Raw genomic sequence first — 53,727 nt, 5'->3', positions numbered from 1 at the left:
AGAAGAACAGAGAGAAGAACAGAGAGAAGAACAGAGAGAAGAACAGAGAGAAGAACAGAGAGAAGAACAGAGAGAAGAACAGAGAGAAGAACAGTATAACGGCGAAGGTCGGTTGTGGCTGAGGTGCGTTGATGATCGTCGTGCAGAGTCAGCGTCCGCGCGGTTTACTCGGCGAAGCGCACGGGTCGCCGGATCGCTTCAGGACCGGAGTCAGTCAGCACCCGGCCGGACAACGGGACGCTCACGGCTACCGACTACCCCGAATGCGAGTGAAGGCCAACCTGAGCCCCTCTATCAACGCGAGTCTGTTAGTCGAGCGGCTTCCAGTCTCGCCAGGGGCGAGAACCGCGCTGGCCACGGAGCGATGCCACTCGAATCGCTGCCTCATCGCGTTTGCTCTCATCTTCGCTGGCTCGCTGCGCAGCGGAACACGTTACTCGCAGCTCACGAATGTCGCGCAGAATCTCGAAACCTGGCCAGGCCATGACGTCATACCCGTAAGCCTTCGCAAACTCGTCATACTCGGAGTCTGACATCGTGCCGAATGTACTGCGGCGCACCGCGGTGCTGACCAGGTCCCACTCCGGCGGCCCGACCGCGCAGCGCTCCAGGTCAAGGAGGATGATTTCGCCGCTGTCCGCGACGACGACGTTGCCCGACCATGCGTCGCCGTGCACCACACTGTGCGGCAGGCCGACCGGAAGATCAGCGTAGGTCTGTCGCAACTCAGCCAGACGTTCGCGTAGCCACCCGCGGTCATTGTCGCTCAAGGTCGACGCGCCATCGATTCGCTCGGCCAACCGAACGAACGGGGTCAGGTTCGCTAGGTCGAAATCAGTCGGCACCGCCGCAGCGTGGAGTTGCTTCAAGGCGGCAGCTATTTCGGGCGGAGTGCCAGGCCGATGCTTCGGGAGCTCACGCCAGAAGGTCACCGCCGCGCCATCGAGCACGACCGGCTGCTCGAACTTGGTGAGGGCTTCGACGGCCCGCACGCCAGCGCCCGCCATCCAGCGGGACACCGCGACCTCCTTCGTGGCGGCATCGGCCTGACCTTGCCGGCCAATCCGCACCACTACTTGATCCGGCAGCCGGAAGAGGGTGTTCTCGCCTTGTCGGATCAACTCGGCGCCGTCTGCCGAGAGCCCAACTTTTGCACATGCTTGCTCGAGCGCACCCCAAGCGGCTCCCGTCATGAAGCAGCCAGCACGGTGTGGATATTGTGCTGGAGCGCCGCCACCTCGTGGACCCCTTGATGGGCCGCCGCACGTCGAGCGAGGTCGCGTAGATCATCGGTGGCCCGGCGAGAGCGCAGCGACCGAGCGTCGACCAGTGCCTGTTCACCGATGACAGCGGCCTCTTGCGGGTCACCGACGGTCATGGTCAGCGAGGCCAGCTTGATCCCGCTCATTGCTCGCGATCGGGTGTAGGTGTCCGTATGGCCAGCGACGGCGCCGGCCAATCGATCGGAGGCGTCTTGCTCCGCTTCCCCTTGCCGGACGGCGAGGTCCCACAGCGCATGGCCGGTATCACCCAAGTGTTGCGCCTGGTCGTAGTAGCGCATCCAGGCGGGATCGTTGCTTGGGTCAGCCTGAGCGAACTGCTCATCGGCCAGGCCGACCGTCCGCACTGTCTCGTCGACGCGTCCGAGTTTGGCGAGCGCACGGGCTCGAGCGGACAACAACATGGCCCGCTCTGTCGCGGTCAACCGATCAGCCCGCACAAGCGCCAGCTCGGTCAGCGTGAGCCCCTGATCCGGGTCTCCGCACCAGATGGCCTGGCGTGCCATCGAGGACAGCGTCTTGGCTCGTAGATTCCAATCACCGGCCTCGTCCGCACACGCTTGAGTGAAGCGGAACATTCGGCGAGCATCATCGTGAGCGTAGGCGTCGAACGCCATCATGGCGCAGACGTGGCCGAGAAAGCCGACCGACGAGAACAGGTCGGCCCGCAGTCCCTCGGGGCACCGTGCGTCGAGCATCTCGGCCGAATGACGCAGCTGCGCGATGACTGCCTCACGGGCCAGCCCACCGCCGTAGTGGTTGTCCCAGGAACCGAAGACCTGAGCCGCAGTACGGACGCCGTCGATGTCAGCTTGAGTGATGAAGTTCGGGGTCGCAGTCGCCTCAGTCGAGGTGAGGAGATCCAGTAGTGGCGCAGACGAGACGGCAGCGGCGCCGACGCCGACCACCGCTCGGAGGAAGTCTTTTCGATCCACGTTCTCCACGGCAGGGGATGAGTGGCGGCGCACCCGAAAGCCAAGGTCAGGATCAGTGCGCACACCGGTGATTGCCCGCAACGCCGCGCGATAGTCGGTCTGCGGACTCCGGATAAGTCCCCGTTCGAGTTTGCCGATGTAGTTCGCATCGACATCAGTTCGTCGCCCCCGGTGCTCCCAGACCCACTCGTTAACCAATTCAGCGAGGTCTTGGCGCGATGCTGGCTGCCCAGGGGCATGAGGCGACTCCACGCGCTCCCGCGCCTGGCGAAGTTGATCGTTCGCCTCCATCACTCTCCGATGGTGCCACAGACCGTGACGCCTGATCACCTGACGGCCACAATCCTCCCCAATTCCTCCCCGGACCGTCCCGGCGAACATCCCTCCCGAAGAATCGATTCGCCCGTAATGGTTGTCCACATGACAGCCAGTACATGGGTCCTTACGCTCATCGCCGCAGTGCTGTACGCCTTCATGCTCCGTGACATCGCCGTGGAGGTGCGTGGCGAATGACCACCGTCGTGGAGATGCGGCAACGCTTCGCCAGCTTGCGGATCACCAACGAGCCGGCGGCGGTGATCGCGGATGCTGAACTGTCGTGAACGGCGCCCGCCGGCGTTCCTGGCGCGCAGCAATCTGGAACCGGCTCAACGACTTGTTCCGCCGATGGCAGGACGAGGGCTGAGCCCGACTCCTGACCTCGATGAGGATTTGTTCGACGACCTGACACGGCCGCTGCTCGTGGGGTACATCCGCCGCTGTTTGTTGAGGAGTGGGGACGAGATTGCACGGCTCGAAGGTGAGATGGCGATGTTCGCCCGTATCGAGGGTTACTCGATGGGCTACGCCTACGTCGAGTACTCCGACCAGACGTTCGCTGCACTCGAAGCGCTCGTCGAGTTCATCCGGAGCCAAGAGCACGTTGCGGTGATCATCCCCAGCCCGCTTCATTTCCTGAGCACGGCGGAACCGCTCAACTTGAAGGCCGTCTTCGAGCAGGCCACCGGCGCCCGCGTCCACCTGCTCGCCTCCTGACTGGCGGAATCGGTGGGCGTCGTCGTTGCCCCTCCGTGCAGCGCGATCGCTGCACCCCACCGGTTCCGTCACCCAAGACGGTTCCTGTCCGAGCGCTCCCTGTATCCCTTGCCGGCCCCCGAGCTCGGGCAGGAACCCTCCAAGACCGGCTGTCCCGGCGTAGCAGTGAGGCTGCACCGGGGCAGCCGTTCCAACCTCCCAACGTGCCACGGCCTGTCTGTTCCGCCCCACTCGAAGCGAGGTAGTCATGTCGCAGGTTCAGCAGCTCCAGATGCAGCTGCACCAGATCGCCAATGAGGCCAAGCAAGCCGCCGGAGGCTTGGTCGGCTTCAAGCAACGGTTCACCCAGCACAGCGCCCAGGTCGAGGCCCTCATCGCTGGCACCGTGACCGGCACCGACCGCGATATCGCGCAGATCCTCGACGCCGCGAGCAAAGCCGTCGACCAGGCGGTCGAGTCCTTGCACATCGCCTCGAATGGCTGTGCCGGCTACGCCAACCAGCTCTAGGCCGAACTCGTGCCGTCCGAGCTGCAACGCGTCGCGCAAGGATTAGTTGACTGCCTCAACGAGATTCCCCGGGTCGTTGGTGCCTTGCAGCATCGAGCCGACATCTGCCGACGACAGGCGGCGGAGGTCATGCAGTTCTCTGGCGGCAGCGCCACGGTCGCCGCCCAGCAGCTCGACGCTGCGGCGCGGGCCTGTGAAGCGGCGGCCTACTACCTCTCACAGGCACCGCCTAGGGCCCACGGCTGGGCGCAGCAGATGGTCGACGGGATTCGCACGAGCGGGCCCGTGGGTGACGGCACCGCAGGACGGCCAGATGCGCCAGGCGGCAGCGCCCCGCCCGCGGACCGCCGGCCGGATCGCGGCGGTGCTGAGCCGGAAGCGGATGAGCCGCGGGACGACGGTTCGGCGGGCGATGGGTCAAGCCCAGAGGACAGGCCGTCGTCGCCGAAGATGAGTCATGATGAGGCGCGGCGGATATTCGAGCGTCTACCGGTGCGCAAACCAGGCGACAAGACGAAAGGTGTGTGGCGCGATGGCGACGGTAATGAGCACGATCTCATCAGCGGACAACATGAGGACGACTTCAATGCTGCTCAGCGCCACGCTGAACGTTTAGGATTGGTCGAATCGCCATGGAAGCTGTCGACGGCGGCTGATGTAGAACTGAAGTTCGCGATGCGGATGCGCCGAGAAAACATCAAACAGGCTGAAATCATCCTCAATAATCAACCGTGCGGCGGTCGCCTCGGCTGCAATCGCCTCCTCGGACTATTCTTGCCGTCGGGCGGATCTCTGACTGTGTACGCTCCCAACGGATTCAAGAAGACCTACACCGCACGAGATCGAGAGTGAGTCAATGAACCATTCGGCAGAGGCATTCTTCACGTACGATCATGACGACGAGCCGGTGCGGTTGTCCACGAGCGATGATGTCGACCGCCTGATCGACGCGCTGCGTGCGGGATCGTGGGAGAACTCGGTCGCGGCAATCTACGTCAACGATCGACTCAACCAGGCAGGTGTGCCCGATCACGAGCTATTGGTAGCCGTCGACTACGAGGACAAAACGCGAGGCGCGCTGCGATACATGGGCGGAGATGGCACATACTTCAGCAGAGGAAGCAGCACCGCGACTGAGACGGTGTTGTATTACTACATGGGAAGTGACCGCGAGTTTCCTCGGGCCTCACTTCTGCCGCTTGACGACATCCGCGGCGCGGTCAGAGACTTTCTCGCTCTGGGAGGCGATCGGCCGAGCGGCGTCGAGTGGAGCGACGCCACCAGTTGATTCCCCGCCTGCGGAGCGCTCGACCGTCCCAGTTCTCCACAAGTTGACGAAGAGACCGGACATCTGGTGGCCTCCCGGACAATGGTGAGGGGGTCGCCGTCATGCAGGTCTTGCACGCGGAACTCGATCGCTCCGCGGAGCACGCTGGTGACGACGGCCGAGGGGATCGTGATTCGCAGACTCGTTATTGGCCTTTCGGTCAGCAAGAACACTCCAAGACTTCGGCGAAAGTTGTGCGCCCGCTAGCGTGGGTGGCGTGATCACCGTCGAGCGTTCCGTCACCGTGGATCGGCCGGTCGAGGTCGTCTTCGGGTACCTGACCGACTTCGAGACCACTACCGAGTGGGACCCGGGCACCGTCCGCACCACCCGGGTCTCCGGCGACGGCGGGCCCGGGACGACGTACCAGAACGTCTCGGAGTTCAACGGTAAACAGACCGAGCTCGAGTACGTCGTCCAGCAGCTCACGCCGAACCGGCTCTTCCAGGTCCGCGGCGAGAACAAGACCATCACCGCCGTCGACACGATGACCTTCGAGGGCACCGACCGCACCACGGTCACCTACCGCGCCGAGTTCACGTTGAAGGGTCTGGCGCGGCTCGCTGAGCCGTTCCTCAAGAAACCGTTCAAGAAGCTCGGTGACGAGGCCGAGGCCGGGCTGCGCGACACCCTGAACAAGCTGCAGGGGTAGAGCCTGCTCCACCCCGGAAGCGGGCACGGACGGGATGGGAGCGGGAGGCGGCGCGCGGAAGGGTTGGGAGCAACAGATCCCGACTATCCCGGAGGACCTCCGATGAAGCGAAACAGGCGTGTTGCCGCCGCCCTCACGGCTGCCGCTCTGCTCAGTGCTGCTGCGTTGCCTGCGGCAACGGCTGTGGCGCCGCCGCAGCACAGCGCAGTGACCTCGGCGCAGAACCCGGTGCCGGCGCTCGACCGTGCGGCGTACCCGTTGCTGTCGACCAAGCCGACCGGTCCGTTGCTCGACCTGCGGGCGCTGACCCGGATGGTGGGGGACGCGCAGGTGGTCGGGATCGGGGAGGCGACGCACAACTCCAGCGAGTTCTTCACGATCAAGCACCGGGTCTTCCGGGCGCTGGTCGAGCAGCGCGGGTTCACCACGTTCGCGCTGGAGGCGAGCTGGAGCACTGGCGTCGCGCTCGACCGGTACATCACCACCGGCGTCGGTGATCCGCGCAAGATCATGCAGCACGAGTTCCAAGGGTCGTACGAGTTCTGGAACGCCGAGGAGTACCTCGACCTGATCGAGTGGATGCGCTCCTACAACCAGACCCATCAGCGCAAGCTGCACTTCGTCGGCGACGACATCGGTTACATCTCGCCGGCCACGCTCGACCTGGTCACGGCGTACGTCGGGAAGGTGCGCCCGGCGCTCGTCCCGCGGATCACCGCCGCGTACGCCGGGCTGCGGTCGGACGCGAACGCCGCGGACTTCCTGACCGGTCTGATCGCGAAGCCGGTCGCCGAGCGGGAGCGGCTCGCGGACGCGACCCGGCAGGTGCTCGGCCTGGTCGAGTCGTTGCCGAAGACCGAGGCGCAGACCTGGGCCGCGCAGCACGCCCGCGCCGCCTGGCAGGTCGCGAAGCTGGTCTCGTACGACCTCGAGGACCCGGACGCGCTGCCGTCGGCGATGCGGTTCCGCGACGAGATGATGGCCGCGAACACGCTCTGGTGGACCCGGCAGACCGGCGCGAAGGTGGTGCTCGGCGCGCACAACGGGCACATCGCGCTGACCTCGTCGATGCCGGCGCAGTACCCGAAGATCCAGGGCGAGTTCCTCCGCGAGCAGCTCGGCCGCCGCTACGTGCCGATCGGGCTGAGCTTCGACCACGGGTCGTTCAACGCGCGCGACGTCAACGACGTGAACGGCGCGATCCGGACGTTCACGATCCCGCCCGCCGCGGCCGGCAACAACGAGCACACGCTCGACAAGGTCGCCTACCGCGACTTCTACGTCGACCTGCGGAAGCTGCCGCGGAGCACGAAGGCCTGGCTCCAGCAGGAACGCCCGACCCGCGACATCGGTACCGCCTACCCCTGGCCTGACTCCCCGGTCGCGCTCGGAGCCTCGTACGACGTACTCATCCACTTCAACAAGGTCACCGCAGCCCACCTCCGCTGACGCCCGAGAACCCCTCGCGCAACCGCGCGAGGGGTTCTCGGCGACAAATTCAGTCAGCCGACCGCAGCATCGTCCGAATCCCCACCGTCAACCCCAGCGCCCCCGTCACGATCGCCGCGACGAACCCCCACAGCACCGGCGCCGACCACACCTCCCCCGCGAACAGCGTCCGCTCCGCCTCGACCAGGTACGACAGCGGGTTGAACTTCGACGCCACCCGCATCCACTCCGGCCCGGTCTCCAGCGGCAGCAGCATCCCGGACAGGATCATCAGCGGGAACAGGAACGTCTGCTGCACCACCCAGAACATCCAGTCCTGCTTGCGGACGGCGATCGCCAGCGCGTAGCTGAACGAGCCGAGCCCGATCCCGAACGCCGCCAGCAGCACCAGCCCGACGATCGCGCCGTCGAGGTGCAGCGTGAACCCGAACGGCACCATCACCGCGATCACGATCACCGCCTGCCCGAACAGCGGCACCATCTCCTTCAGCGCCCGCCCGATCAGCAGCGACGACCGGCTCAGCGGAGTCACCAGCATCCGCTCGTGCGCGCCGGTCTGGAACTCGAAGAGCAGGTTCGACCCGGTCGCCGAGGTCCCGAACAGCGTCGTCATCACCAGGATCGCCGGAACGAACCACTGCCAGACGCCGCCGTCCAGGTTCCCGCCCATCGACCCGGCCAGCAGCGGCCCGAACAGCGCCAGGAAGACCAGCGGCTGGATCATCCCGAACAGCAACGAGAACGGGTCCCGCAGGACGGGCCTGAGCTCGCGGGTCATCACGATCCGGATGTCCCGGAGGAAGTTGCGCTCGGGCAGCTGAGCCGGCGGCGCGGCGACGGACGAAACAGTCAGGGTGGTCATGTCAGGCGGCCTTTCCGTTGGAGTCGCGCAGACTGCGACCGGTGAGGTTGAGGAACACGTCGTCGAGCGTCGGCCGGTGCACCTGAGCAGCAGCCACCGGTACGCCGTACTGCTGCGCCGCGCCGAGCAGCACCGGCAGCGCGGCCGGCCCGTCGGTCACCCGCAGGCTGACCTGGTCGCCGGAGGTCTCGAACTCCTTCGCGCCGGGCAGCTTCTCGGCCAGCTCGCGCAGCCGCGAGTGGTTGCTGGGAGCAACGGTCAGTGCGAGCCGGTCGCCGGCGAGCCGGGTCTTCAGCGCGTCGGCGGTGTCGTCGGCGATCACCTCGCCGTGGTCGACCACGACCACCCGCTCGGCCATCGAGTCGGCCTCGTCCAGGTAGTGGGTGGTGAGCACGATCGTCATCGCGTACTGCTCGCGCATCCGCAGGATGTGGTCCCACAGGTTGGCCCGGTTCTGCGGGTCCAGCCCGGTCGACGGCTCGTCCAGGAAGAGCAGGCCGGGCGCGTGCACCAGCCCCATCGCGACGTCGAGCCGGCGGCGCTGGCCACCGGACAGCTCGGACACCTTGCGCTGCGCGAGCTCGGTCAGCTCCAGGTTGTCCATCAGCTCCGCGGTACGGCGCTTCGCCGCGCGGCGATCCATCCCGTAGATGATGCCCTGGCCGGACAGCTCGTCGGCGACCCGCTGCTGGTGACCGGCGCCGTTGCCCTGGCCGACGTACCCGATCGCGCGGCGGACCCGCGCGGCGTCCGCCGTCACGTCGTACCCGGCGACGGTCGCGGTTCCCGAGGTCGGCGCGATCAGGGTGGTGAGCATCCGCAGGGTGGTGGTCTTGCCGGCGCCGTTCGGGCCGAGGACCGCGACCAGCTCGCCGGGTTCGACGTCCAGGCTGATGCCGCGGACCGCGTGCACGGTCTCGGTGCGGCTCACCACGAAGTCCTTGGTGAGTTCTCGGGTGCTGATCACGGTCTGTCTCCTTCGTCCGGTTGCTTGGGGACGACACTTCCAGGAGAAGAGGACAGGTTCTGGCCGGTACTGAAACGGGGTGCCCGCAGATCGCGGGCACCCCGGTTCAGGCAGCGGTCACAGCTCCGCGGCGCGTCCCGCGTAGCGCTGGGTGAAGTCGGGGGACTGCTGCGCGGTGATGACCACGTCGTAGTACCCGTCCTCGGTCGGCCAGTTGACCACGGTGTGCTTGCCGGCCGGGACCGAGATGGTCCGGGTGCGGCCGTCGTAGTCGTTCGGGGTCAGCGTGAAGGTGACCGCCTGGCGGCCGTCGGCGTACAGGGTGAAGTCGACGGTCGCGTCCTTCGTGCGGCGGCCGTCGGCCCGGGTCTGGCCCTTGTTGAGCCGGACGTCGACCCGCGGCTGGGCCGAGGTGCGGTCGCCGGCCGGGACGACGGTGCCGGCGAAGGACCGGACGAAGTGGTCGGGCCCGTGGAAGGTGAACGCGTACTTGCCGCCGGTCGCCTTGGTGTCCCAGGTGTACGACGACTCCTGGCGGGTGGTCGCCGTGAGCGGCAGCGCGTCCTGCCCGATGCCGAGCGGCTCGGCGCCGACCAGGGCGGGCACGTACTTGTCGGCCAGCCCGACCAGGCTGACCGCCTTGCCGTGCGGGCCACCCTCGACCTCGAAGGTCACGGTCGCGGTGCCGGTGGTGTGGTTCTCGACCAGGACGCCGGTGGGCTGGAAGGACAGCGGGCTGCGCCGCGCCTTGCCGGTGACCTTCTGGGTCGGCATCACCTGCGCGCCGACGGCCGGCTGCGGAACAGCCGGCAGGGCGGCGTCGTCGGAGACCGACTTCAGCAGGTCGGCCGGCTTGGGCAGCTTCGGGAACGACGGGTCGAAGCGGCCGAAGTCGATCGCCGAGAGCAGGTTGCCGGAGATCCCGCGGCGCCACTCGTTGATGTTCGTGCACAGCGCCGGCCGGCCGAGGCTCTTGGTCCACTCCTCGATCAGCTGGATCGTCGAGGTGTGGTCGAAGACCTCGGAGTTCACGTAACCGCCGCGGGTCCACGGCGAGATCAGCACGAACGGCACCCGGCCGCCGTAGCCGGGCTTGATCCCGGGCGCGCGCTCCCCGGTGGTGCCGACCTCGGGGATCGGCGGTACGACGTGGTCGAAGAAGCCGCCCTCGCCGATCCGGTTGGCGTGGTCGGGCTCGTCGTAGTTCAGGATGATCAGCGTCGACTCCCACAGCTCGGGGTTGTCGTGCACCGCCTGGACCACCCGGTCGAGGTAGACCGCGCCGTGGTTCGGAGCGTACGTCGGGTGCTCGGTCCAGGCCGCCGGCGCGACCACCCAGGACACCTCGGGGATGTCGCCGGAGGCGCAGTCGGCGATGAAGTCGCCGAGCACGTAGTCGACGTTGGACGGGTCGTTCTTGATCCCGGCCGGCTGCGCGGTGTGCGCGTGCACGACGTTGCCGCGGGCCAGCAGGCCCTTGCGGGGCATGGTGTTCTCCGGCGTCGCGTTCTTCGGGTCGAACGCCGCGAAGGACCGGACGGTGTTGTCGGTGTAGTCACCGAGGAACTCGTCGTCGGTGTCGTTGTTGACGTAGATCTGCCAGCTGACGCCGGCCTCCTGCAGCGTCTCCGGGTAGGTCTTGAACTTGTAGGCGTACTTGTAGTCGCCACCGTTGTTGACCACCGGGCCGCCCTGCGTGCCGGCCGCGTCGTTGGTCCCGGCCCACATCATGATGCGGTTCGGGCTGGTGCTGGTGTCCAGCGAGCAGAAGTAGTGGTCGCCGATCGTCCAGGCCTTGGCGATCGCGTGGTGCCACGGCACGTCGGCTTCCATGAAGTAGCGGTTGCGCGCGCTGGTGTTCTGCGCGTTGTACTTGAGGCTGTCCGCGTGGTACGGCAGCAGGTAACCCTCGGCCCGGCTGTTCGGGTCGTGGTAGATCGTCTGGCCGTTCTGCCAGGTCAGCACCTGCTTGTCGCCGAATCCACGGGCACCGGCCAGGTCGAGCGTGCCGTAGTAGTGGTCGAACGACCGGTTCTCCTGCATCACGATGACGATGTGCTTGAGGTCCTTGATCGTGCCGGTCCGCTTGCCGCGCTGCGCCGACTGCGCGCCGGACGTGCTGTCGGCCGTCCCGGCCGCGGCGACCGACGCGGCCGTGGCCGGCGCGGCCTGGGCCGGAACGCTCGACAGCCCGCCGGCGGCCACCGCGGCGCCGGCCGCTCCCGCGGACTGGATCAGCCGCCGCCGGCTGATCCGGTTGCGCTCGGGGGATGCGGAATCGTGTTCAGACATGGGTGTACTACCTAGCCTTTCGTGGATGGTTGCCTGAAAAGTCAACAACCGACGATCCGGGAAAGGCAGTCACCAGGTCGTGAACGTTCCGGAAAGTCTGGAACCTCGTTGAGCCGGGCCGGCATCGCCGGTAAACCGCTGTTCACCGATGCGTCAGCGACATCGTCTGAAACGTTCACCGCCGCCCTCCAAGGTCGGTCCGGTGAGCAGCGAGACGGCCTCGGCGGTGCTGCCGCCGACCCGGTCCGTGGAGCTGGTCGTCGGCTCGCCGTACGGCATCGACGACTGGCTGGGCGGACCGGCCGGCCGCTACGACTTCGTCTTCGTCAACGACGAGGGCGCCGGCGCGGAGGTCTACCTGGAGGATCCCGCGACCGAGCGGATCTATCTCGAGGTCGAGCACTTCGGCCGCGGCGTCAGCCGGGCGGTCACGGCGTCGGTGCCGCCCGGGACCTACCGCTGGGTCTGCATCACCGACTACACGATCAAGTACAGCCGGCCGGTCGTCGTCACCGGCGACCCGCTGCCGTACGCCGTGCACGGGATCGTCCCGGTGACCGGACTCGACCTGCGGATCCCGATCAACGCCTACGTCGCCTGGATCACCGCGCAGCTGCCCGCGCTCACCGAGCAGGTCGAGCAGCTCCGGAACGCCTTGCAGGCGGGCGATCTGGCCAAGGCCAAGCGCGACTGGCTGACCGCGCACGTCACCTACGAGACGCTCGGCGGCGCCTATCGCGCGTACGACGAGACCGGCGACGACATCAACGCCGACCCGCCGCGCGGTCTCACCGGCGAGCGCCTCGCCGACGCCGACTTCGCGGGCTTCCGCAAGATCGAGGCGATGCTGTGGCGCGACCGGCCGGCCGCGACGATCACGCCGTACGCCGACGCGCTGCTCGCGGCGGTCGGTGAGCTCGCCGAGGAGCTGGCGCTGCCGAACGCGATCACGCCGATCGACATCGGCCGCCGGGCGCACGAGATCCTCGAGGACACCCTGCAGTGGGACCTGAACGGGATCGGTGACGCGGGCAGCGGGACCGAGCTGGCGACCGCGGACGCGAACCTCACCGGCGTCTGGCAGGCGCTCGCTCCACTGCGGCCGATCCTGCGCAGGCAGAACCCGTACCTCGACGAGACCGACGAGCAGCTCCGGCGCACCCAGCAGCTGATCCGCAGTTACCACCACGACGACGGCTGGGTCGCCCTGGCGGCACTGTCCGTCCGGCAGCGGGCCGCGGTCAACGCGGCCGTGCAGCACAGCGTCGAGCTGCTCGCCCACACCGCGGCCATCGTCGACCCGCGCAACGCCGCCCGCGAGCGAGGCCCGATCACCCATGACTGAGCACGACCTCGCCGGACCAGCCGGCCGGCCGTTCGAAGGGGACCACCAGGCCGGCATCCTCGACTCCGCGCAGCCGGCGGCGGTCGTCGTCGCGTTCCTCGTCACCGCGGCCGACCGGGCCGCGCTGCGGCGCATGTTCCGGACGCTGACCGAGACCATTCGCTACCTGGTCTCCGGCGGTGACGCCCCGGCCGGACGCGGCAGTCACGACGGGCTCGTCTCGACGCCGTACGAGAACGGCGTGCTCGGCCCGGGCACGGTGCCCGACAACCTCACCGTCACGGTCAGCGTCGGCGCCGGGCTGTTCGACGACCGGTACGGGCTCGCCGACCGCAAACCGGCCCGGCTGCGCGCGATGGACGAGTTCCCGAACGACGCGCTCGACCCCGACCGGTGCGACGGCGACCTGCTGCTGCAGATCTGCGCCGATCACCGCGACACCGTCCTGCATGCGCTGCGCATCTTGATGCGCGCGACCCGCGCCGACCTGCAGGTGCTGTGGCAGCAGGAGGGTTTCACCAGTCCGCCGCGGCCGGTCGGGACGCCGCGCAACCTCTTCGGCTTCAAGGACGGTACGGCGAACCACGAGTTCCTCGACCGCCCCGAGCTGGTCGACCACCTGGTGTGGACGAAGCCCGGCGGCGACGAACCGGACTGGGTGAGCGGCGGCTCGTACCACGTGGTCCGGCTGATCCGGATGTTCGTGGAGTTCTGGGACCGGATCTCGATCAACGAGCAGCAACGGATCTTCGGCCGGGATCGCGACACCGGCGCACCGCTGTCCGGTCGGCCCGGTGAGCGCGTCGCCGGCCGGGAGGAGTTCCAGCTGCCCAGCTACTTCCGGGACGCGCACGGCAACACCGTGCCGCTGACCGCCCACACCCGCCTCGCCAACCCGCACGACGGCAAGGCCGACGACCGGCGGATGCTGCGCCGCGGTTTCAACTACAGCGCCGGGATCGAGCCGAACGGCCAGCTCGACCAGGGGATGATCTTCGTCTGCTTCAACGCCGACCTCGACCGCCAGTTCGTCGCCGTCCAGACCCTGCTGATCGACGAACCGCTGGTCGACTACATCTCGCCGTTCGGCGGCGGCTACTTCTTCGCGCTGCCCGGCGTCCGGGACGCCGGCGACTGGCTGGGCCGCGGCCTGTTCGATTGAGTCAGGAAGCGGACAGATCCTGGCCGGTACTTCTGGCAACCTGATCTCATGTCCGAGACCTCCGCACGACTCCTCGCGCTGCTGTCCCTGCTGCAGGCCCGCCGCGACTGGCCGGGTGCGCTGCTCGCCGAGCGACTCGAGGTGAGCCCGCGCACCGTACGCCGAGACGTCGACCGGCTGCGCGACCTGGGCTACCCGGTCCGCGCGAGCAAGGGCCCGGACGGCGGCTACCGACTCGATGCCGGCGCCGACCTGCCGCCGCTGCTGTTCGACGACGACCAGGCGATCGCCGTCGCGGTCGCGCTGCAGACGGCGACGACCACCGTGACCGGGATCGAGGAAGGTGCGTTGCGCGCGCTCGCCACGGTTCGCCAGGTGATGCCCGCCCGACTGCGGCAGCGGGTCGACGCGTTGCAGGTGACGACCGTCGATCGGTGGGCCGGGTCGAAGCGGACGAAGGTCGACTCCGAGCACCTGATCGCGATCGGTACGGCGGTGCGCGCGCACGAGGTGCTGCGGTTCGACTACGCGTCGCCGGGTGCGTCGGAGGAGGAGTGGGTTCCGCCGCGGAAGGTCGAGCCGCACCACCTGGTGACGTGGGGTGGGCGCTGGTACCTGGTCGGCTGGGACCTCGATCGCAAGGACTGGCGGACGTTCCGGGTCGACCGGATGCAGCCCAAGACGCCGACCGGCCCGCGGTTCACGCCGCGCGAGCTGCCCGAGCCGGACGTCGCGACGTACATCTCGTCGCGCTTCACCGGGCGCGGTGAGTGGCCGTGCCGGGGCGAGGCGATCCTGCAGGCGAAGGCCTCCGACATCGCGCGCTGGGCCGGACGGGACGCGGTGGTCGAGGAGATCACGCCGACGAGCTGCCGGTTGATCCTGCCCGGCTGGTCCTGGACCGGGCTGGCGGCGAACTTCGGGATGTTCGAGTGCGATCTGGAGTTCGTCGGGCCGCTGGAGCTCAAACAAGCCGCGGCCACGTTGGCTGCTCGCTACACGGCGGCCGCGTCATGACGCCGGAACATGTGTTCGCCGATGTGGCGGCCTGGCACGAGTGGTTGACCGCCGAGCACGAGACGTCGGACGGGGTCTGGCTCGTGCTGGCGAAGAAGGGGACGACCGATCCGACCAGCCTGACGTACGACGAAGCGCTGGAGGAGGCGCTGTGCCACGGGTGGATCGACGGCCAGCGGGTGTCGCGCGACGCGCACACGTTCAAGCAGCGCTACACACCGCGGCGCCCGCGCAGCAACTGGTCCCAACGCAACGTCGGGATCATCCAGCGCCTGGAGACCGAAGGACGGATGCGGCCGGCCGGTCGCGCGGAGGTGGAGCGCGCGAAGACCGACGGGCGGTGGGAGGCGGCGTACGGGCTGTCGACGGGGCGCGACGTGCCTGCCGACTTGGCCGAGGCACTGGCCGCGTCGCCGCGCGCCGAGGCGATGTTCGCGATCCTCACCCAGCAGAACCGGTTCGCGATCCTCTACCGCCTCACCAACGCCAAACGCGCCGAAACCCGCACGAAGTGGATCACCCGCTACGTCGACGAACTGGGCCGAGGTGAGACGCCTTACCCGCAGAAGCGCGCGCTGGACTAGCGCCGACTCCGACTTGGGCGGTGGGTGCTCACAAGTAGTTGCCCTGATCCCCGGGGCGGCAGGGATCAGGGCAACCTGATGGTCAGCCGCGCGGCGTGGTGAGCGAGACGATCTGCGGGTTCGTCCAGTCGCTCGACACGATCGTGGCGCCGTGGGCGGCGAGCTGGTTGACCTTGTCCGTCGCTTGCTGGACGGTCGGGTTGCGGCCGTCGATCGCGGGCGCGACGGCGTGCGCGTCGACCATCACCAGCAGGTAGTTGTTGCTCGTGTAGAACGCCGTCGACCCGGCGTACCAGCTGCTCGCGTTGCCGTCGAAGGTCACGTACCACGGCGCTCGCGCACCGCCGCGCTCACCGACCCGCGGGTCGGTCACCGAGGCGCCGTTGATCGTGGTGAACATGGTCGCGCTGGCCAGCTTCCCCGCGGCGTTCAGGCTGATCAGGTGGTCGGCGTACTCGAGATCGGTGTCGTAGCTGTCGAACGGGTTACCCGCCTCGAAGGCACCCGTCTCCACCAGTACGACGAACTTCCCGCGCAAGCTCTCCCGGCTCGGCCAGCCACCGGTCCGTACGGCGGTGTCGAGCGACGCCGCCGACCCCTTCACCTCGGCCGGGTGCAGGATCGCCCCCGCACCGAGCGCGTTGGTCAGCAGCGTGTCGAACTGCGCCGGCCCGAACCCGGCGCGCCCGTCGAACCCGTTCTTCATCTCCAGCTTCAGCACGACCGGCGCGTGGCTCGGGTTCTGGTCGTGCCACAGCCGCAGGTTGCGCAGGCAGGTCTGCAGGCTCTGGTTGCGCGACCCGGACCGCAGCCCGGCGTACGTCGTCGCGGACGAGCAGTTGTTGGCGTTGCCGACCGGGTCGTGCCCGACCCAGTAGGCGCGGGAGCCGAGGAAGTTCTGCCAGACGTCGATCTCCAGCATCGACGCACCGGACTCCAGCGCGTCGATCATCCAGGGGAACGTCGATTGCACGTACGCGTTGTGCACACCGACGCCGGTGACACCGGCCAGCGAGCCGTCGGCGCGCGGCGCGGCCTGAGCAGTGGGGGACAGGGACAACGCGGTGGCCGCAACGGCCACCAGGGCAGCAAGACGCTTCACGAGAGCACTCCTCAAGGGGCGGATCGAGGGGAACTCCCCAATGATCACCCACGGTGCTCCACCATGAACCAAACGTGAGCGAACAACAGTGGACGATCAGCGATCCACCGCCTGTCAGGCAGCGTCGTGCAGCACCAGCCCGAGCGTGTGCCGCAGCCCGGACCGCACCGTGCTCACCCCGTGCCGCACCGGCACCGCCGACCAGCCGCGTGTCGACCGCACCGGCCGGTCCCGCGTGGTGAAGATCAGCCCCTGGCCTTGCGGCAGCGACGTCACCGTCCCGCGTGACTGCGCCCGCGGCCGCTGCTCGACAAGCAGGAACTCGCCGCCTTCGTAGTCGACGCCGGCCTGGTCCAGCCCGATCACCACCTGCAGCGGGAACACCAGTTCGCCGTACAGGTCGCGGTGCAAGGCGTTCCAGTCGCCCGCCTGGTAGCGCAGCAGGATCGGCGTCGGGCGCTCCTGCCCGGCGCGATGACAGTCGTCGAGCCACTCCTCGAACGAGTCCGGCCACGGCGCCTTCTGGCCGAGCTTGTCCGCCCAGTCTCGCGCGACCGGCAGCAGTTGCGTGTAGAACCTCGCCCGGAGCTCGGTGATGACGTCGGGCAGCGGGTGGGCGAAGTACCGGTACTGGCCGGAGCCGAAGCGGTAGCGGGCCATGTCGATCGTCGCGCGGAAGCGCTCGACCTCGGCGTACCAGCTGGTGATCTCGTGGCACTGCGCGGGCGTGAGCAGCGGTGGGGTCAGCGCGCAGCCGACGGCGTTGAGGTCATCGATCCAGTCCATACGAGTGGAACGCGACGGCGGCTCAGAATGTGAGGACGCCGGTGTAGGTGAGCGCGAACGTCCCACAGGGGAAGAGGAACAGGCTGGCGAGGATGACCACCTGCTTGAAGGTCTGGCCCGGGCCGATCAGCCGGCGGTAGGCGACGACGAGGACCGGGACCATCACGATCTCGAGCACGAGCATGCCGCGGGGGATCACGTGGTCGAGGGCGGCGAGCACGACCGACAGCGTCGCCGCGGCGATCCAGGCGGCGTACCCGATCCGGTACGTCGTCCGCGCGCCCAGGCGGACCGCGATCGTCCGGTACCCGGCGGCGCGGTCGGCGGGCAGGTCGGCGAGCGTCGTCGGAAGGTAGAGACCGATCGCGGCGAGCGTGCCCTGCAACGCCATCACCCACGGGAAGGCGCCGAGGTCAGGCGTCACCGCGGCCCAGCCGGCGAGCGGGCCGAAGGCGCCGAGGGCCAGCGAGTTCGAGGCGACGTCGAACCCCGCGCGGGTTTTCAGCCGCAGCGGCGGGACGCTGTACGCGTAGCCGAGCAGCAGCGCGAACAGCACCCCGGCGGTGAACACCCATCCGACGAACGCGCCCACCACCAGCGACGCGACGTCGGCCACCGCCGCGAGCCGCTTCGCCTCGGCGACCGTGACGCGGCCGTCGAGCAGCGGCGACTTCGACTTGCGCGGGTTGAGCAGGTCACCGGGCAGGTCGTACGCGTCGTTGATCGCGAGCACCGCGAGCCAGAGCAGCGGGCCCATCACCACCGCGCCGAGCAGCAGCCGCGGCCAGGTGTCGACCGGTGGGACCAGCTGGTGCGTGGCCAGCAGGATCCCCACGTAGTACGGCACGACCGACACGATCCAGAACGCCGGCCGCCCGACCAGCAGCACATCTTTCGCCCGGGGACGGGGTCGCACCGCAACGAGTGTGGTCACGTCTCCACACTCCTCTCACGAGCTGCGCAGCACCTCCCTCCAACGGGTGAATCGCCTCACTCCTGAGGCTGAATGTGAGCAACAGAACCCTTCTCCAGCGCCGCCCACACCGACCCGTCGTCGGCGACCGCCAGCCCGTGCGGCTCCGACCCGTCGCCGAGGGCAACGGTCTCCCGTACGCCGCCGGCCGCGTCGATCCGCACCAGCGCGCTGGATCCCCACAAGGTCACCCAGCACCCGCCATCGGCAGTCGCCGCCACCGCGTGCGGCTTCGCCTCACGATCCGGCAACGGGAACTCGGTGATCACCCCGTCGCGGCCGATCCGCCCGACCTGCCCGGCCAGGATCTCCACGAACCACACGCCATCGGGCCCCGCACTGATCCCCACCGGTCCAGCCGCCTCGGTCGGCAACGGGTAGGTGGTCACCACCCCGTCCACCGTCATCCGCCCGATCGCGTTCCCCGCATTCAACGTGAACCACAAGTCCCCACCACCACTGGTGATGTACGCCGGAAAAGCCCCCGCTGTCCCGATCGCGAACTCGGTCACTCCGTCCGGTCCCACCCTTCCGACCAGATCCGCGTCCATCACCGTGTACCAGACAGCCCCGTCCGGACCCACACACAACCCGTACGGCGACCCGCCGACCGCGACCGTCGACACCACCCCGTCCACGATCTTCCCGATGCTGTTGTCACCCGACCGCGTGAACCACACCGCCCCGTCCGGCGCGGCCACGATCACACTCGGCCGACTCTCCGGCGCCTCGAGATCCACCCGCTCGACCTCGTCGCCGGCCAGCCGCGCGACGACGCCGGTGTGCACGAGCGTCGTCCACACCTCCTCGCCGCGCAGCGTCACGCCGTACGCGCCTTCGCCCACCGTGAACTCACTGACTGACAAGGGACTCCTCCTCGATCCTGTGGATGGCGCCGCGCCAGCGGGAGATGAAGCGGCGGTCGTGCGTGACGACGACGAGCGCGCCGGGGTAGTCGTCGAGCGCGGCCTCGAGTTCCTCGACGAGGACGAGCGACAGGTGGTTGGTCGGCTCGTCGAGCAGCATCCCGTCGTACGGCGTGGTCAGCAGCCGCGCGAGCGCGAGCCTTCGCCGCTGACCTGTGGACAACGCGCCGACCTTCGTCAGCAACTGCTCCTGGCGGAACAGTCCTAACCCGGCCGCGCCCCGATGCCGCGCGAGCGCCGTCCGCAGCGTCTCGTCGGGCCGCGGCTCGACGACGTCCTGCGCGAGATACCCCAGTCGCCCGCGGCGCTCGACGTACCCGCGGTCAGGCGTGAGCTGCCCCGCCAGCACGTCCAGCAATGTCGACTTGCCCGCACCGTTCGCTCCGGTGATCAGCAACCGCCCACCCACCGGGACCTCAACAGAAACAGGCCGCAGCCGCCCAGCAACAGCAACCCCGACTGCCTCTATCAACATCCCTTCAGCACTGCCGGCCGTCCGCAGCCTCGCCCCGAACTTCAGCGGCTTCGCCGGCACCGGCGGCGGATCCGCCTCCAGCCTCCGCAACCGCTCCTTCGCGTTCCGGATCTTGCTCCGCTCCGCCTCGTTCACCCGCCCGGCCGCGCGGTCGTACGCGAGCTTGTTGTTGTCCTTCATCGGACGCCCGTGCGCGACCCGGTCCGCGGTCGTCCGCACGGTCACCTTCATCACCGCGACCTCGTCCTCCCAGACCTGCCGCGCCTGCTCGGCCCGGGCCCGTTCGGCGGCCTTCTCGACCAGGTACCCGCCGTACCCGTTCCCGTAGCGCGTCACCCGATGCGTGTCCCCGTCGACCTCGAACAGTGTCGACGCCGCCCGCTCCAGGAACGCACGGTCGTGCGACACCACCACCGTCGTCCCCGAGCGCCCGCGCAGATGCTCCTCCAGCCACTCCGTCGCCGACCGGTCCAGATGGTTCGTCGGCTCGTCGAGCAGCAGCACCTCCGCCGAAGCAGCCAGTACGGCGGCCAGCTGCAACCGCGCCAGCTCGCCGCCGGACAGCTCGCCCAGCACCCGATCACCGGGCAGCGCCGACAACCCGAGCCCGTGCATCGCCCGCGCCAGCCGCGCGTCGGCGTCGTACCCATCGCGCGCCTCGAACTCCTGCTGCACCTCGCCGTACTCCGCCAGCACCCAAAGGTTGCCATTAGCAAGCAATCCCTCGAGCTCACGCAGTCGCGCCTCCAGCGCGCGAAGGTCCGCCAGCGCGTGATCGACCACCGCCGAGACATCCAGCTCCGGCGGCAACGGGCTCTCCTGCGCGAGGAACCCGACGCTCCCCGCCACGACGACGGACCCGTCGTCCGGTTCCTCGGCCCCGGCGAGCAGCCGCAGCAGCGTCGACTTGCCGGACCCGTTCTCCCCGATCAGCCCACTGACCCGCCCCGGCGGGAACGCGCAGTCGACCTGATCGAGCACGACCTTGTGGTCGTAGGACTTGCCGAGATGGTGCACAGACAGCTGCGTAGACATACGTGTCCTCCTGACGCGCGGTTCGGACGGTGGAATCACCGGAACATCAGCGGGTCAGAGGATCACGGGCTACTCCTTAAAGCGACAAATGTTGCGTTAAGATGAAACCATGACCAGCCCGGTGGACGCAACCCCCTTACCCGGTCCGGCTCGCCCCGGCGGCCGCAGCGCCCGTGTCCGCGCGGACGTGCTGCGCGCGGTCGGCGAGGAACTGGCCGAGCACGGGTGGGACGCGCTCACCATCGACGCCGTCGCCGCCCGGTCGGGTGTGCACCGCACGACGCTCTACCGCCGCTGGAAGACGGTCGACGCGCTGCTCGTCGACCTCCTCGAGGCCAACCGCGACGACACCTGGGCCCCCGCCGACACCGGCGCGCTCAGCACCGACCTGATCGCCCTGAACCGCGAGGTCCGTACTGCCGCCCTCGAAGAACCGTCGGTGATGTCCGCGGTGATCGCCGCGTCCTTCCGCTCACCCGCGGCCGCCGCGGCCCAGACCCGCCTGTTGGACGACCGCTACGATCGCTGCGCCGTGGTCGTCACCCGCGCGATCGCCCGCGGCGAGCTCCCCGCCGGCACCGACCCCCACCGCCTGCTGATGGCCGCAACCTCCCCGCTCTACCACCAGCTGTTCCTGCGCCGACAGCCGATGACCGAGGCCGAGGCGGACCGCTGGGCGACCACGACAGCGGCCGCGGCCGAAGCCGGCGCCTTCCAGGCCTGACCACCACTCCGGCCGCGATCCGCGCTGCGAGATCACTGCAGCGAGCGGCGTTCTCCGCTTAGGCTGCTTCTACACCGTTGAAGGAGGAGCTTGTGGCTGGACGTCTGACCGGCGAGGTCGTACTGGTGACCGGAGCGGCCCGTGGCATCGGCCGTGCGATCGCTGTCAAGGCCGCCGAGGAAGGCGCGGCCGTCGGCCTGCTCGACATCCTCCCCGACGCGCTCGCCGCGACCACGGAAGAGATCGCCGCCACCGGCGCGAAGGTCGCCGCCGCGGTCGGCGACATCACCAACGAGAGCTCGGTCCGCAGCTGCACCGACGACCTCACCGGCCAACTCGGCGCGATCACCGTCCTGGTCAACAACGCCGGCAAGAATGCGTACGCCGACGCCACCGCGATGACCGTCGAGGAGTGGGACAGCGTCTTCGACGTCGACCTCAAGGGCGCCTGGCTGATGGCCCGTCAGGTGCTGCCCGCGATGATCGCGCACCGGCACGGCGCGATCGTCAACATCGCCTCGATCCACTCCAACCTGACCACCGCCGGCATGTTCCCGTACGCCGCCGCGAAGTCCGGCCTGGTCGGGATGACGCGCAGCCTGGCCCTCGACGTCGCGCCGCACGACGTCCGGGTGAACGCGGTCAGCCCGGGTTTCATCGCCACCGACCTGCTCGAGGAGTTCTTCGACACCATCCCCGGGGCCCGCGACAGCGCGCTCTCGGTGCACCCGCTCGGCCGGATCGGTACGCCGGAGAACGTCGCCGAGGTGGTCTGCTTCCTGGCCTCGTCGGCGGCCGCGTTCGTCACCGGCGCGAACTGGACCGTCGACGGCGGCCTCGGCGTCCGCTACGCCTGACCCACCCCTCGGGCGATGCTGTCCCCATGGACGTCATGGACCGGCGGGCACTCAACCGCGCCACCCTCGCCCGCCAACTCCTGCTCGAACGGCAGCAGCTCCCGGCCCTCGACGCCGTCCACGCCCTGGCCGGCCTGAACGCCCAGAGCGCCAAGGACCCGTACCTCGGCCTCTGGGCCCGCCTCACCGACTTCGAACCCGACCAGCTCGCCGACCTCCTGCACGACAAGCAGGTCGTCCGCGCCTGCCTGATGCGCTACACGCAACACCTCGTCACCGCCGAGGACTACCAGGTCCTCCGCCCGGTCATCGCGCCCGTCCTCGTGCGTGCCCACCACAGCGCCTGGCGCAAACAGACCGAAGGCGTCGACCTCGACGAGCTCGTCGTACTGGGCAAGGAAGCGCTCAAGGGCGTCACCCTCACCCGCCCCCAGCTCGGCAAGAAGCTCAAGGAGCGCTGGCCCGATCACGAGGGCACCGCCCTCGGCTGGACCTTCCAGTACCTGGCCTCGGTCGTGCACCCGCCACCGGACGGCCTCTGGGGCCGCAAAGGCGGAGTGACCCCCTTCGCGCTCGCCGAGGACTGGCTCGGCATCACCCTCGGCGAACCAGACCCAGGCCGCCTGATCCTGCTCTATCTCGCAGCCTTCGGCCCGGCCTCGCTCCGCGACATCCACGCCTGGTCAGGCCTGAGCCGCCTCGGCGACACGATCGACGAGCTGAGACCCCAGCTCGTCACGTTCACCAACGAAGCCGGCACCGAACTCTTCGATCTCCCCGACGCCCCACGCCCAGACCCCGGTACGCCGGTCCCGGTCCGCCTGCTGCCGGAGTTCGACAACCTGATGGTCGGCTTCCGCGACCGCTCGCGGGTGATGACGAAGGCGCAGCAGACCCGCGTCTGCGTCGGCGCCTACATCGCGGCCACGCTGCTCGTCGACGGCTTCGTCCGCGGCATGTGGAAGGTCGACCTCACCGGTGACACCGCGACGCTCGCGATCGAACTGCTCGACGACAACGGCGGCGGCGACGTCGTACTGTCCGCTGCCGTTCGGAAAGCTGTCGAGGTCGAGGGCGCCGCTTTGCTGCAGTTCATGGCGCCCGATCAGAAGCACCAGGTTCAGCTGGTCTGACACCCGCACGAGTTGCGGTGCACGAGCGTCGGCTCGACCCGGATCGTCCGCGCCGGCAGCTCCGGTTCGGCGATCCGCGTCGTGATCAGCTCCAGCGCCCGCGACGCCAGGACGGCGTGCGGCTGCGCGATCGTGGTCAGCCGCGGCTCGAACAGGTCGGCCCAGTCGAAGTCGTCGAACGCGACCAGCGCCAGGTCGCCGGGCACCGACACCCCGGCCTGCCGCAGCGCCCGCATCGCGCCGATCGTCATCTGGTTGTTCGCGACGATCAGCGCGGTCGGCGGGTCGGCCAGCGCGAGCAGCCGCGCGGTCGCGCCCTGCGCCGGTACGGCGTCCGACGCGCCGTCGGTGCGCAGCTCCGCGGCGTACGGGAGACCGGCCCGTTCGAGCCCGAGGCGGTAGCCGGCGATCCGCTCCTCGGTCGTCGCGATCCCGGGCAGCCCGGCGACGATGCCGATCCGGGTGTGCCCGAGCCCGGTCAGGTGCTCGACCAGCCGAGCGGTCGCCTCGACGTTCTCGGTGCCGACCTCGTCCAGCCCGGTCCCGATCATCCGGTCCACCAGCACCACCGGGACCTTGCGCAGCCGCAGGTAGTCCAGCGTCGGCTCCGGCCGGGCCGAGACCGCGATGATGATCCCGTCGGCCCGGCGTTCGTGCAGGTCACGCACCACTTCGAGCTCGCGCTCGGGGTCGTCGTGGGTGTCCGCGATCAGGATCGAGTACCCGCGCCGCTCGGCCTCGGCCTGCAGGTGGTGCGCCAGCTCCCCGAAGTACGGGTTGGAGATCGACGACAGCGCCAGCCCGATCGTGTCGGTCTTCGACATCACCAGCGACCGGGCGACCGTGTTCGGCACGTACCCGGTCTCCCGGACCGCGGTCAGCACCGCCTCGCGCGTCCGCGGCGCCACGAACCGGGTGTCGTTCAGCACGTGCGAAACCGTCGTCACCGAGACGTTGGCCCGCCGCGCGACGTCCGCCATCTTCACCACCCGCCCATTGTCCCCCGATCAAGAGCAAGGAGCTTCCGCTCGCACCCGTGCACCAGCCACCACGCCTGACGTTCCATCCGACGGCTGGGGTGGTCGGGCGGCGAGCCGGCTTCACCACCCGCCCATTGTCCCCCGGGCGGTGCGTCAGCCGGTCGGGTCGTAGGCGCAGGAGTCGCTCAGATCACCGTTGGTCGCCGGCGGTTTGGTCGTGGTGGGCTTCCCGGTCGGCTTCGTGGTGGTGGGCTTGGGCTGCGCGGCCGGCGTACCGGACAGTGCCTTCTGCACGATCGCCCGCATCCCCGGGTAGTTCGGGTCGCGCCCGTTCGGGAAGTTCTTCTTCTTGTCCAGGTCGATGTTGCGGATCTTCGCCGTCTTCACCTTCGCGCCGAGCCCGGCGAGATCGCCGAGCAGCGTCTGCGGGATGTCGGTGCGGATCAGCTGCTCGCCCGCCGCGGCGATCTCCTTGTAGTGCGTGAGCACGTTCTGCGGCGTCGCGCGCTCGACGATCGCCTTGATCGTGCAGCGCTGGCGGGCCTGCCGGGCCAGGTCCGCACCCGGCACCTTGTACCGTCCTCGGGCGAACCAGAGCGCGTCGAAGCCGTTGAGCTTCCGGTCGGGGCCCGGTTGCAGCCAGCGCCCCGGCGGGATGTGTTTGTCGTCGTCACCGCCGACCGGGACCGGGTAGTTGATGTTCACCGTGATCCCGCCGAGCGCGGTCACCATCTGCTCGAAGCCGGCCAGGTTGATCTGCACGTAGTAGTGCAGCTTCAGCCCCAGCGCCTCGCCGACCGACAGCTTCAGCGCGTCCGCGCCCGGGTTGTCGGTCTCGCCGAGCAGGTCGCCGTACTTCGGCGGGAGGGTGCGGTACATCGCGTCCAGGTAGAAGTTCGGCTGCTCCGGGTGCGGGTCGTCGGGGTCCCAGTAGCCGGTCGGGAACACCTTGTGCAGCGGGTGGTCCTTCGGGAACGGCATCCGCATGAAGTTCCGGGTCAGCGAGATCAGCGACGTCTCGCCGGTGTGGGTGTCGATGCTGGCCACCATCACCGTGTCGGTCCGCGCGCCGTCGCGCCCCTCGCCGTCGTCGGCGCCGAGCAGCAGCAGGTTGATCCGCGGCAGCTTCGCCCACGGGTCCTTCCGGTCGATCTTCGGCGCGGTCGCGCTCTTCGACTTCTCCCCGGCGAACACCTTGGTCACCAGGCTGCGCTGCGCGACCAGGTTCTGCGCCCCGAGCGCCGACCCCGACGCGATCGAGAAGCAGACCAGCCCGACCACCAGCGCCCCGGCCAGCCGCGCGCCGATCCCGCTCTGCAACGGCCGCAACATCTTGTACGACGTGACCAGCACGACGACCAGGAACAGCCCGGCGACGCCCAGCCCGACGATCATCCCGAGCAGCACACCCGGGTCGAGCGCCCACTCGATCACGTCGTCGCGCCGGACCAGCACGACGTACGCCGCCGCGCCGTACAGCAGCACGCTGAGCGTGGTCACGACCGCGCCCAGCCGTTTCCGCCCGGCGGCGAGGTACGCGGTCCCCGGGATCAGCACCCCGAGCACCGCGATCAGCAGCGCCCCACCCTGCCGGTGGTGCCGACTCGTCCGGGGTTTGGCTCGACGTGCTCGGGTTGCGCTCGGGGCCATGGCTCCACTCGATGATCGGCGGCAGGACGCGAGCACCGCCCCTGACCGGCGCCCTCTCCTTCGAACCCGCCCGAGCCGGAAAAGTTCGGCCGAATCTTCTGCGTCAGCTAGTTGGCGCTGAGCCAGGCCAGCATCCGCCGGTACGCCGGGTCGCTCTGAATGTGCCCACCACGAAACTCGAACACCTCGGCGCCTGGTGTCGCCGCCGCGAGAAACCCCGCCTGCAACCGGTCCCGCTCCGCCTCCGAGCCGTACCAAAGACTCACCGGCACCACGATCTTCTCCAGCGCGAACCCCCAGTCGCGGGCGAACGCCAGGTTGTCATCGATCCACCCGTCGTGGCTGTCCACGAACGTCGCCAGCACCCGAGCCATCGCCCGCGGCTCGTCCTTCGCCGGAGGCCCGGCCGGGGAGTAGGAATCCGGCGGAATCTCCGGCCCACCGGCCTCGATCAGCGCGAGGATCTGCCGCGCGGTCTCCTCGACACCCGGCCGCAGCGCCGCCTCACCGCCGTTGGCGGCGAGCCAGGACGTGCGGTTGCGCCGAGGGTCGGGCGGGACGCGACCGGTCCCGTCGCCGCCGTTCGTCGCGCCGCCGCCCGACGAACTCGCGCCGCCGCCCGACGGTTCTGCGCCGTCCGGCGGCTCCGGTCCGTCGACGAGCGGCTCCGCGCCGTCCTCCACCGGCTCCGGCCCGTCGACCAGCGGGGGAGCGATCCCACCCGCCACCGCGCACCGCACCACCCGATCAGGCAGCAACGCCGCACACGCCAGCGCATGCGGACCGCCGCCCGACCCACCAGTGACCGCGAACCGCTCCCACCCCTGCGCGTCCGCGACCAGTCGCACATCAGCGACCGCATCGGCGACCGTCCGCCCCGGCTGCCGCGACGACTCGCCGTACCCTGGCCGGTCGATCGACAGCAGCCGGATCCCGAGCTCCTCCACCGCACGGACGACGTCCGGCCGCTTCCAGCGCGTGGACGGGGAGCCGTTCTGGGAAACGACCGGGACGCCGCCTGGATCGCCGTACAGGCTGTAGGCGACGGTCCGGCCGTCCGGCGTACGGAGTGTGGTCACACCCGATCCAACCACCACGCGTCGGTCCCGCGGGTGTCGCGCAACGCGTTGGTCGCGCAGTGCACCTCGCCGCCGCCGAGGTGCGACCAGAAGAAGTTGTCGACCCAGTGCACCCGGACCCCGGTACGCCGGAGCGCGCGCTCCGCGGTCGCCTTGAACACGTCGACGCCGCGCACCTTCGGCCCCTGCGGGTCCGGTGCGGCGAAGTCGCGCGCGGTCAGCGACAGCCCGTTCACCAGGCCAGGCGTCATCGCGCGGAGCCCGGGCAGCACCGGGTGCGACTCGAAGAACACCGGCAGCCGGACCAGTTCGTCGCGTCGCAGCCCGGTCTCGCGGAGCAGGATCGCCAGCTGTTCGTCGATGTGCGCGGCCGCGGCGCGGTTGTCCGCGAGATGCTTGCCATCAGCAAGGATCTCGTCGACGGCCGGCTTGCGCGGCGAGTTGGTGTCCGCGAACAACCGCTGCCCGCCGGCGCCTTGACGGTGCGCGTCGCGCAGCAGTTGCTCGGCCAGCCGAGGATCGGCGACCGCGAGCGTCCAGCCGCGGGCGTTGTCGGCGCGGACGACGTGCGTGGTCTCGTCGGCGTGCCCGATCGCGAGCCAGGAGGTGTCGATCCGCAGCGGGTCCTGGAAACCCTGGCCGGTGACGAGCTCGAGGAACCCGGGGTCGGGCTTCCGCTCGCCGGCGCCGTACAGGACGCGGCCGTGCGGGTGGCCGGCGTACGGCGGGAGGCTCTCGATGTTGCCGCCCATGTTGAGCAGGTCGTTCGCGTTCGAGGAGGCGGTCGGGCTGAGCTCCTGGACGACGCCGACGTCCGGTCCGCGGAGATCGCGGTAGAGCAGGCGCCCGGCCGGGCGCGGGGTCGGGACGCCGAAGTCCCAGACGTTGCCGGAGCGGATCAGCACCCGCATCGTGTGCGCGCCGCCGACCGCCGGCAGGCTCGCGGTGGCCGGCTCGAAGGTGTCCTGCAGCCACATGTCCTTCCAGCCGCCGGGCGTGCCCTGCACGTACTGCAGCTTGGCGCCGCTCGACCGCGTCGCCTTCCCGAGCGTCTTCGCGAACGCATCGAACTCACCCGGCACACCCGGCGGGTACGGCGCATCGCCCGGCCAGCCGACGCCCTTGTTCGGCTTACCCGCGAAGACGGTCTGCGCTCGCTGCAGATCGTTCTGCAGCATCAGCGGCGCGACCCGCAGCTTCACGACGTCGCTCGCACTGCGCCTGCGGTCGGTGACGGTCAACCTGACCGTGATCGTCCCGTCCCACTTGGCGCGGTCACGCAGTACGTCGCGCCCTTCCAGCCCGAGCCGTACGCCACGCCGCAGCTGGTCAGCCGTCAGCTCGCTCGCCGGTCGGCCGTTCGCGAAGATCCGCGCCTTGTTCGCCGGTACGACGTCCAGCCGACCTGTCGCCGTTCGGCTGAGTCCCCTCGTCGCCGGAATCTCCAGCGGTGCAAGGTCTTCCAGGTCCTTCGGCCCGTTGATCCGCTCGTCCGCGGCATCGTTGCACGCGGCAAGCTTCTCGTCGACCGCCGACCCCGCGTCCTCCAGCTCACCTGGATCGACCTTGCACCGCCGCTCGTCGTCGTCGGCGTTCGCGAGGAAGATCGCGCCGCGATCAGCCGACCACGACGCCTCACCGGCCTCGTCGGCCGGTGTCACCCGCCCGTCCCGATCCACATCGGCCCGCAGCTCGGCGCCGGTCGTACCGGCGCCCGTCGTACCGGCGCCCCAGGCCACCATCGCCGGTGTCGCCGCGGTCAGCACCGCGACCGTCGCCATCCCTGCCGTCCACCGCTTCATCCCCGACTCCCCAAGTATTTGACACGTCTGTGCTGTTTCCCATCTCGAAACTAACACACTCGTACGAAATCAGGCGCGCGAGAAGGGTTTCTGCCCGAACAGGCAAGAACCCGGTGAGGACGCGCCCAGCCCGGGTGCGGTGAGGAGTCCAGCAGATGCGCAAGGCACGGATCGCCGGTCTGGGTGCGGTGGCCGCACTTGTCGTGGTCGGGTTGTTCCAGCTCCCGGCCAGCCCGTTCGCCCGCAACGACGCGCCCGACCGGACGCCGGTCGCCGCCTCGGAGCCGCTGGACGAACCACCGGTCGACAGCCCGCGCGACAGCACTCCCGGCAAGGGCAGCCCGCAGACCCCCGCGAAGCCCGCCGATTCCGCCGACCCGTCGATCACCTATCCGGAGCAAGGCAGCGTCTCGTACTCCGTCCTGCCCGGCGACCCGACGCCGATCGGCTCCGAGGGCCGGTTGCTCACCTTCGAGATCGACATCGAGAACGGCATCAAGGGCATCGACCGCACCGAGCTGGCCCGCTTCGTCCGCGAGACGTACGGCGCCCCGCAGGGCTGGACCGCCGGCGGCAAGTGGCGCTTCCGCCAGGTCGGCCCGGGGCAAGACCCCGGCTTCAAGCTGATGTTCGTGACGCCCGCGACCCGCGACATCCTCTGCGGTGGCGGCTACGACCACTACACGAGCTGCCGGATCGGCCAGCGCGTCGTGCTGAACATCGCGCGCTGGGTGAACGGCGTCCCGAACTACGGCGCCTCGCTCACGGAGTACCGCAAGTACATGCTGAACCACGAGACCGGCCACCGCCTCGGCGAGGCCCACGAGCTCTGCCCCGGGCCCGGTCAGCCGGCGCCGGTGATGCAGCAGCAGACCCTCGGTCTGCACGGCTGCACCCCGTACGCCTGGCCATACCGGAACGGCACCCGCTACGAGGGCCACCTCGGCAAGTACGACGACCCGATCCCGGGCGCCTGATCACTCCTCGACGATCGAGAGCACGTTCCCGGCCGGGTCCTTGAACCACGCGATCGGCGGCCCGTCACCGCGGACCACCCCGAGCTCGTCGTGCCGGTCGCCGTACCGCTCGAACGTCACGCCGCGCGCCGCCAGCGCCCGGGCGGCCGCGGCGATGTCGTCGACCGGGAAGTTCAGCGTTGTGTACGCCGCCGGCACGTGATCGTCCTTCGGGTAGACGAGCACGGGGTTGCCGCCCGCGATCCGCAGCTGCAGCATCCCGTGCTCCTCGCCGACGTCGAGCCCGAGCGTGCGCGTGTAGAACTCCTTCGCCGCCGGGATGTCGTCCACCGAGAACCCGCTGTACGCCTTCGTCTGTCCGAACATCAGTTGCCTCCTACCTGGTGGTTGTTGTCACCAGGTACGTCGGCAGCAGGTGTCCGGTCTCGACATGATCAGTTGTGCAGCTGCGGCGCCACCTGACTCACGGCCGCGGTCACCGCGGCGGTTTCCAACCCATCGGCCACCGTGTGCAGCAGCCGCACCAGCTGAGCCGCATCCGCCGGCCCGAGAATCCCGGTGATCACATCGAGCACCCGCACAGTCAACGCATCGAGCTGCGACAACCGCGCCTGACCCATCCCCGTCACCGCCAGGTGTGGAGCGGTCTTCACCAGCCCCAACCCAGCCAGCTCCGCGATCGCCAGCTCGGCCTCACCGGTCGTCGTCCCGACCTGCTCGGCCACAGCCGCCGCGGAGTCCCGCCCGTTGGAGATCGCGCTCAGCACCAACGCCGCCGGCATCTTCATCCCGACCGCGTCCTGCAGCCCCAGGATCAACGGGTGCGCATGCCCCCGAACCCGCTCCACGGCGTCCAGCAGCCGCAGCGCGTCCCCCACGTCCCCGATCAGGTGCTCGGTCTGCACCGTCGCGATCCCGCTCAACGGCACATCGCGCTCCGGCACGGCCAGCGCCCTGGTCCCCGTCTCTTCGATGGTCACCGTTCCAGCCTACGGATCCCGTCTGACACTTCGGCGTGTCGTTCCTGAGGAATCCCTGTGAATTCCACCTCTCCCGACAACCGAACGCCCGTTCGCAGGAACCGCCCGAACTCCGGATCGAACATTCCGCCCCGCGCGATCTCCGCCCGCGTCCACCACCGCACCTCCGCGAACTCCCCGGACCGGTCCAGCACCGGCATCCCACGCCACCCCGCCAGCACGAACCACAAACTCACATCAGTGTGATCACCGATCTCGGTGACGGTCAGAAACGAAGGCCGCCGCTCCGGATCGTTGAACACGGCATCGATCCCGAGCTCCTCCCGCACCTCCCGCGCCGCCGCGTCCGCCGGGTGCTCGTCGGCTTCCACGTGGCCGCCGGTCGGCAACCACCGTCGCGCGTTCACGTGGTCGACCAGTAGCACGCTCCCGTCCATCGGGTCGACCACCACGGCGTACGAGACCAGGTGCGGTGAAGGGGTCGCCGGCTTCACCCGCCGCCAGATGTCGTCGGTGCTCGCCAGCCAGCGCAGCGTCCACTCCCGGTCCGCGACCCCGCGCTCGTCGGCCGGCTCCAGGCCGGAGACCAACTGGTGGACTTCTTTCACCGAACTTCGCATCTCGGGACCTTCGCAGTGCCCGCCGACAATTCCCGCGCGAAAGCCCGCGCATCACACAAACAAAGGAACACCTGTTCGAGTGAACTGATCAGAAAATCCACCTTTCTGGCAGAGAAATCGGAACCCAAGCGTGACCTCCGCTCCCGGTCGTGCGTTGCATCTGACATGACGGGGATCACACGGCTCAACCGTCATCGCGCTCGCTCCGCGTTCCAGGCCGACCACCCCTCAGATCTGCCTCAGGAGGACCTGTGACAACCGCCACCGCCACCCAGACTGCCGAGCGCCGACGCGTGCGAGTCTGGTTCGGTGAGCACGTGATCGCCGACTACAACGCCGAACCGGCGTTGGCCGAGCGGTACGCCCACGCCATGAGCCGCCGCTTCGCCGGACTTCGCGTCACCAACGACCCGATGCCGGCCGTCGACCGGCTCCCCGACCCCCTGCCCGGCGAGCGCATGTGGGACGTAGCCCCCCGCTGAAGCCGACCCGGCGTACTGCGCACTCCCTGTTGCCGCAGCACGCACCGATCGACCCAGTGCGAACCACCAGTACGACGTACCGCCCGTACCGCGGCCCACAAGGCCGGGTGCGGGCGGTTCGTGTCTCCGCAGCGTGTCGAGACCCGCGCCCGGACTCCGACGTCCCCGGCGTGACCGACCCACGACCCGAGGAGACCCCGATGGCCCGGCCCGTTCTGAACAGCATGCTGCTCGGCAGCACCGACCCCGACCGGCTGAAGACCTGGTACCGCGACGCCTTCCACGCGGCCGTCGACGGCTACGGCAACCTCGACCTCGGCGGGTTCGGCCTGGTCATCGAGCACCGCGACGACGTGGCCGCGACAGCGCCCGAGCCCGGCCGGTTCATCGTCAACTTCGCCGTCGACGACATCGAGGCCAGCGCCGCCCACCTGCGCACCCTGGACGTCGACTGGCTAGTCGAGCCCGAGGACCGCGGCATCGGCACCTTCGCCACTCTCACCGACCCCGACGGCAACTACGTGCAGCTGATCCAGATGAAGCCGGAGTACTACGCGAACAAGTAGCCCACCGCCAGGGCGTTGTCCGGGTTCGGCCCTGACAGCGCCCCGGCGCGCGGCTAAGGTCCGATGGCATGAGCCGTTCCAGGACCGGTTCCGGCGAGCTGCTGGTCGAGATCCAGCGCTCCGGCGCCGTGCCCCTGCACCAGCAGCTGGAGGCGGGGATCCGCGCCCGGATCCGCGAGGGCCTGCTGCGTGCCGACGCGGTCCTGCCGTCGACCCGCGCGCTCGCCAACGACCTCGGCCTGTCCCGCGGCGTCGTCGTGGAGGCGTACCAGCAGCTCGTCGCCGAGGGCTACCTGGTCAGCCGCACCGGCGGCTACACCCAGGTCGCCCCGACCGCCGCGCGCACCAGCAGCCAGACCCGCACGAACCAGCAGCCCACCGGCCCGCCCAGGATCGACTTCAAGTACAGCCGCCCCGACGTCAGCCAGTTCCCGCGCGCAGCCTGGCTCCGCTCGGTCCGCCGGGTTCTCAACGAGACTCCGCACAGCACCTTCTCGTACTTGTCCGGCCAGGGTTCACCAGAGCTGCGGGAGGCCCTCGCCGATTACCTCAACCGCGTCCGCGGTACGTCGGCCCGCCCCGAGAACCTGCTGATCTGCCACGGATTCGCCCAGGGCTCGCGCCTGCTCCTCCAGGTCCTCGTCGCGGCCGGCTACCGCAAGCTCGCCCTCGAGGACCCGTCCGATTACGAGCTCCGCGACATCGCGCGAGCCGCAGGCCTCGAGGTCGTCGGCGTACCGGTCCTGGACTCCGGTATCGACGTCGCGGCCCTCGACCGCTCCGGCGCCGACCTCGTCCTGGTCACCGCCGCGCACCAGATGCCGATCGGCGCCGTCGCCTCGCCCGCGACCCGCGCCGCGCTGGTCGAGTGGGCCGTCCGCCGGAACGCCTTGATCATCGAGGACGACTACGACGCCGAGTACCGCTACGACCGCGAGCCGATCGGCGCCGTCCAGGGCCTGGCCCCCGACCGCGTCGTCTACGCCGGTACGGCGAGCAAGACCCTCGCGCCCGGTCTCCGCCTCGGCTGGCTGATCCTCCCCGACGCGCTCGTCGAACCGCTCGCCGCCGCGAAGCTGGCCGACGACCGCGGCTCGTCGGTGCTCGACCAGCTGACCTTCGCCGACTTCGTCACCCACGGCGAGTTCGACCGGCACCTGCGCCGGATGCGCCCGCGCTACCGGAACCTCCGCGACCTCCTGGTCACGCAGCTCGCCGACCGCCTGCCCGACTTCAAGCCCGTCGGCGTCTCCGCCGGCCTGCACGTCCTGGTCTGGCTCCCACCGGACCTGCCCGCCGAAACCGTCGCGACCGCGGCCCGCGAGTGCGACGTCGGTGTCCACCCGCTCACGCCGTACTGGTTCACGCCGCCCGGCCCGCCCGGTCTGGTCTTCGGCTACGGCAGCCTCACCGAGAAGGCGGTTGCCGAGGGCATCGATCTGCTGGCCGCCGCCGTCGGAACGCTGCGGCCATGATCGACAAGTTCTGGATCGACGTCTCCGAGGACGACCTCGACGACCTGCGCGCCCGGCTGGACCGGATCCGCTGGCCGCGCGAGCTCCCGGCCGCGGACGACTGGTCCCGCGGCGTCCCGGTCCGCGCCCTGCGCCAGGTCGTCCGGTACTGGCTGGACGCCTACGACTGGCGCAGGTGGGAGGCCCGCCTGAACGCGTTCCCGCAGTTCATGACCACGATCGAGGGCCAGCCGGTGCACTTCCTGCACGTCCACTCGCCGGCCCCGGACGCGCTCCCGCTGATCCTCACCCACGGCTGGCCCGGCTCGGTCGCCGAGTTCCTGGACGTGATCGGCCCGCTCACCGACCCCGCGGCGTACGGCGGCGACCCGGCGGATGCGTTCCACGTCGTCGCGCCCTCGGTCCCCGGGCACGGCTTCTCGGTCCCGCTCCGGGACATCGGCTGGAACCACCTCCGGATCGCCCACGCCTGGGCGGCCCTGATGGACCGCCTCGGCTACGACCGGTACGTCGCCCAGGGCGGCGACACCGGCTCGGTCGTCTCCCCGCTGCTCGGCCAGGTCGCCCCCGAGCACGTCATCGGCGTCCACCTGAACGGCGGCCTCGCCCACCCGTCCACCGATCCCGGCTACCGCCCGGGCGACTTCGACGACCTCGACCCGGCCGACCAGGCCAAGCTTGCAGCCGCCGATCACGTCCGAGCGACCGGTACGGCGTACGCGGAACTGCAGGGGACCAAGCCGCAGACGCTCTCGTTCGCGCTCAGCGACTCACCGGTCGGCCAGCTGGCCTGGATCCTGGAGAAGTTCCACGACTGGTCCGACCCGCGCCGTCCGCTCAGCAGCGCCAGGCTGGACCACATCCTCACCGACGTCTGCATCTACTGGTTCACCAACACCAGCGCCACGTCCGCCGTCCTCTACTCCGAGCCCAGCACCCAGATCTCGGCCCCGACCGGAGTGCCCACCGGCGTCGCCGTCTTTCCGACCGACCCCGCGATACGCCACATCCTCGCCCGCACCCACCACGTCACGCACTGGACCGAGCACTCCCGCGGCGGCCACTTCGCCGCCCTCGAGGTCCCGGACCTGCTGGTCGACGACCTCCGCACCTTCTGCCGGCCGCTGCGCGCTCACTGACGCCAGAACGCCTGCACCACGGTCGCCGGGTAGACCTGCTCGCACGGGATCCCGTTGCCATCGGCATCCAACCGGGCCGGCATCCCGGCGTACCACCAGTACGTGACCGCTTCCCCGTACGACGCCCCGCGGGCGACCAGGTCGCGGCAGAGCAGCCCGTCCGGCACCGAGGCCAGCGAGCTCACCTTCCGGCCCTGCCAGTACTTCCCGACCTCGGTCCGGGTGTACTCCGGCTCGCACGGGATTCCGTTGCGATCGGCATCCATCCGGTTGGGCTGCGCCTGGACCTGCCAGTACTCGACGGCGGCGGCGTACCCGTAGCCACGCTGTTTGAGGTCGCGGCACACCAGCCCGACCGGCAGCTCCCGGACATCCCCGAACGCCTTCACCGACGCAGCGGTCGAGCTGGGCCGCGGCGTGTGCGGAGCGGGTTTCGGCGCGGCCGGTGACGGTACGCCGGCCGCCTGCACGCCCGGCCGAGCGCTCCCGGACGGCTCCGTCGCCAGGATGACGACCGCCGTGAGCAGCACCGCGACGACTCCGGCCGTGATCCCAGCCAGGACAGCCAGCAGCGCACTGGTTGCTCTCGACGACGATCTCCCCATGGCGTCCCCCACCTCCCAGTGAAGCCACCACGGCCGCCGTTGTCCATGGCCGGAGCCGACGGTTCACCCGGACAACACCTTCAGGCCATGAAGAAAGGCGATGATCGCGCCGGATTCCGCCCTCCGAGAGGACGCACGATGGGACACTCCCACGACCACAGCGGTCACGGACATGGTCACGGCCACGGACATGGACACGGCCATGGGCACGGTCACGAGCACGACCACCACCACCCGAACACCGAGCTGGACGCCGCGACGCTGGCCGCGCTGGACGAGTCGATCCCGGACGCCGACCTCTCGCCGTCCGAGGTGAGCCGCCGGTCGCTGCTGCGCTCCGCTGGCATCCTCGGCGGTACGGCGGCGCTCGCCGTCACCGGCGCCTCCGCGGCGGCCGCCGCGGCGCCGAAGAACGTGCCGGGCTGGATCTTCCAGCAGCACAAGCGCCCGAACGTCTGGCTGGCCGGCGACCACCACATCCACACCCAGCTGAGTTCGGACGGCATGTACCGCGTCATCGACCAGGCCCGCCACGCGGCGGCGTACGGGCTGGACTGGCTGGTCATCACCGACCACGGTGGCGCCACCCACGCGCGGATCGGTGTCGACCTGGTCAACCCGCAGATCAAGGCGGCTCGCACCGAACTGAAGGACACGCTGATCTTCCAGGGCCTGGAGTGGAACATCCCGGCCGCCGAGCACGGCACCGTCTTCGTGGCGCCGGGCTCGCGCGAGGTCGAGGTGCTCAAGCAGTTCGAGAACAGCTACGACGGCAGCGTGAAGAACGCCGGCGGCAACACCCCGGCCAACGAGCAGCTCGCGGTCTCCGGCATCCAGTGGCTCGGCCAGCAGGTCGACCGCCGCCGCGTCCAGGACGCGCTGTTCCTGGCCAACCACCCGGCCCGCAACGGCATCGACAGCCCGCACGAGATCCGCAACTGGCGCGACGCCGACCCGCGGATCGCGATCGGCTTCGAGGGCGCGCCCGGTCACCAGGCCGCCGGCCTGCCGGCCCCGATCGGCGGCGCCGCGGCGCGCGGCTTCTACGGCAACGCCCCGAGCGCGAACTCCTTCGCGGGCTACCCGGCCGAGTCGTACCGGACCTGGGGCGGTTTCGACTGGATGACGTCGACCGTCGGCGGTCTTTGGGACAGCCTGCTGGCCGAGGGCAAGCCCTGGTGGATCAGCGCCAACTCCGACAGCCATGTGAACTGGAACGAGACCTCGGTCCGTCCGCCGGGCTCCGACCAGGCGCAGTTCGACCGCGACGGCCGCTACATGGACCCGGTCTACGGCAACACGATCAACCGGACCGCGGGCGACTTCTTCCCCGGCTACTACAGCCGCACCCACGTCGGCGCCGACCGCCGCGACTACCTGTCGGTGATGGAGGGCCTGCGGGCCGGCCGGATGTGGGTCGACCACGGCATGCTCGCCAAGGGCGTCGAGGTCGAGGTCCGCGAGGTCGGGCAGCGCTACGGCGAGCCGCTCGGCGGCGCGCTGACCGTACGCCGCGGCCGCGCGGTCGAGCTGGTCGTCCGGATCACCACCCAGACTATGCCGAACTGGTCGAACTTCGTACCGAAGCTGAACCGGGTCGACGCGATCCGCGGTGCGGTCAAGGGCACGGTCAGCAACCGCGACACGTTCACCGCGCCCGACACCAAGGTCGTCCGGCAGTGGGACACCTCCGGCAAGCGCGGCACGTTCGAACTGGTGCTGCCGCTGGGCAAGGCCGAGGAGCCGTTCTACGTCCGCGTCCGCGGTACCGACGGCAACCGCAGCCAGCCCGGCTACCTCGGCTCGGCGATCGACCCGGCGGGCCCGCAGCTCGACGTGGTCGGTGACGCCGACCCGTGGGCGGACCTGTGGTTCTACACGAACCCGATCTGGGTCCTGCCCAAGCGCTGATGATCATCGCCGTCGACGCGGGCAGCCGCGACACCGCCGCCGCCGAGCACGTTCTGCACGAGCTGCTCGGCCCGGCGGTGACCCCGGTGATCGCGTGCACGCACATGATCACCGGGGCCGAGACCCCGCACCTGGCCGTCTCCATCACCGCACCGACGGACGAGCTGGAGATCCACGTCCGGACGTGGTGCATCGAGCGCGGCGCCGGTTCCGCGTTCACCCGCCCGGGCGCGACGGCTCCCGACCTGGCCGGCCCGAGCCAGCTCGTCCGCGGCGCGTACGTCGCCGCGGTCGAGACGGCCCTCGGCGCCGGCCGGCTGGTCCGCTGGCCGGGCCGCGAGCACGCGTACGGCGTACAGACCGCTGCCGAGCTGCGCGCCAAGGCCGGCATCGACTACGTCGAGGCGCTCGGCGGGCTACCGATCACCGACGACAGCGTCATCGACACCCGAGACTTCGTCCGTCCGATCCGCCGTGAGGGCCAGACCATCCTCCAGGTCCAGCCCGCCGCGGGCGGCGTCCTCATCCCCTTCGAGGCCGAGCACCAGCAGAAGTGCTGCGCCGACCACTAGTAGATGCCGTAGTCGTTCAGCGACATCTTGTCGCGGCTGGTGCCGCACCGCAGACACAGCTGGTAGCGCTGGCCTTCGTCGTTACGCTCGGTTCTCCATTTGTGTAAGCCGAGAAGACACACGAGTGGCTTCTTCATCTTCGACAGTTAGCACTCCGCGCACCGCTTGCAAACAGCTCAGCGGCGTTCGTCCCAGGCGTCCGACCCGGCCAGCACCTCGGGTAGCTCACCGATCACACCGAGCCGCTGCGTGCACCGCGTCAGCGCGACGTACAGGTCTCGCAGACCGCGCGGCGACTCGAGCATGATCCCCTCGGGATCGACCACCAGCACCGAGTCGAACTCGAGTCCCTTCGCGCCGCCGACAGTCAGCACGGTGACGCCGGCCAGTGCGCCGACGGCCTCCTGCACCAGCTCCAGCCGCAGTCGTGAGGTGATCACCCCGACCTGACCGTGCTGCACCTCCTCGCCGGCGACCTTGCTCACGTAGGCCGCCTGCTCAGCCGGTACGACGTCGACGTGCCACGGCTTCACCCCGGTCGACCGCACCGACTCCGGCGCCTTCGCCGTCGGGTCCACCAGCTGCAGCACCTGCCCGGCCAGCTCCATCACCTCGGCCGGGGTCCGGTAGTTCATCGTCAGCTCGGCCAGCCGCCAGCGGTCGCCGAAGATGGAGCCCAGCGCCTGCCGCCAGCTCGTCCCGCCACCGGCCGCGCTCGTCTGCGCGACATCGCCGACCAGCGTCATCGACCGCAGCGGGCAGCGCCTCGCGATCGCCCGCCACGCCATCGGCGACAGCTCCTGCGCTTCGTCGACGATCACGTGCCCGTACGTCCAGCGGCGGTCGGCCGAGGCCCGCTCGGCCAGCGTCCGGTCGTCGTCGGCCTCGTACCGCTCGGCGAGCGCCTCCGCGTCGAGGATGTCGCGCGCGGTCAGCACCTCCGACTCGTCGTCCTCGTCGAAGTCCGTCGAGCCCGAGCCGCTCAGCACGTCGAGCGAGCCCTGGGCGTACGCGACGGCGCGCGCCCGCTCCGCCTTCAACCGGGCCGCCTCCTGCCCGTCGTCGCCGAGCAGCTCAGCGGCCTCGTCGAGCAGCGGGACGTCGGCCGGGCTCCAGTCGTCGCCGTACCGGAGCAGGTGCTCGCGGTCGAGCTCGCTCAGCTGCGGCGCCGCCTGCGCCAGCCGCCGCTCGTCGCCGTACAGGTCGATCAGGAGCTCGCGCGGGCTGAGGTTCGGCCAGAGCTGGTCGAGCAGCGCCTGTACGGCGGGCTCGGCCTTCACCTCGGCGCGCAGCTCGGTCAGGTCGTACTCGTCGAGCAGGTTCTCGCCGCCGAGCGGGTCGGCGCCGATGATGTCGGCGTACTGCGCGACGAGCGCGTCGACGATCTCGGTCAGGAAGAACGGCCGGGCCTGGTTGTGCGTCAGCCGCCGCTCGCGGGCCCGCGACCGCGCCTGCTCGGCGACCGCCGGGTCGAGCCGCAGCACGGTCCGGTCCACGGTCACCTCGACCGGCTTCGCAGGCACCCACTGCCGGTCGGCGACCGCTTGCGCGATCACCTCGGCCATCACGGCCCGGCCCTTCACTTCGCCGGCCTCCGCCGACTCGGGCCGAGTCGCTGTGAGCCCCGGGTACAGCTCGGCCAGCGTGACCAGCCGGACGCCGTCCTCACCGAGCGACGGAAGCACCTGGCCGATGAACTTCAGGAACGTCGGATTCGGCCCGACGACGAGAATTCCGCGCTTTTCCAGCTGGTCGCGATGGGTGTAGAGAAGGTACGCGGCGCGGTGCAGCGCGATCGCGGTCTTTCCCGTTCCCGGACCCCCTTGCACGACCAGTACGCCGGGCAGCTCGGAGCGGATGATCCGGTCCTGGTCGGCCTGGATGGTCTGCACGATCGACTCCATCGTGCCGGTCCGCCGCGCCTCCAGTGCCTTCAGCAGGACGGCCTCGCCCATCACGCCGGTGCCGAGCCGCGACTCGCCCTCGGCGGTTCGCGCGAGATCGAGCTGCTCGTCCTGGACGTCGACGACCTGACGCAGCCGGCTCTGGATGTGCCGGCGGCGGACGACGCCCTGGTTGTGCACGGCGGTCGCCACGTAGAACGGGCGGGCGGCGGGCGCGCGCCAGTCGACCAGGAGCGGTTCGTAGTCCTCGTCGTGCAGCCCGATCCGGCCCAGGTGCAGCACCTCGCCGTCGCTGTCGTCGAGGCGGCCGAAGTACAGGCCCTCCTCGGCGGCGTTCAGCCGGGCCAGCCGCGCGTTCAGGTCACGGACGCGGCCGTCGCGCTGGTGCAGGGCCTGCGCGTTGCGCGTCCCGGCCACCTGCTCACCGTCTCGGCGGGTCTCCGCGCGCTCCCGCTCGCGGTCCAGCGCCGCGTAGAAAGTGGTCAGATGAATCTGTTCCGACTGCACCGGATTCTGCAATTCCAGCCCCTCATGATAAAATGCACGGCGTTGGTCCCCGGAACATTTCTGCCGGCCGCCACAAATCCTCGATTTTACGGCATTTCGCCCTTTTCTCCAGAGTTGACCTTGACCTCAAGTCCTGTTGAGGTATTACCGTCGCTCGACGTGACCGTTCACCCGCTCCGGCTCGCCTTCCTGGTCCGCACCACGGAGGCCAGCCCGTTCTGCCGGGCGCTGACGGCCTGGTTCGCCCAGCAGGTCGAGCGCCGCGACGACTTCAAGCTCGACCTGATCGACCTGGCGAGCACCACCGACCTGCCGCGCCGGATCGCCGAGGCCGACGCCTACGTGGTGCTGGCGCCGGAGTACAACCACGCCTACCCCGGCGACCTGAAGACCGCGATCGACTCGGTCCGGCACGAGTGGTTCGGCAAACCGGTCGGCTTCGTCGTGTACGGCGGCCGCTCGCGCGGGCTGCGCGCCGCCGAGCAGCTGCGCCTCGTCTTCGGCGAGCTGCACACCGTGACGGTCCGCGAGACGCTGAGCTTCCAGCAGTTCCCCGGGTCGGACGTACCGGAGGACCTCGAGGACATCGCCACGACCCAGGCGGCGACCGTGCTGCTGGACCAGCTGGCCTGGTGGGGGCGGACGCTGCGCGACGCCCGCTCCCGCGATCCCTACCCGGTTTGATTAGCTAGACCCTTGTGACCCTGGTCGACATCACCGCGTTCGGCGCGGACAGCAGCGGCGTACAGGACAGCACTCCGGCGGTTGTCGCGGCGCTGGAGCACGTGCGAACGCTGAGTGGGCCGGTCCGCTTGGTCTTTCCGCGCGGCACCTACCAGCTCTATCCCGAGCACGCTATCGAGCGGGAGTTCTACATCTCCAACACGGTCGGCGCGGACCAGGCGCACCGGCTGAAGCGTTTCGCGTTCCTGGTGGAGGATCTGGCCGACCTCACCATCGACGGCGACGGGTCGACGTTCCAGCTGCACGGGCTGATGGGGTTGTTCGCGGTCGTCCGCTCCGAGCGGGTGACGCTTCGGGACTTCGCGTTCGACACGGTGGCGCCGAAGGTCGTTGACGTGACCGTTGCGGAGACCGGGCCGGCGTACCGGGTGCTGAGCATTCCGCCGGGGAACCCGTACGTCGTCGATGGTTCGCTGAGCTTTCTGGGGGAGGCGAGCCCGGTCAGCGGTACGCCGTACTGGCGGTACCGCTCGGACGAGATGTGGTACTGCCAGATCCATGACCCGGTCGCGCAGCGGACGTGGCGGGGGCCGAACCCGCTCTTCACCGAGGTCGCCGGGGTGACGGATCTCGGTTCGCATCGCGTCCGCGTCGACTACTCCTCGGCGGTGGTCCCTGATGACACGGGCCTCGTTTACCAGCTGCGCGAGCCGACGCGCGACACCGCGGCCGGCTTCATCTGGGAGTCCGCGCAGGTCACGGTGACGAACCTGCAGGCCGGCTACCTGCACGGCTTCGGGATCGTCGGGCAGCTCAGCACCGACATCACGATCACCGGCAACTCGTTCCACGCCGACCGCGCGAAGGGCCGCAGCACGGCGGCGTTCGCGGACATCCTGCAGATGTCGGGCGTCGGCGGCACGGTGACGATCACCGGCAACCTCTTCGACGGCGCGCACGACGACCCGATCAACATCCACGGGACCTATCTGGAGGTCATCGGTGTCGCGGGTGCGGTGCTCGACCTGCAGTACATGCACAACGAGACCGCGGGTTTTCCACAGTTCCACGTCGGCGACGTGGTCGAGCTCGTCGACAAGCTGACCATGGTCGGCGTCGCTCAGGCGACGGTCACTGCAGTCGACGGCCCGACCGGTTTCGACAGCAGCAAGCCGCTGACCACGATGACGATCACGCTCGACACCGCCGTACCGGAGGTCGTCACGCCCGGCGCGCACGTCGTCGAGAACGTCACCTACACGCCGTCGGTGCGGATCGCCGGGAACACCTTCCGAAACGTCCCGACCCGCGGCGCCCTGGTCACCACGCGGGGCCGCGTCGTGCTCGAGGACAACGTGTTCGACGGCATGACCATGGCGAGCATCTACGTCAGCGCCGACGCGCACCAGTGGTACGAGTCCGGACCGGTCCGCGACCTCGTCATCCGGCGCAACCGCTTCCTGCGGCCCGCGACGCCGGTGATCTGGTTCGACCCGACCAACCAGGTCGAGGGCGAGCCGGTGCACCGCGGCGTCGTGATCGAGGACAACGACTTCGAGCTGACCGGCGACGGCGAGGTGCTGCGCGCGAAGAGCGTCGGCGGGCTCGTCTTCACCGGCAACCGGGTGACGGGCGGCGAGCCGGCGTACACGTTCTCGGGCTGCACGGACGTCACGGTGGAATAGGAACGGCGTACGGGCGGTTGTCGTTGACCGTGACGAGTGAAGCGATGCCGCTGTCCGTACTCGACCTCTCTCCGGTGCCGACCGGGACCAAGCCGTCGGAGGCGTTGCACGAGACGCTCGAACTGGCGAAGACCGCGGAGGCCGCCGGCTACCACCGGTTCTGGCTGGCCGAGCACCACAACATCCCGAGCGTCGCCAGCTCCACCCCCGAGGTGATGATCGCGGCCGTCGCCGGTGTCACGTCGACGATCCGCGTCGGCGCCGGCGGCATCATGCTCCCGAACCACTCCCCGCTGAAGGTCGCCGAAACCTTCCGCGTTCTGGCCGGCCTCCACCCCGACCGCATCGACCTCGGCCTCGGCCGAGCCCCCGGCACCGACCAGCGCACCGCACTGGCCCTGCGCCGCAGCCGCGAGGCCCTGGCCGCCGACGACTTCCCCGACCAGTACGCCGAGATGCGCGCGTACGCCGAGGGCTTCCCCGCGGACCACCCCTTCGCCCCCATCACCGCCCAGCCGTCCGACGTCCCGCTCCCGCCGGTCTGGATCCTCGGCTCCAGCACGTACGGCGGCCAAGCAGCCGCCATCCTCGGCACCGGCTTCGCCTACGCCGGCCACTTCGGCACCCTCGACCCGACGGCCGTCATCGCCAAGTACCGCGAACTCTTCCAGCCGTCGCCGGAACAGCGCGAGCCCCACGCGATCCTCGCTCTGGCCGCCATCGTCGCCGAAACCGAAGAACGCGCCGAACAACTGGCCCTGGCGAACGCCCTCTCCATCCTCCGCCTCCGCTCCGGCCGCCCCGGCCCCATGCCGTCCCCCGAGGAAGCCGCCGCCTACCCCTGGTCAGAAGGCGAAAAGGCCGCCGTCGAGGAGTGGTCCGGCCTGGTCTCGGTCGGCACCCCCACCCAGGTAGCCGCCGACCTCGGCCGCCGAGCCAACAAGGCCGGCGCGGACGAGCTGATCATCACCACGTCGATCCACGACCCGGCGGAGCGCCGCCACTCCTACAACCTCCTCGCGGAAGCCTGGGGCCTCAAGCCCCGCTGACGCAGGAGCTCCTCACCTGAGAGTTATCCACAGCCTTAGTTATCCACAGGTCGCACGTGTTCGAAGATCAGGCTGGTCTCCGCGTGCACGACCGCTGGGTCGGCGGTCAAGTGATCGAGGACGAAGTCCCGCAGTTCGTCCGGTGACGCCGCCGCCACGTGCAGCAGGTAGTCGTTCGCCCCGCTGACGTGAAACAGCGACAGTACGCCGGGCAGCCGCGGGACCATCGCGCGGAAGCGGTCGATCTCGTCGCGGGAGTGGGCGCCGATGCGGATCGCGACCATCGCCTGCAGCGGGCGCCCGAGCGCGGCCAGGTCGACGTCGGCGTGGAAGCCGCGGATCACCCCGCGGTCCCGCAGCGCGCGCACGCGGGCCAGGCAGGTCGACGGCGCGATGCCGGTCGCCTCGGCGAGGGCGTTGTTGGGCATCCGCCCGTCCGCGGTGAGCAGCCGGACCAGCTCCAGGTCGACCTCGTCGAGCCCCGCGGGCACCGGCCGGGGGGCCGGTCCGGGGGTCCGGCGATCCTTCGGCATGCCCTCACTGTAAAGCCCGTCCACAGAATCCACAGCGTGTGGACAGACCTGTGGACGAATTTTCTTCGGAACTCTTGCCTCGATCTCGCAGAAGATTCCACCCTGGCGCTACCGCAGACGGAACCGAAGGAGGCTCGATGAGCGACACCCGCGCCGTGCACGCCGGTCGTGACGACCTGACCGCCCTCGGGGTGCACGTCCCCCCGATCGACCTGAGTACGACGTACCCGCTGACCGACGTCCAGGCCGGTGGCGCCGCCTACGACCGGATGGCGGCCGGCGGCGATCCGGGCGACGGCAGCCTCGTCTACCAGCGGCTGTGGAACCCGAACGTCGCCCGCCTGGAGTCAGCCCTGGCCGAGCTGGAGTCTTGCGACGGCGCCGTCGCGTTCAGCACCGGCATGGCCGCGCTGGCCGCGGTTCTGCTCGCCACGGTCGCCGCCGGCAAGCCGCACGTGGTCGCCGTCCGACCCCTGTACGGCGGTTCGGACCACCTGTTGTCCACAGGCCTGCTCGGTACGACGGTCAGCTGGGCGACCCCGCAGACCATCGCCGAGGCGCTCCGCCCCGACACCGGTCTCGTGCTGCTGGAGACCCCGGCCAACCCGACCGTGGAGCTCGTCGACATCGCGGACGTGGTCCGCCAGGCGTCCGGCGTACCGGTGGCTGTGGACAACACGTTCGCGACCCCAGTGCTGCAGCAGCCGGCGCAGCACGGCGCCACGCTCGTGCTGCACTCGGCGACCAAGTACTTGGGCGGCCACGGCGACGTGATGGGCGGCCTGGTCGCCGGCCCGATGGAGTGGGTTGCACAGCTCCGGCAGATGCGTGCGGTGACCGGGGCGCTGCTCTACCCGCTGGCGGCGTACGAGCTGCACAGGGGGCTGCAGACGCTGCCGGTGCGCGTTCGCGCTCAGCAGGCGGGTGCGGCGAAGGTTGCTGACTGGCTCAGCACGCACCCGGCTGTGGACAAGGTCTACTACCCCGGTCTGCCCGAGTGTGACCCGCAGGGGCTCGTCGGACGCCAGCAGAGCGGGCCGGGCGCCGTACTGGCGTTCCGGACGAGTCGAGCCGACCAGCTGCTCGCCAGGCTCGAGCTGATCGCGCATGCGGTGTCGCTGGGCGGTGTGGACACGCTGATTCAGCACCCGGCCGCCCTGACCCACCGCCTGGTTGCTGACGACGCCAAGCCGGACCAGGACCTGCTCCGGCTCAGCATCGGCTTGGAGGACCCGGAGGACCTGATCAGGGACCTCGACCGGGCGCTCTCCTAGTCACCTGTGGCGCCCGCGCCGCGGGGGCGGGCTCCACAGGTCACACTGCGACTGGCTGACTCAGCACCCGATCGACGATCCCGTAGTCCAGCGCCTGCTCCGGCGTGAACCAGCGGTCCCGGTCGAAGTCCTCGGTGATCCTGTCCACCGACTGCCCGGTCCGCCCGCTCAGCAGCTCGGCCAGCTGCCGCTTGGCGAGCAGCGACTGCTCGGCCTGGGTCTTGATGTCGCTGGCCGTCCCGCCCATCCCGCCGGACGGCTGGTGCATCATGATCCGCGCGTGCGGCAGGCTGAACCGCTTGCCCGGCGTACCGCAGGCGAGCAGCACCTGTCCCATCGACGCGGCCAGGCCCATCGCGTACGTCGCCACGTCGTTGCTGATGAAGTTCATCGTGTCCAGCACCGCCAGCCCGGCCGAGACCGAGCCGCCGGGGGAGTTGATGTAGAGCGAGATCTCCGCCTTCGGGTCCTCGGCGTTCAGCAGGATCAGCTGCGCGCAGACGGCGTTGGCGTTCTCGTCCTTGATCTCGTCGCGCAGGACGACGATCCGCTGCCAGAGCAGGCGCTGGTAGATGTGCTGGTCGAGGTCGGTGGTTCGCTGGTTCTCGCTCATGTCGTCCAGCGTCGCCGCCACCGGGCCGGGAGTCGCGGGAATCTGCCCGTGGCAGATCTGCCCACCGCAGACCTCGCCGGGGTGGCACACTCGGTACAGGAGCCACCAAGTCGAGGAGGACCGGACGTGCTGCTACGCCAGGTGATCGGGAACGTCTTCCGCCGGCTGCGCCGCGAGCGGGGGATCACCCTGCGCGAGCTCGCCGAGGTGGCCCAGGTGTCCGTGCCGTACCTGTCCGAGATCGAGCGCGGCCGCAAGGAGCCCTCCTCGGAGATCCTGGCCGCGATCTGCCGGGCGCTCGACCTGGAGCTGAGCGATCTGCTCGCCGAGGTGCAGTTCGACCTGGCGACGGCGGTCCGCTCGACGCTGCCGGTCCGCCTGCAGACGACGTCGATCCGCGTCCAGGAGTCGGGCCCGCAGCGGATCGGCACCTCCGCGCCGCAGTCGTACTCCGCCACCGGTCAGGCGTTCGCGCTGGTCGCGTAGCCGGTGCTCTACCGCGCCGACAGCTCTGGTCCTCGCCGTACGCCGTCAGCTCCGGCCGAGGTGCTGGCGTTCCACCAGAGCCTCCCCGAGTACGCCGTGACGCCGCTGCACGAAGTACCGGCTCTGGCCACCGAGCTCGGCCTTGGCCGCGTCCTGGTGAAGGACGAGTCCCACCGCCTCGGCCTCCCCGCCTTCAAAGCCCTCGGCGCCTGGTGGGCCATCCACCGCGCCCGGCAGCCGCACACCGAGACCCTCGTGACCGCGACGGACGGCAACCACGGCCGAGCCGTCGCCCGCCGAGCCCACCAGCTCGGCCTCCGCTCGCACATCTTCATCCCCGAAGTCGTCAGCGCCGCAGCGATCGACGCCATCCGCTCCGAAGGCGTCGAGGTCACCGTCCTCCCCACCTCGTACGACGAAGCGGTGCTCGCCGCCGCGGCCTCGGCAACGGACCAGCGCCTCCTCATCCAGGACTCCGCCTGGCCCGGCTACGAGGAGATCCCCCAGCTGATCGTCGACGGCTACTCCACCCTCTTCCGCGAGCTGGACGTAGTTCCCGACCTCCTGGTCGTCCCGATGGGCGTCGGCTCAGCAGCCCAAGCCGCTGTCGCCCACGGTGGACATGTCCTGGGCGTAGAGCCCAGCAACGCCGCCTGTATCACCACCAGCCTCCTCGCCGGCCGCCCGGTCACGGTAGAGACCAGCAACACCGTCATGGCCGGCCTGAACTGCGGCACCCCGTCCAGCCTGGCCTGGCCGGTACTGCGCGACGGCCTGCACGCGTCAGTCACCGTGGACGACCCCGACGCCCTGCAGGCCTCAGAAGACCTTGCAGCGTTGGGCATCTCCTCCGGCCCGAGCGGCGCCGCCACCCTGGCCGGCCTGCGCGCGGCACGCGAGTCACTCGACCTGACCGCCGACAGCACCGTCGTACTGATCAGCACGGAAGGCCGCTAGATGGAGCTGCGCGTCCGGTTCGCCGTTGACGACCAGGTGCTGTCAGCCCTGCACGGGTTGGCGTTCGGGTCGCCCGGCGAGGTGCAGCCCTGGGCAGAGCGCCTGGAGCGGCACGCCCTCACCTGGGTCGGCGCCTTCGACGGCGACCAGTTGATCGGCTTCGTGCAGGTCTGCTGGGACGGCGGCGCCCACGCCTTCGTGCTGGACACCGCCGTGCATCCCGACCACGGCCGCAAGGGCATCGGCGCCCAGTTGGTCGTCCGCGCTGCCGAGGAGGCGCGTGCAGCCGGTTGCGAATGGCTGCACGTCGACTACGAGCCGCACCTGACCAGCTTCTACGTCGACGCCTGCGGCTTCAGTCCCACCGACGCCGCGCTGCTCAAACTGCGCTGAGCGCCGTCAGCCGCTCGGTGGAGATGCAGGAGGTCAGGCAGCGCTCCTTCGCGTCGCCCAGCAGGTCAGCGGTCCAGCGGGTGAACCCGCCGTCGCCCAGCTCGTTGCCGTCGACACCGATCCCGATCGCCGTCCCGGTGTAGTAGCCGGACCCCTTGGTGCGCCCGGTGTCCTCGGTGAACTGCACCGGCAGCCCCGGCCGTACGGTGTCGTCGATCCGCTCCCGGACGGCGCTCGCCGCGAAGCTGGTGAACGTGAACTCCGCCTTCTCACCCAGTACGGCGTACCAAAAGCGCAGGTGATCGAGCAGCAGCTCCGCCTCCGTGCGCCCCGACCCGGTGTCCCGCGCGGACGACACGAGCGCGAACAGCTGGAAATGCGCGAACATCCCCGGCCCGTCGTTCACCTGCGCCCGGACCACGCGCTGGCAGGTCGCCAGGTCGACGCGCTCGGCGCCTGCGCGCCGGCGTACGGCGGCCTCGAGCGCGAGCTCGTTGGTCGGGTCGCTGGCGACCTCGGTGTTCCGCATCGTGCTCAGCACCATGTTCTGGTGGATCGTTGAGATCGCCGAGCAGGTCCCGAGCGGGGTCACCGGTGAGAGCTCGACCCCGGCGAACCGGTCCGGCAGGAGGTCCCAGAGGCGGGCCTGAGTGCGGACCAGTGCGCGCGGATCCGCCTGCGACGGCTGAACGAAGCGGTCGTTGCGCCAGCGATCCAGCACCCGGGCTGGCGTCTGCTTCCCGGCGCGCTCGCGGCTGACGTCCAGCAGGGCGCTCTGCAGGTCGGACGGGCTCAGACCGTCGACCAGCGCCTCCCGGGTCCCGGCGGGCAGCTTCGACCAGATCCGATCGCTCGTCATCGCCCCAGCCTGGCCGAAAAGAGGCACCGGCGCGCGGCAATTAGCTCTGTACCTACTAGTATGTTCGGAACCTGACCGAGAGGGGAGAAGGCCGTGTACGCGATGCAGTACGAGGTGACCTTGCCGGCGGACTACGACATGGGGATCATCCGGCGCCGGGTGGTGGAACGCGCCGCAGCGACCGACGACTTCGAGGGGCTCGGGCTGAAGGCGTACCTGATCCAGGACCAGGCCAACGGCTCGGCGGTGAACCAGTACGCGCCGTTCTACTTGTGGAACGACTCCGCTGGGATGGGCCGCTTCCTGTGGGGCGGCGGGTTCTTCACGGGGATCTGCCAGTCGTTCGGGCGACCGAGCGTGCGGCACTGGACGGGCGTCGGCACGCTGCCCGGACCGAACGTCGACCAGCCGGCTCTCGCGGCGACGAAGAACACGTTCGCGCTGCCCGCCGAGGTGGACCCGGCCGGGCCGGTCGCCGAGGCTCTCGCTTCGTTGCGGACGACGGCCCAGCTGCCGGGTGTGCACACCTCGGCGATCGCGGTCGACCCGTCGCGCTGGGAGCTCGTCCACTTCACCCTGTGGAGCGGCGAGCCCGGAATCGTGCCCGGGACGCGGTACCAGGTCCTGCACTTGTCCACACCTGGAACAAAAGAGCTGCTCGCGGGGTGAGGACGCGGGTAAATTCAGTGCATGAGATTCCCGAGCCCGTTCCTTTGACGCCCTGACCGCCCGAGCGTCCGCATCGTCGCCTACGAGGCGTTGCAGGACCTGATCCCGCTGTACCCGCTGTACCAGTTGCTGTTCGAGGACCACGGGCTGTCGCCCACGGAGATCTCGACGCTGTTCATCATCTGGTCGGCCACAGCGTTCCTGCTGGAGATCCCGTCCGGTGCACTGGCCGACGTCTTCTCCCGCCGCAAACTCCTGATGCTCGGCCCTGCCCTGACCGGCCTGGGCTACGCAGCCTGGATCACGCTCCCGTCGTACGCGAGCTTCGCCGCCGGTTTCGTCCTCTGGGGAGCAGGCTCCGCCCTGATCTCCGGTACGTACGAGGCGTTCGTGTACGACGAACTGGCCGCCCGAGGCAGCACGGCCAAGTACGCCAACCTGCTCGGCAAGGCCAGATCGGCAGCCCTGATCGCCAACTTGACCGCCACCCTGGCGGCCATCCCGTTGTTCGCCGTGGGTGGTTACGCACTGGCCGGTGCTGTCAGCCTCCTCAGTTGCCTGGCGCAACTATTGGTGGCCGCGTCACTTCCGGAGGCCACCAGAGCAGTAGCCGCTGACGGGACTGATCCGGAGAACCCGGGATCGTCGCCCGGCGAAGCCGTGGCGGGGGCGGGCGGGTCCTCCTCCCTTCCCACCCCTGCACCACCGACGCGGGGATGGCGAGGCGCGCTCGAGCGGTATGTCCTCATGCTGCGTGCTGGATTGGGTGAAGCGGCGACCAGCCGCGTGGTTCGGCGGGCTGTTGGGTTGGTGGCGTTGCTGGGTGGGTTCCTGGCGTTCGACGAGTACTTTCCCTTGCTGGCCAGGGGAGTGGGTGCGTCGAACACTCTGGTGCCGCTGCTGATCGCGGTGACCGTCGCGGCGCAGGCGATCGGTGGTGCGCTGGCGGGACCGGCGTACCGGTTGCCGGCGTCGGTGTTCGCCGTCGGGCTCGGTGCGACGGCGGGGTTGATCTCCTGGGGATCGCTGAGCGGTACAGCGCTCGGGTTCCTGCCGATCGCTCTCGGGTACGGCGTGATGCAGCTCGTCATCGTCGTCTCCGAAGCTCGTTTGCAGGACGCGATCGAAGGGCCGGCGCGGGCGACGGTCACCTCGGTGTCCGGGTTCTTCGCCGAGGTGTTCGCGGTGTCCGTGTACGCCGGGTTCGCGCTCGGCGCGGTCTGGTTCAGCCTGCCGATCCTGGTCGCGGGCCTGACCGTGCCCGTGCTGCTGACCGCTCTCGTCACCCCGAAGGCCCTGCCACCGCCGCCCTCACACCCTCCGGCCGAATGACGTTCCGTTCGGTGACCACCGAACAGTCCCGCGAATACCGTCGAACCACCCGCCAAGCACGAGGAGCCCGATGTGACCGATCGTCGAGAAGCCTTCCTGGCCGCCGCCGCGGCCGCGATCACCGTGGTCCTCTGGGCCTCGGCGTTCGTCGCGATCCGTCACGTCGGCGCCGAGTTCTCGGCCGGCGCGCTCTCCCTCGGCCGCCTGGTCGTCGGCAGCTTGCTGCTCGGCGTCCTCGTCTTCACCCGACCCCGCCGCTGGCCGGCCAAACGCGACTGGAAGCTCCTGCTGGTCTGCGGCCTGCTCTGGTTCGGGGCCTACAACGTCGCGCTCAACGAGGCCGAGCAACGCCTCGACGCGGGCACCGCCGCGATGCTCGTCAACATCGGCCCGCTCCTGATCGCCGTACTCGCCGGACTCCTGCTCAGCGAAGGCTTCCCGCGCCGCCTCGTCATCGGCAGCGCGGTCGCCTTCGCCGGCGTACTCCTGATCGGCACGTCGTCCTCGAGCGGCCAAGCCGAAACCCTCGGCGTCGTCCTCTGCATCATCGCCGCCATCGCGTACGCGATCGGCGTGGTCGCCCAGAAGCCCTTGCTCGCAAGGCTTCCCGCCCTCGAAGTCACGTGGCTCGCCTGCACCATCGGTGCGATCAGCTGCCTCCCCTTCGCCCCGACCCTGGTCCGCGAGACCGCCGACGCACGACCGTCCTCGATCTGGTGGGTCGTCTTCCTCGGTGCCTTCCCGACCGCGCTCGCCTTCACCACCTGGGCCTACGCCCTCGCGCGGACGAGCGCCGGCCGGATGGGCGCGACGACGTACCTGGTCCCGCCGCTCGCGATCCTCCTCGGCTGGCTCCTGCTCGACGAGTCGCCGGCGCCGCTCGCGTACGCCGGCGGCGCGCTCTGCCTGCTCGGTGTCGCGATCTCCCGCCTGAAACCCCGTCAGCGCAAGGTCGACTCGATCCCGCTCACCAGTACGGCCAACGCCGACTCGAACCCGCTGTCGAAGTCGTAGTGCAGCCCGTCCCGACCGAGCGCCCGCACGACGCGCGTCAGCGTCGGCGCCTTGCCCTCCGGCAGCTTCTCCACCCGGTCGACCAGATCCGGCGCGAGGTCGAAGGTCGCCGCGCGCACCGACAGCTCCCCGAGCATGAACCCGTGCACGAAGTCGACGATCGTGTTCACCGCCTCGAAGATCCCGCGCGGTGCGAGGCCGCCGCGGTCGAGCGCCCGGTAGAACGGCTCGACCGTCACCACCACGACGTCCGACACCGCTGACGGATCCGACAGCACCTGCAGCGCCAGGTTCGGGTGCGCCTGCAACGCGGCCCGGTAGGCCCGCGCCGAGTCCTTCAACTCCTCCTGCCACGACAGCCCGGCCCGCGGCTGCCCGCCGCCGCGCTGCCCGGCACCGCCCTGGCCGACGTCGTCGAGCCCGGCGAACACCACCTCGGCGAGCCCCGCGAACACCGCCGCCTTGTTCGGCAGGTGGTGGTAGATCGACATCGGGTTCACGCCGAGCGTCCCGGCCAGCCGGCGCATCGTCATCGCCTCGACGCCCTCGTCGTCGACGATCCGCAGCGCCGCGGCCAGGATCGCGTCCCGGCTCAGCCGCTCCGCCCCGGCCCGCGGCCGGCCAGGCTTGCCAGCAGTATTCATACGCCGTATGGTAGCGAAATCGTACAGCGTATGGTTGAGGACGGTGGGTGGGATGGCGAAGAAGCCTCTGGACGGCAAGGTGGCCCTGGTCGCGGGCGGGACCCGAGCGGCCGGCCGGGGCACGGCGGTCGCCCTCGGAGAGGCCGGCGCGACGGTCTATGTGACCGGTCGGACCACTCGCGACCAGCAGTCGGAGATGCAGCGGCCGGAGACGATCGAGGAGACCGCCGAGCAGGTCGAGCGCGCCGGCGGCCGCGGGATCCCGGTCCAGGTCGACCATCTCGAGCAGGACCAGGTCCGCGACCTGATCGCCCGGATCGAGCGCGAGCAAGGCGCGCTGCACGTCCTGGTCAACGACATCTTCGGCCTGACCACGATGGAGTGGGACAAGACCGTCTGGGAGTCGTCGCTCGACATCGGGCTGCGGACGTTCCGGCTCGCGGTCGAGACGCACGCGATCACCAGCCACTTCGCGCTGCCGCTGCTGATCAAGCAGCCGGGCGGCCTGGTGATCGAGATGACCGACGGCACCGACGAGTACAACGCGACCAACTACCGGGTCTCGTTCTTCTACGACCTCGCCAAAGCCGCGGTGAACCGGATGGCCTTCGCGCTCGCGCACGAGCTCAAGCCGTACGGCGGTACCGCCGTCTCGCTCACGCCCGGCTGGCTCCGCTCCGAGGCGATGCTCGACGCCTTCGGCGTCACCGAGGAGAACTGGCGCGACGCGACCGAGAAGATCCCGCACTTCGCCATCGCCGAAAGCCCCCTGTACGTCGGCCGAGCGGTCGCCGCGCTCGCGGCCGACCCGGACGTCGCCCGCTGGAACCAGCAGTCCCTGTCGAGCGGCCAACTCGCCC

The 53,727-nt window shown here is 69.8% G+C and carries 54 protein-coding genes (1 of these 54 only partly in view); 31 read left to right on the top strand and 23 right to left on the bottom strand.

The window, feature by feature from the left end; all coding sequences use genetic code 11:
• Positions 1 to 308 precede the first annotated feature (308 nt).
• Both ACZ6Z4_RS21030 and ACZ6Z4_RS21025 read right to left on the bottom strand, forming a co-directional pair.
• On the bottom strand, positions 309 to 1,193 hold the full coding sequence (locus ACZ6Z4_RS21030) for a phosphotransferase family protein (RefSeq protein ID WP_465566730.1): 885 nt from the start codon (positions 1,191 to 1,193) through the stop codon (positions 309 to 311).
• Positions 1,190 to 2,506, bottom strand: a complete 1,317-nt coding sequence (locus ACZ6Z4_RS21025; protein WP_465566809.1) for an XRE family transcriptional regulator — start codon at positions 2,504 to 2,506, stop codon at positions 1,190 to 1,192. Before ACZ6Z4_RS21025 ends, ACZ6Z4_RS21030 begins: the two co-directional genes overlap by 4 nt.
• 294 nt (positions 2,507 to 2,800) lie before the next feature.
• Between ACZ6Z4_RS21025 and ACZ6Z4_RS21020 the strand changes: the two genes are divergently transcribed.
• From ACZ6Z4_RS21020 to ACZ6Z4_RS20995, 6 genes are all read left to right on the top strand, one after another.
• The gene (locus tag ACZ6Z4_RS21020) at positions 2,801 to 3,250 is read left to right on the top strand and encodes an RNA-binding protein (protein WP_465566727.1); all 450 of its coding nucleotides are present in this window, start codon (positions 2,801 to 2,803) and stop codon (positions 3,248 to 3,250) included.
• A gap of 247 nt (positions 3,251 to 3,497) precedes the next feature.
• Complete coding sequence (locus ACZ6Z4_RS21015) at positions 3,498 to 3,758, top strand: hypothetical protein (RefSeq protein WP_465566725.1); 261 nt, start codon at positions 3,498 to 3,500, stop codon at positions 3,756 to 3,758.
• Positions 3,759 to 3,767: 9 nt separating this feature from the next.
• On the top strand, positions 3,768 to 4,610 hold the full coding sequence (locus ACZ6Z4_RS21010) for a DddA-like double-stranded DNA deaminase toxin (RefSeq protein ID WP_465566720.1): 843 nt from the start codon (positions 3,768 to 3,770) through the stop codon (positions 4,608 to 4,610).
• A gap of 4 nt (positions 4,611 to 4,614) precedes the next feature.
• Entirely contained in the window at positions 4,615 to 5,046 is a 432-nt protein-coding gene (locus ACZ6Z4_RS21005) for an Imm1 family immunity protein (protein ID WP_465566718.1), read from the top strand.
• A 256-nt stretch (positions 5,047 to 5,302) separates the two neighbouring features.
• Positions 5,303 to 5,737: an SRPBCC family protein gene (locus ACZ6Z4_RS21000; RefSeq protein ID WP_465566713.1), complete on the top strand. Its 435-nt coding sequence runs from the start codon at positions 5,303 to 5,305 to the stop codon at positions 5,735 to 5,737.
• Between the two features lie 102 nt (positions 5,738 to 5,839).
• A complete protein-coding gene (locus ACZ6Z4_RS20995) occupies positions 5,840 to 7,186 on the top strand; it encodes an erythromycin esterase family protein (RefSeq protein ID WP_465566710.1) in 1,347 nt (448 codons plus the stop codon).
• A 49-nt stretch (positions 7,187 to 7,235) separates the two neighbouring features.
• Here ACZ6Z4_RS20995 and ACZ6Z4_RS20990 read toward each other — a convergent pair whose 3' ends face one another.
• From ACZ6Z4_RS20990 to ACZ6Z4_RS20980, 3 genes are all read right to left on the bottom strand, one after another.
• Positions 7,236 to 8,048, bottom strand: coding sequence for an ABC transporter permease (locus tag ACZ6Z4_RS20990; RefSeq protein WP_465566707.1), 813 nt, complete (start codon positions 8,046 to 8,048; stop codon positions 7,236 to 7,238).
• Position 8,049: 1 nt separating this feature from the next.
• Positions 8,050 to 9,015, bottom strand: coding sequence for an ATP-binding cassette domain-containing protein (locus tag ACZ6Z4_RS20985; protein WP_465566704.1), 966 nt, complete (start codon positions 9,013 to 9,015; stop codon positions 8,050 to 8,052).
• Positions 9,016 to 9,132: 117 nt separating this feature from the next.
• Entirely contained in the window at positions 9,133 to 11,307 is a 2,175-nt protein-coding gene (locus ACZ6Z4_RS20980; RefSeq protein WP_465566700.1) for an alkaline phosphatase family protein, read from the bottom strand.
• Positions 11,308 to 11,509: 202 nt separating this feature from the next.
• Between ACZ6Z4_RS20980 and ACZ6Z4_RS20975 the strand changes: the two genes are divergently transcribed.
• The 4 genes from ACZ6Z4_RS20975 to ACZ6Z4_RS20960 are packed head-to-tail and all read left to right on the top strand — an operon-like array spanning position 11,510 to position 15,415.
• The gene (locus tag ACZ6Z4_RS20975) at positions 11,510 to 12,652 is read left to right on the top strand and encodes an imelysin family protein (protein ID WP_465566697.1); all 1,143 of its coding nucleotides are present in this window, start codon (positions 11,510 to 11,512) and stop codon (positions 12,650 to 12,652) included.
• Positions 12,645 to 13,814: a Dyp-type peroxidase gene (locus tag ACZ6Z4_RS20970; RefSeq protein WP_465566695.1), complete on the top strand. Its 1,170-nt coding sequence runs from the start codon at positions 12,645 to 12,647 to the stop codon at positions 13,812 to 13,814. The genes ACZ6Z4_RS20975 and ACZ6Z4_RS20970 overlap by 8 nt, the downstream gene beginning before the upstream one ends.
• A gap of 48 nt (positions 13,815 to 13,862) precedes the next feature.
• Positions 13,863 to 14,831, top strand: coding sequence for a helix-turn-helix transcriptional regulator (locus tag ACZ6Z4_RS20965; protein WP_363670259.1), 969 nt, complete (start codon positions 13,863 to 13,865; stop codon positions 14,829 to 14,831).
• A complete protein-coding gene (locus tag ACZ6Z4_RS20960) occupies positions 14,828 to 15,415 on the top strand; it encodes a YdeI/OmpD-associated family protein (RefSeq protein ID WP_465566690.1) in 588 nt (195 codons plus the stop codon). The genes ACZ6Z4_RS20965 and ACZ6Z4_RS20960 overlap by 4 nt, the downstream gene beginning before the upstream one ends.
• 82 nt (positions 15,416 to 15,497) lie before the next feature.
• Here the strand turns inward: ACZ6Z4_RS20960 and ACZ6Z4_RS20955 are convergent, their stop codons facing one another.
• The 5 genes from ACZ6Z4_RS20955 to ACZ6Z4_RS20935 form a co-directional block, all read right to left on the bottom strand.
• Complete coding sequence (locus ACZ6Z4_RS20955) at positions 15,498 to 16,517, bottom strand: phosphatidylinositol-specific phospholipase C domain-containing protein (protein ID WP_465566687.1); 1,020 nt, start codon at positions 16,515 to 16,517, stop codon at positions 15,498 to 15,500.
• A 114-nt stretch (positions 16,518 to 16,631) separates the two neighbouring features.
• Positions 16,632 to 17,303: a 2OG-Fe(II) oxygenase gene (locus tag ACZ6Z4_RS20950; RefSeq protein ID WP_465566684.1), complete on the bottom strand. Its 672-nt coding sequence runs from the start codon at positions 17,301 to 17,303 to the stop codon at positions 16,632 to 16,634.
• A 22-nt stretch (positions 17,304 to 17,325) separates the two neighbouring features.
• Positions 17,326 to 18,219: a UbiA prenyltransferase family protein gene (locus tag ACZ6Z4_RS20945; protein ID WP_465566680.1), complete on the bottom strand. Its 894-nt coding sequence runs from the start codon at positions 18,217 to 18,219 to the stop codon at positions 17,326 to 17,328.
• A gap of 74 nt (positions 18,220 to 18,293) precedes the next feature.
• Positions 18,294 to 19,142: a Vgb family protein gene (locus ACZ6Z4_RS20940; protein ID WP_465566677.1), complete on the bottom strand. Its 849-nt coding sequence runs from the start codon at positions 19,140 to 19,142 to the stop codon at positions 18,294 to 18,296.
• Complete coding sequence (locus ACZ6Z4_RS20935) at positions 19,129 to 20,712, bottom strand: ABC-F family ATP-binding cassette domain-containing protein (protein ID WP_465566674.1); 1,584 nt, start codon at positions 20,710 to 20,712, stop codon at positions 19,129 to 19,131. The genes ACZ6Z4_RS20940 and ACZ6Z4_RS20935 overlap by 14 nt, the downstream gene beginning before the upstream one ends.
• A 109-nt stretch (positions 20,713 to 20,821) precedes the next feature.
• Here ACZ6Z4_RS20935 and ACZ6Z4_RS20930 point away from each other — a divergent pair, with 109 nt between their 5' ends.
• The 3 genes from ACZ6Z4_RS20930 to ACZ6Z4_RS20920 all read left to right on the top strand — a co-directional run bounded on the left by ACZ6Z4_RS20930 (position 20,822) and on the right by ACZ6Z4_RS20920 (position 23,426).
• On the top strand, positions 20,822 to 21,436 hold the full coding sequence (locus ACZ6Z4_RS20930) for a TetR/AcrR family transcriptional regulator (protein ID WP_465566671.1): 615 nt from the start codon (positions 20,822 to 20,824) through the stop codon (positions 21,434 to 21,436).
• A 92-nt stretch (positions 21,437 to 21,528) separates the two neighbouring features.
• On the top strand, positions 21,529 to 22,293 hold the full coding sequence (locus tag ACZ6Z4_RS20925; RefSeq protein WP_465566668.1) for an SDR family NAD(P)-dependent oxidoreductase: 765 nt from the start codon (positions 21,529 to 21,531) through the stop codon (positions 22,291 to 22,293).
• A 26-nt stretch (positions 22,294 to 22,319) separates the two neighbouring features.
• Entirely contained in the window at positions 22,320 to 23,426 is a 1,107-nt protein-coding gene (locus ACZ6Z4_RS20920; RefSeq protein ID WP_465566665.1) for a winged helix DNA-binding domain-containing protein, read from the top strand.
• Here the strand turns inward: ACZ6Z4_RS20920 and ACZ6Z4_RS20915 are convergent.
• The 4 genes from ACZ6Z4_RS20915 to ACZ6Z4_RS20900 form a co-directional block, all read right to left on the bottom strand.
• Positions 23,414 to 24,406 carry a LacI family DNA-binding transcriptional regulator gene (locus ACZ6Z4_RS20915; RefSeq protein ID WP_465566806.1) on the bottom strand — a complete coding sequence of 331 codons (993 nt, stop codon included), beginning with the start codon at positions 24,404 to 24,406 and terminating at the stop codon, positions 23,414 to 23,416. The two genes, ACZ6Z4_RS20920 and ACZ6Z4_RS20915, sit on opposite strands and share 13 nt — an antisense overlap.
• Before the next feature lie 153 nt (positions 24,407 to 24,559).
• Positions 24,560 to 26,056, bottom strand: coding sequence for an LCP family protein (locus ACZ6Z4_RS20910; protein WP_465566662.1), 1,497 nt, complete (start codon positions 26,054 to 26,056; stop codon positions 24,560 to 24,562).
• Between the two features lie 107 nt (positions 26,057 to 26,163).
• Positions 26,164 to 27,135 (bottom strand): alpha/beta fold hydrolase, encoded by a 972-nt coding sequence (locus ACZ6Z4_RS20905; RefSeq protein ID WP_465566660.1) that lies wholly within the window; start codon positions 27,133 to 27,135, stop codon positions 26,164 to 26,166.
• Positions 27,132 to 28,937, bottom strand: coding sequence for a protein-arginine deiminase family protein (locus ACZ6Z4_RS20900; RefSeq protein WP_465566658.1), 1,806 nt, complete (start codon positions 28,935 to 28,937; stop codon positions 27,132 to 27,134). The genes ACZ6Z4_RS20905 and ACZ6Z4_RS20900 overlap by 4 nt, the downstream gene beginning before the upstream one ends.
• 155 nt (positions 28,938 to 29,092) lie before the next feature.
• On the opposite strand from ACZ6Z4_RS20900, the gene ACZ6Z4_RS20895 reads away from it, so the two are divergent.
• The gene (locus ACZ6Z4_RS20895) at positions 29,093 to 29,914 is read left to right on the top strand and encodes a DUF3152 domain-containing protein (RefSeq protein ID WP_465566657.1); all 822 of its coding nucleotides are present in this window, start codon (positions 29,093 to 29,095) and stop codon (positions 29,912 to 29,914) included.
• Here ACZ6Z4_RS20895 and ACZ6Z4_RS20890 read toward each other — a convergent pair whose 3' ends face one another.
• From ACZ6Z4_RS20890 to ACZ6Z4_RS20880, 3 genes are all read right to left on the bottom strand, one after another.
• A complete protein-coding gene (locus ACZ6Z4_RS20890; RefSeq protein WP_465566647.1) occupies positions 29,915 to 30,280 on the bottom strand; it encodes a VOC family protein in 366 nt (121 codons plus the stop codon). It lies immediately after the preceding gene.
• Positions 30,281 to 30,348: 68 nt separating this feature from the next.
• Positions 30,349 to 30,894 (bottom strand): MarR family transcriptional regulator, encoded by a 546-nt coding sequence (locus ACZ6Z4_RS20885; protein ID WP_465566644.1) that lies wholly within the window; start codon positions 30,892 to 30,894, stop codon positions 30,349 to 30,351.
• Positions 30,891 to 31,514: an NUDIX hydrolase gene (locus ACZ6Z4_RS20880; protein ID WP_465566642.1), complete on the bottom strand. Its 624-nt coding sequence runs from the start codon at positions 31,512 to 31,514 to the stop codon at positions 30,891 to 30,893. Before ACZ6Z4_RS20880 ends, ACZ6Z4_RS20885 begins: the two co-directional genes overlap by 4 nt.
• A 251-nt stretch (positions 31,515 to 31,765) precedes the next feature.
• Between ACZ6Z4_RS20880 and ACZ6Z4_RS20875 the strand changes: the two genes are divergently transcribed.
• The 4 genes from ACZ6Z4_RS20875 (at position 31,766) to ACZ6Z4_RS20860 (ending at position 35,176) form a co-directional block, all read left to right on the top strand.
• Positions 31,766 to 31,996: a hypothetical protein gene (locus tag ACZ6Z4_RS20875; protein WP_184800512.1), complete on the top strand. Its 231-nt coding sequence runs from the start codon at positions 31,766 to 31,768 to the stop codon at positions 31,994 to 31,996.
• Positions 31,997 to 32,196: 200 nt separating this feature from the next.
• On the top strand, positions 32,197 to 32,562 hold the full coding sequence (locus ACZ6Z4_RS20870) for a VOC family protein (RefSeq protein ID WP_465566640.1): 366 nt from the start codon (positions 32,197 to 32,199) through the stop codon (positions 32,560 to 32,562).
• Positions 32,563 to 32,630: 68 nt separating this feature from the next.
• A complete protein-coding gene (pdxR, locus tag ACZ6Z4_RS20865) occupies positions 32,631 to 34,037 on the top strand; it encodes a MocR-like pyridoxine biosynthesis transcription factor PdxR (RefSeq protein ID WP_465566638.1) in 1,407 nt (468 codons plus the stop codon).
• Complete coding sequence (locus ACZ6Z4_RS20860) at positions 34,034 to 35,176, top strand: epoxide hydrolase family protein (protein ID WP_465566636.1); 1,143 nt, start codon at positions 34,034 to 34,036, stop codon at positions 35,174 to 35,176. Before pdxR ends, ACZ6Z4_RS20860 begins: the two co-directional genes overlap by 4 nt.
• On the opposite strand, the gene ACZ6Z4_RS20855 is transcribed toward ACZ6Z4_RS20860, so the two are convergent.
• Entirely contained in the window at positions 35,170 to 35,781 is a 612-nt protein-coding gene (locus ACZ6Z4_RS20855) for a hypothetical protein (RefSeq protein ID WP_465566634.1), read from the bottom strand. The two genes, ACZ6Z4_RS20860 and ACZ6Z4_RS20855, sit on opposite strands and share 7 nt — an antisense overlap.
• Positions 35,782 to 35,919: 138 nt before the next feature.
• Here ACZ6Z4_RS20855 and ACZ6Z4_RS20850 point away from each other — a divergent pair, with 138 nt between their 5' ends.
• Complete coding sequence (locus ACZ6Z4_RS20850; protein WP_465566632.1) at positions 35,920 to 37,692, top strand: histidinol-phosphatase; 1,773 nt, start codon at positions 35,920 to 35,922, stop codon at positions 37,690 to 37,692.
• Positions 37,692 to 38,264 carry a hypothetical protein gene (locus tag ACZ6Z4_RS20845; RefSeq protein WP_465566630.1) on the top strand — a complete coding sequence of 191 codons (573 nt, stop codon included), beginning with the start codon at positions 37,692 to 37,694 and terminating at the stop codon, positions 38,262 to 38,264. The genes ACZ6Z4_RS20850 and ACZ6Z4_RS20845 overlap by 1 nt, the downstream gene beginning before the upstream one ends.
• A 176-nt stretch (positions 38,265 to 38,440) precedes the next feature.
• On the opposite strand, the gene ACZ6Z4_RS20840 is transcribed toward ACZ6Z4_RS20845, so the two are convergent.
• On the bottom strand, positions 38,441 to 40,675 hold the full coding sequence (locus ACZ6Z4_RS20840; protein WP_465566627.1) for a HelD family protein: 2,235 nt from the start codon (positions 40,673 to 40,675) through the stop codon (positions 38,441 to 38,443).
• Positions 40,676 to 40,834: 159 nt separating this feature from the next.
• Between ACZ6Z4_RS20840 and ACZ6Z4_RS20835 the strand changes: the two genes are divergently transcribed.
• Genes ACZ6Z4_RS20835 through ACZ6Z4_RS20825 form a run of 3 tightly spaced genes read left to right on the top strand, consistent with a single transcriptional unit; the run spans position 40,835 to position 44,093 of the window.
• A complete protein-coding gene (locus ACZ6Z4_RS20835; RefSeq protein WP_465566625.1) occupies positions 40,835 to 41,359 on the top strand; it encodes an NADPH-dependent FMN reductase in 525 nt (174 codons plus the stop codon).
• 14 nt (positions 41,360 to 41,373) lie between these two features.
• A complete protein-coding gene (locus ACZ6Z4_RS20830) occupies positions 41,374 to 43,044 on the top strand; it encodes a right-handed parallel beta-helix repeat-containing protein (RefSeq protein ID WP_465566621.1) in 1,671 nt (556 codons plus the stop codon).
• A gap of 44 nt (positions 43,045 to 43,088) precedes the next feature.
• Positions 43,089 to 44,093 carry an LLM class flavin-dependent oxidoreductase gene (locus ACZ6Z4_RS20825; protein WP_465566618.1) on the top strand — a complete coding sequence of 335 codons (1,005 nt, stop codon included), beginning with the start codon at positions 43,089 to 43,091 and terminating at the stop codon, positions 44,091 to 44,093.
• 35 nt (positions 44,094 to 44,128) lie between these two features.
• Here the strand turns inward: ACZ6Z4_RS20825 and ACZ6Z4_RS20820 are convergent, their stop codons facing one another.
• Positions 44,129 to 44,626 carry an Lrp/AsnC family transcriptional regulator gene (locus ACZ6Z4_RS20820; RefSeq protein WP_465566613.1) on the bottom strand — a complete coding sequence of 166 codons (498 nt, stop codon included), beginning with the start codon at positions 44,624 to 44,626 and terminating at the stop codon, positions 44,129 to 44,131.
• A 137-nt stretch (positions 44,627 to 44,763) separates the two neighbouring features.
• On the opposite strand from ACZ6Z4_RS20820, the gene ACZ6Z4_RS20815 reads away from it, so the two are divergent.
• Positions 44,764 to 45,900 carry a trans-sulfuration enzyme family protein gene (locus ACZ6Z4_RS20815; RefSeq protein ID WP_465566610.1) on the top strand — a complete coding sequence of 379 codons (1,137 nt, stop codon included), beginning with the start codon at positions 44,764 to 44,766 and terminating at the stop codon, positions 45,898 to 45,900.
• A 40-nt stretch (positions 45,901 to 45,940) separates the two neighbouring features.
• Here the strand turns inward: ACZ6Z4_RS20815 and ACZ6Z4_RS20810 are convergent, their stop codons facing one another.
• On the bottom strand, positions 45,941 to 46,513 hold the full coding sequence (locus ACZ6Z4_RS20810; RefSeq protein WP_363670197.1) for a ClpP family protease: 573 nt from the start codon (positions 46,511 to 46,513) through the stop codon (positions 45,941 to 45,943).
• A gap of 126 nt (positions 46,514 to 46,639) precedes the next feature.
• Between ACZ6Z4_RS20810 and ACZ6Z4_RS20805 the strand changes: the two genes are divergently transcribed.
• From ACZ6Z4_RS20805 to ACZ6Z4_RS20795, 3 genes are read left to right on the top strand one after another with little or no spacing between them, the layout of a single operon-like run.
• Positions 46,640 to 46,999, top strand: coding sequence for a helix-turn-helix domain-containing protein (locus ACZ6Z4_RS20805; protein WP_363670195.1), 360 nt, complete (start codon positions 46,640 to 46,642; stop codon positions 46,997 to 46,999).
• Positions 47,000 to 47,002: 3 nt separating this feature from the next.
• Positions 47,003 to 47,956 carry a pyridoxal-phosphate dependent enzyme gene (locus tag ACZ6Z4_RS20800; RefSeq protein WP_465566606.1) on the top strand — a complete coding sequence of 318 codons (954 nt, stop codon included), beginning with the start codon at positions 47,003 to 47,005 and terminating at the stop codon, positions 47,954 to 47,956.
• The gene (locus ACZ6Z4_RS20795) at positions 47,957 to 48,349 is read left to right on the top strand and encodes a GNAT family N-acetyltransferase (protein WP_465566603.1); all 393 of its coding nucleotides are present in this window, start codon (positions 47,957 to 47,959) and stop codon (positions 48,347 to 48,349) included.
• Here the strand turns inward: ACZ6Z4_RS20795 and ACZ6Z4_RS20790 are convergent.
• The gene (locus ACZ6Z4_RS20790; protein ID WP_465566600.1) at positions 48,336 to 49,208 is read right to left on the bottom strand and encodes a hypothetical protein; all 873 of its coding nucleotides are present in this window, start codon (positions 49,206 to 49,208) and stop codon (positions 48,336 to 48,338) included. The genes ACZ6Z4_RS20795 and ACZ6Z4_RS20790 overlap by 14 nt on opposite strands.
• 102 nt (positions 49,209 to 49,310) lie before the next feature.
• Between ACZ6Z4_RS20790 and ACZ6Z4_RS20785 the strand changes: the two genes are divergently transcribed.
• The 3 genes from ACZ6Z4_RS20785 to ACZ6Z4_RS20775 all read left to right on the top strand — a co-directional run bounded on the left by ACZ6Z4_RS20785 (position 49,311) and on the right by ACZ6Z4_RS20775 (position 52,223).
• A complete protein-coding gene (locus ACZ6Z4_RS20785) occupies positions 49,311 to 49,877 on the top strand; it encodes a DUF4865 family protein (protein WP_465566803.1) in 567 nt (188 codons plus the stop codon).
• 90 nt (positions 49,878 to 49,967) lie between these two features.
• Entirely contained in the window at positions 49,968 to 51,209 is a 1,242-nt protein-coding gene (locus ACZ6Z4_RS20780) for an MFS transporter (RefSeq protein WP_465566597.1), read from the top strand.
• A gap of 72 nt (positions 51,210 to 51,281) precedes the next feature.
• Complete coding sequence (locus ACZ6Z4_RS20775; RefSeq protein ID WP_465566594.1) at positions 51,282 to 52,223, top strand: DMT family transporter; 942 nt, start codon at positions 51,282 to 51,284, stop codon at positions 52,221 to 52,223.
• On the opposite strand, the gene ACZ6Z4_RS20770 is transcribed toward ACZ6Z4_RS20775, so the two are convergent.
• Positions 52,151 to 52,867, bottom strand: coding sequence for a TetR/AcrR family transcriptional regulator C-terminal domain-containing protein (locus ACZ6Z4_RS20770; RefSeq protein ID WP_465566591.1), 717 nt, complete (start codon positions 52,865 to 52,867; stop codon positions 52,151 to 52,153). The genes ACZ6Z4_RS20775 and ACZ6Z4_RS20770 overlap by 73 nt on opposite strands.
• 52 nt (positions 52,868 to 52,919) lie before the next feature.
• Here ACZ6Z4_RS20770 and ACZ6Z4_RS20765 point away from each other — a divergent pair, with 52 nt between their 5' ends.
• Positions 52,920 to 53,727, top strand: partial view of an SDR family oxidoreductase gene (locus ACZ6Z4_RS20765; protein ID WP_465566588.1) — the 5' portion only. It continues 107 nt past the right edge of the window; 808 of the gene's 915 nt are visible here — the first part of the coding sequence; the start codon lies at positions 52,920 to 52,922; its stop codon lies beyond the right edge, outside the window.

This window comes from Kribbella sp. NPDC104740, from assembly GCF_055583505.1.
The sequence above is the reverse complement of the archived record's forward strand: the minus strand, read 5'-3'. Positions and strand labels throughout refer to the sequence as shown.

Coding starts and splice junctions, on each gene's coding strand:
- ACZ6Z4_RS20900 (WP_465566658.1), bottom strand. CDS start 28,937: ATGAAGCGGTGGACGGCAGGGATGGCGACGGTCGCGGTGCTGACCGCG.
- ACZ6Z4_RS20995 (WP_465566710.1), top strand. CDS start 5,840: ATGAAGCGAAACAGGCGTGTTGCCGCCGCCCTCACGGCTGCCGCTCTG.
- ACZ6Z4_RS20920 (WP_465566665.1), top strand. CDS start 22,320: ATGGACGTCATGGACCGGCGGGCACTCAACCGCGCCACCCTCGCCCGC.
- ACZ6Z4_RS20930 (WP_465566671.1), top strand. CDS start 20,822: ATGACCAGCCCGGTGGACGCAACCCCCTTACCCGGTCCGGCTCGCCCC.
- ACZ6Z4_RS20990 (WP_465566707.1), bottom strand. CDS start 8,048: ATGACCACCCTGACTGTTTCGTCCGTCGCCGCGCCGCCGGCTCAGCTG.
- ACZ6Z4_RS20850 (WP_465566632.1), top strand. CDS start 35,920: ATGGGACACTCCCACGACCACAGCGGTCACGGACATGGTCACGGCCAC.
- ACZ6Z4_RS20950 (WP_465566684.1), bottom strand. CDS start 17,303: ATGGACTGGATCGATGACCTCAACGCCGTCGGCTGCGCGCTGACCCCA.
- ACZ6Z4_RS20845 (WP_465566630.1), top strand. CDS start 37,692: ATGATCATCGCCGTCGACGCGGGCAGCCGCGACACCGCCGCCGCCGAG.
- ACZ6Z4_RS20810 (WP_363670197.1), bottom strand. CDS start 46,513: ATGAGCGAGAACCAGCGAACCACCGACCTCGACCAGCACATCTACCAG.
- ACZ6Z4_RS20790 (WP_465566600.1), bottom strand. CDS start 49,208: ATGACGAGCGATCGGATCTGGTCGAAGCTGCCCGCCGGGACCCGGGAG.
- ACZ6Z4_RS20915 (WP_465566806.1), bottom strand. CDS start 24,406: ATGGCGGACGTCGCGCGGCGGGCCAACGTCTCGGTGACGACGGTTTCG.
- ACZ6Z4_RS20965 (WP_363670259.1), top strand. CDS start 13,863: ATGTCCGAGACCTCCGCACGACTCCTCGCGCTGCTGTCCCTGCTGCAG.
- ACZ6Z4_RS20935 (WP_465566674.1), bottom strand. CDS start 20,712: ATGTCTACGCAGCTGTCTGTGCACCATCTCGGCAAGTCCTACGACCAC.
- ACZ6Z4_RS20910 (WP_465566662.1), bottom strand. CDS start 26,056: ATGGCCCCGAGCGCAACCCGAGCACGTCGAGCCAAACCCCGGACGAGT.
- ACZ6Z4_RS20980 (WP_465566700.1), bottom strand. CDS start 11,307: ATGTCTGAACACGATTCCGCATCCCCCGAGCGCAACCGGATCAGCCGG.
- ACZ6Z4_RS21005 (WP_465566718.1), top strand. CDS start 4,615: ATGAACCATTCGGCAGAGGCATTCTTCACGTACGATCATGACGACGAG.
- ACZ6Z4_RS20855 (WP_465566634.1), bottom strand. CDS start 35,781: ATGGGGAGATCGTCGTCGAGAGCAACCAGTGCGCTGCTGGCTGTCCTG.
- ACZ6Z4_RS21030 (WP_465566730.1), bottom strand. CDS start 1,193: ATGACGGGAGCCGCTTGGGGTGCGCTCGAGCAAGCATGTGCAAAAGTT.
- ACZ6Z4_RS20815 (WP_465566610.1), top strand. CDS start 44,764: ATGAGCGACACCCGCGCCGTGCACGCCGGTCGTGACGACCTGACCGCC.
- ACZ6Z4_RS20970 (WP_465566695.1), top strand. CDS start 12,645: ATGACTGAGCACGACCTCGCCGGACCAGCCGGCCGGCCGTTCGAAGGG.
- ACZ6Z4_RS20880 (WP_465566642.1), bottom strand. CDS start 31,514: ATGCGAAGTTCGGTGAAAGAAGTCCACCAGTTGGTCTCCGGCCTGGAG.
- ACZ6Z4_RS20895 (WP_465566657.1), top strand. CDS start 29,093: ATGCGCAAGGCACGGATCGCCGGTCTGGGTGCGGTGGCCGCACTTGTC.
- ACZ6Z4_RS20795 (WP_465566603.1), top strand. CDS start 47,957: ATGGAGCTGCGCGTCCGGTTCGCCGTTGACGACCAGGTGCTGTCAGCC.
- ACZ6Z4_RS20960 (WP_465566690.1), top strand. CDS start 14,828: ATGACGCCGGAACATGTGTTCGCCGATGTGGCGGCCTGGCACGAGTGG.
- ACZ6Z4_RS20890 (WP_465566647.1), bottom strand. CDS start 30,280: ATGTTCGGACAGACGAAGGCGTACAGCGGGTTCTCGGTGGACGACATC.
- ACZ6Z4_RS21015 (WP_465566725.1), top strand. CDS start 3,498: ATGTCGCAGGTTCAGCAGCTCCAGATGCAGCTGCACCAGATCGCCAAT.
- ACZ6Z4_RS20825 (WP_465566618.1), top strand. CDS start 43,089: ATGCCGCTGTCCGTACTCGACCTCTCTCCGGTGCCGACCGGGACCAAG.
- ACZ6Z4_RS21025 (WP_465566809.1), bottom strand. CDS start 2,506: ATGGAGGCGAACGATCAACTTCGCCAGGCGCGGGAGCGCGTGGAGTCG.
- ACZ6Z4_RS20870 (WP_465566640.1), top strand. CDS start 32,197: ATGGCCCGGCCCGTTCTGAACAGCATGCTGCTCGGCAGCACCGACCCC.
- ACZ6Z4_RS20860 (WP_465566636.1), top strand. CDS start 34,034: ATGATCGACAAGTTCTGGATCGACGTCTCCGAGGACGACCTCGACGAC.
- ACZ6Z4_RS20785 (WP_465566803.1), top strand. CDS start 49,311: ATGCAGTACGAGGTGACCTTGCCGGCGGACTACGACATGGGGATCATC.
- ACZ6Z4_RS21020 (WP_465566727.1), top strand. CDS start 2,801: ATGCTGAACTGTCGTGAACGGCGCCCGCCGGCGTTCCTGGCGCGCAGC.
- ACZ6Z4_RS20820 (WP_465566613.1), bottom strand. CDS start 44,626: ATGCCGAAGGATCGCCGGACCCCCGGACCGGCCCCCCGGCCGGTGCCC.
- ACZ6Z4_RS20770 (WP_465566591.1), bottom strand. CDS start 52,867: ATGAATACTGCTGGCAAGCCTGGCCGGCCGCGGGCCGGGGCGGAGCGG.
- pdxR (WP_465566638.1), top strand. CDS start 32,631: ATGAGCCGTTCCAGGACCGGTTCCGGCGAGCTGCTGGTCGAGATCCAG.